At 72.5% G+C, this 56,174-nt stretch carries 48 protein-coding genes and 2 pseudogenes (1 of these 50 only partly in view); 17 read left to right on the plus strand and 33 right to left on the minus strand.

What is annotated here, in order from left to right:
- Positions 1 to 784, minus strand: partial view of a patatin-like protein gene (locus tag CC117_RS13520; protein ID WP_241830077.1) — the beginning only. Its footprint begins 2,513 nt before the window's first position; the window shows 784 of its 3,297 coding nt (coding positions 1–784); its start codon is at positions 782 to 784; its stop codon lies off the left edge, out of view.
- 165 nt (positions 785 to 949) lie between these two features.
- Between CC117_RS13520 and CC117_RS13525 the strand changes: the two genes are divergently transcribed.
- Positions 950 to 2,782, plus strand: a complete 1,833-nt coding sequence (locus CC117_RS13525; RefSeq protein WP_071084090.1) for an acyl-CoA dehydrogenase — start codon at positions 950 to 952, stop codon at positions 2,780 to 2,782.
- Positions 2,783 to 3,011: 229 nt separating this feature from the next.
- Positions 3,012 to 3,410, plus strand: coding sequence for a hypothetical protein (locus tag CC117_RS13530; protein ID WP_071084091.1), 399 nt, complete (start codon positions 3,012 to 3,014; stop codon positions 3,408 to 3,410).
- 117 nt (positions 3,411 to 3,527) lie between these two features.
- Here CC117_RS13530 and CC117_RS13535 read toward each other — a convergent pair whose 3' ends face one another.
- The 4 genes from CC117_RS13535 to CC117_RS13550 all read right to left on the minus strand — a co-directional run bounded on the left by CC117_RS13535 (position 3,528) and on the right by CC117_RS13550 (position 7,866).
- Positions 3,528 to 3,764, minus strand: a complete 237-nt coding sequence (locus CC117_RS13535; RefSeq protein WP_006541825.1) for a hypothetical protein — start codon at positions 3,762 to 3,764, stop codon at positions 3,528 to 3,530.
- A 181-nt stretch (positions 3,765 to 3,945) separates the two neighbouring features.
- Complete coding sequence (locus tag CC117_RS13540) at positions 3,946 to 5,529, minus strand: dihydrolipoamide acetyltransferase family protein (protein WP_071084093.1); 1,584 nt, start codon at positions 5,527 to 5,529, stop codon at positions 3,946 to 3,948.
- 10 nt (positions 5,530 to 5,539) lie between these two features.
- Entirely contained in the window at positions 5,540 to 6,772 is a 1,233-nt protein-coding gene (locus CC117_RS13545) for an alpha-ketoacid dehydrogenase subunit beta (RefSeq protein WP_116287781.1), read from the minus strand.
- The gene (locus CC117_RS13550; protein ID WP_198541831.1) at positions 6,769 to 7,866 is read right to left on the minus strand and encodes a thiamine pyrophosphate-dependent enzyme; all 1,098 of its coding nucleotides are present in this window, start codon (positions 7,864 to 7,866) and stop codon (positions 6,769 to 6,771) included. Before CC117_RS13550 ends, CC117_RS13545 begins: the two co-directional genes overlap by 4 nt.
- Before the next feature lie 97 nt (positions 7,867 to 7,963).
- Here CC117_RS13550 and CC117_RS13555 point away from each other — a divergent pair, with 97 nt between their 5' ends.
- The 3 genes from CC117_RS13555 to CC117_RS13565 all read left to right on the plus strand — a co-directional run bounded on the left by CC117_RS13555 (position 7,964) and on the right by CC117_RS13565 (position 11,797).
- Positions 7,964 to 8,953, plus strand: coding sequence for an LLM class F420-dependent oxidoreductase (locus tag CC117_RS13555; RefSeq protein ID WP_407673516.1), 990 nt, complete (start codon positions 7,964 to 7,966; stop codon positions 8,951 to 8,953).
- Positions 8,954 to 9,203: 250 nt separating this feature from the next.
- On the plus strand, positions 9,204 to 10,463 hold the full coding sequence (locus CC117_RS13560) for a CapA family protein (protein WP_071084095.1): 1,260 nt from the start codon (positions 9,204 to 9,206) through the stop codon (positions 10,461 to 10,463).
- A 371-nt stretch (positions 10,464 to 10,834) separates the two neighbouring features.
- Positions 10,835 to 11,797, plus strand: a complete 963-nt coding sequence (locus CC117_RS13565; RefSeq protein ID WP_071084097.1) for a hypothetical protein — start codon at positions 10,835 to 10,837, stop codon at positions 11,795 to 11,797.
- 148 nt (positions 11,798 to 11,945) lie between these two features.
- On the opposite strand, the gene CC117_RS13570 is transcribed toward CC117_RS13565, so the two are convergent.
- A complete protein-coding gene (locus tag CC117_RS13570) occupies positions 11,946 to 12,401 on the minus strand; it encodes a Fur family transcriptional regulator (protein WP_071084191.1) in 456 nt (151 codons plus the stop codon).
- Positions 12,402 to 12,647: 246 nt separating this feature from the next.
- On the opposite strand from CC117_RS13570, the gene CC117_RS13575 reads away from it, so the two are divergent.
- Entirely contained in the window at positions 12,648 to 13,094 is a 447-nt protein-coding gene (locus tag CC117_RS13575) for an SCO5389 family protein (RefSeq protein WP_071084099.1), read from the plus strand.
- A gap of 253 nt (positions 13,095 to 13,347) precedes the next feature.
- Positions 13,348 to 14,028, plus strand: a complete 681-nt coding sequence (locus CC117_RS13580; protein ID WP_071084101.1) for a hypothetical protein — start codon at positions 13,348 to 13,350, stop codon at positions 14,026 to 14,028.
- A gap of 77 nt (positions 14,029 to 14,105) precedes the next feature.
- Here CC117_RS13580 and CC117_RS13585 read toward each other — a convergent pair whose 3' ends face one another.
- From CC117_RS13585 to CC117_RS13630, 10 genes are all read right to left on the minus strand, one after another.
- Positions 14,106 to 15,857: a hypothetical protein gene (locus CC117_RS13585; protein ID WP_071084193.1), complete on the minus strand. Its 1,752-nt coding sequence runs from the start codon at positions 15,855 to 15,857 to the stop codon at positions 14,106 to 14,108.
- Positions 15,858 to 16,107: 250 nt separating this feature from the next.
- Positions 16,108 to 17,322: a pyridoxal phosphate-dependent aminotransferase gene (locus CC117_RS13590; protein ID WP_071084102.1), complete on the minus strand. Its 1,215-nt coding sequence runs from the start codon at positions 17,320 to 17,322 to the stop codon at positions 16,108 to 16,110.
- Positions 17,323 to 17,383: 61 nt separating this feature from the next.
- Positions 17,384 to 18,319 carry a metal ABC transporter permease gene (locus CC117_RS13595; protein ID WP_071084104.1) on the minus strand — a complete coding sequence of 312 codons (936 nt, stop codon included), beginning with the start codon at positions 18,317 to 18,319 and terminating at the stop codon, positions 17,384 to 17,386.
- A complete protein-coding gene (locus CC117_RS13600) occupies positions 18,319 to 19,239 on the minus strand; it encodes a metal ABC transporter permease (RefSeq protein WP_071084194.1) in 921 nt (306 codons plus the stop codon). The genes CC117_RS13595 and CC117_RS13600 overlap by 1 nt, the downstream gene beginning before the upstream one ends.
- A gap of 41 nt (positions 19,240 to 19,280) precedes the next feature.
- Complete coding sequence (locus CC117_RS13605; protein WP_071084105.1) at positions 19,281 to 20,198, minus strand: metal ABC transporter ATP-binding protein; 918 nt, start codon at positions 20,196 to 20,198, stop codon at positions 19,281 to 19,283.
- 19 nt (positions 20,199 to 20,217) lie between these two features.
- Positions 20,218 to 21,159: a metal ABC transporter substrate-binding protein gene (locus CC117_RS13610; protein ID WP_071084196.1), complete on the minus strand. Its 942-nt coding sequence runs from the start codon at positions 21,157 to 21,159 to the stop codon at positions 20,218 to 20,220.
- 157 nt (positions 21,160 to 21,316) lie between these two features.
- Positions 21,317 to 21,970, minus strand: a complete 654-nt coding sequence (locus CC117_RS13615; protein WP_071084107.1) for an OmpA family protein — start codon at positions 21,968 to 21,970, stop codon at positions 21,317 to 21,319.
- A 34-nt stretch (positions 21,971 to 22,004) separates the two neighbouring features.
- On the minus strand, positions 22,005 to 22,682 hold the full coding sequence (locus CC117_RS13620) for a hypothetical protein (protein ID WP_241830079.1): 678 nt from the start codon (positions 22,680 to 22,682) through the stop codon (positions 22,005 to 22,007).
- Between the two features lie 49 nt (positions 22,683 to 22,731).
- A complete protein-coding gene (locus CC117_RS13625) occupies positions 22,732 to 23,046 on the minus strand; it encodes a hypothetical protein (RefSeq protein ID WP_131803063.1) in 315 nt (104 codons plus the stop codon).
- Positions 23,047 to 23,087: 41 nt separating this feature from the next.
- Positions 23,088 to 24,068: a DUF2470 domain-containing protein gene (locus CC117_RS13630; RefSeq protein WP_071084111.1), complete on the minus strand. Its 981-nt coding sequence runs from the start codon at positions 24,066 to 24,068 to the stop codon at positions 23,088 to 23,090.
- 220 nt (positions 24,069 to 24,288) lie between these two features.
- Between CC117_RS13630 and CC117_RS13635 the strand changes: the two genes are divergently transcribed.
- On the plus strand, positions 24,289 to 24,615 hold the full coding sequence (locus tag CC117_RS13635) for a type II toxin-antitoxin system VapB family antitoxin (RefSeq protein ID WP_071084199.1): 327 nt from the start codon (positions 24,289 to 24,291) through the stop codon (positions 24,613 to 24,615).
- Positions 24,616 to 24,665: 50 nt separating this feature from the next.
- Here CC117_RS13635 and CC117_RS13640 read toward each other — a convergent pair whose 3' ends face one another.
- From CC117_RS13640 to CC117_RS13655, 4 genes are all read right to left on the minus strand, one after another.
- A complete protein-coding gene (locus CC117_RS13640; RefSeq protein WP_071084113.1) occupies positions 24,666 to 25,022 on the minus strand; it encodes a hypothetical protein in 357 nt (118 codons plus the stop codon).
- 95 nt (positions 25,023 to 25,117) lie between these two features.
- A complete protein-coding gene (locus tag CC117_RS13645; protein WP_071084201.1) occupies positions 25,118 to 27,244 on the minus strand; it encodes a primary-amine oxidase in 2,127 nt (708 codons plus the stop codon).
- Positions 27,245 to 27,383: 139 nt separating this feature from the next.
- Positions 27,384 to 28,031 carry a response regulator gene (locus CC117_RS13650; protein ID WP_071084115.1) on the minus strand — a complete coding sequence of 216 codons (648 nt, stop codon included), beginning with the start codon at positions 28,029 to 28,031 and terminating at the stop codon, positions 27,384 to 27,386.
- Complete coding sequence (locus CC117_RS13655; protein WP_071084117.1) at positions 28,019 to 28,894, minus strand: MOSC domain-containing protein; 876 nt, start codon at positions 28,892 to 28,894, stop codon at positions 28,019 to 28,021. Before CC117_RS13655 ends, CC117_RS13650 begins: the two co-directional genes overlap by 13 nt.
- A gap of 89 nt (positions 28,895 to 28,983) precedes the next feature.
- Between CC117_RS13655 and CC117_RS13660 the strand changes: the two genes are divergently transcribed.
- The 4 genes from CC117_RS13660 to CC117_RS13675 all read left to right on the plus strand — a co-directional run bounded on the left by CC117_RS13660 (position 28,984) and on the right by CC117_RS13675 (position 33,827).
- Positions 28,984 to 30,078 carry a hypothetical protein gene (locus CC117_RS13660; protein ID WP_071084119.1) on the plus strand — a complete coding sequence of 365 codons (1,095 nt, stop codon included), beginning with the start codon at positions 28,984 to 28,986 and terminating at the stop codon, positions 30,076 to 30,078.
- Positions 30,079 to 30,133: 55 nt separating this feature from the next.
- Entirely contained in the window at positions 30,134 to 30,862 is a 729-nt protein-coding gene (locus CC117_RS13665) for a hypothetical protein (RefSeq protein WP_116287783.1), read from the plus strand.
- Positions 30,863 to 31,132: 270 nt separating this feature from the next.
- Complete coding sequence (locus tag CC117_RS13670) at positions 31,133 to 31,909, plus strand: YcnI family copper-binding membrane protein (RefSeq protein WP_071084122.1); 777 nt, start codon at positions 31,133 to 31,135, stop codon at positions 31,907 to 31,909.
- Between the two features lie 61 nt (positions 31,910 to 31,970).
- Positions 31,971 to 33,827: a copper resistance CopC/CopD family protein gene (locus CC117_RS13675; protein WP_071084124.1), complete on the plus strand. Its 1,857-nt coding sequence runs from the start codon at positions 31,971 to 31,973 to the stop codon at positions 33,825 to 33,827.
- Between the two features lie 27 nt (positions 33,828 to 33,854).
- On the opposite strand, the gene CC117_RS36275 is transcribed toward CC117_RS13675, so the two are convergent.
- The gene (locus CC117_RS36275) at positions 33,855 to 35,345 is read right to left on the minus strand and encodes an RNA polymerase sigma factor (protein WP_071084126.1); all 1,491 of its coding nucleotides are present in this window, start codon (positions 35,343 to 35,345) and stop codon (positions 33,855 to 33,857) included.
- Positions 35,346 to 35,453: 108 nt separating this feature from the next.
- Between CC117_RS36275 and CC117_RS37435 the strand changes: the two genes are divergently transcribed.
- Entirely contained in the window at positions 35,454 to 35,636 is a 183-nt protein-coding gene (locus CC117_RS37435; protein ID WP_157905403.1) for a hypothetical protein, read from the plus strand.
- Positions 35,637 to 35,682: 46 nt separating this feature from the next.
- On the opposite strand, the gene CC117_RS38955 is transcribed toward CC117_RS37435, so the two are convergent.
- Positions 35,683 to 37,371 (minus strand): S1C family serine protease, encoded by a 1,689-nt coding sequence (locus CC117_RS38955; protein WP_407673517.1) that lies wholly within the window; start codon positions 37,369 to 37,371, stop codon positions 35,683 to 35,685.
- Between the two features lie 1,666 nt (positions 37,372 to 39,037).
- On the opposite strand from CC117_RS38955, the gene CC117_RS13690 reads away from it, so the two are divergent.
- Positions 39,038 to 40,222, plus strand: coding sequence for a hypothetical protein (locus CC117_RS13690; protein ID WP_241830081.1), 1,185 nt, complete (start codon positions 39,038 to 39,040; stop codon positions 40,220 to 40,222).
- A gap of 33 nt (positions 40,223 to 40,255) precedes the next feature.
- On the opposite strand, the gene CC117_RS13695 is transcribed toward CC117_RS13690, so the two are convergent.
- The 3 genes from CC117_RS13695 to CC117_RS39935 all read right to left on the minus strand — a co-directional run bounded on the left by CC117_RS13695 (position 40,256) and on the right by CC117_RS39935 (position 43,693).
- Positions 40,256 to 41,401, minus strand: a complete 1,146-nt coding sequence (locus CC117_RS13695; protein WP_071084130.1) for an alpha/beta hydrolase family esterase — start codon at positions 41,399 to 41,401, stop codon at positions 40,256 to 40,258.
- 37 nt (positions 41,402 to 41,438) lie between these two features.
- Positions 41,439 to 42,008 (minus strand): hnRNP-L/PTB family RNA-binding protein, encoded by a 570-nt coding sequence (locus tag CC117_RS13700; RefSeq protein ID WP_071084132.1) that lies wholly within the window; start codon positions 42,006 to 42,008, stop codon positions 41,439 to 41,441.
- Between the two features lie 245 nt (positions 42,009 to 42,253).
- Positions 42,254 to 43,693: a mechanosensitive ion channel family protein gene (locus CC117_RS39935; protein ID WP_265338901.1), complete on the minus strand. Its 1,440-nt coding sequence runs from the start codon at positions 43,691 to 43,693 to the stop codon at positions 42,254 to 42,256.
- A gap of 134 nt (positions 43,694 to 43,827) precedes the next feature.
- Between CC117_RS39935 and CC117_RS13710 the strand changes: the two genes are divergently transcribed.
- Positions 43,828 to 45,294, plus strand: a complete 1,467-nt coding sequence (locus tag CC117_RS13710; protein WP_071084136.1) for a cryptochrome/photolyase family protein — start codon at positions 43,828 to 43,830, stop codon at positions 45,292 to 45,294.
- 327 nt (positions 45,295 to 45,621) lie between these two features.
- Here the strand turns inward: CC117_RS13710 and CC117_RS13715 are convergent, their stop codons facing one another.
- The 3 genes from CC117_RS13715 to pdxH form a co-directional block, all read right to left on the minus strand.
- The gene (locus CC117_RS13715; RefSeq protein ID WP_018636763.1) at positions 45,622 to 46,422 is read right to left on the minus strand and encodes a L,D-transpeptidase; all 801 of its coding nucleotides are present in this window, start codon (positions 46,420 to 46,422) and stop codon (positions 45,622 to 45,624) included.
- Positions 46,419 to 47,171 (minus strand): hypothetical protein, encoded by a 753-nt coding sequence (locus CC117_RS13720; protein ID WP_321572606.1) that lies wholly within the window; start codon positions 47,169 to 47,171, stop codon positions 46,419 to 46,421. The genes CC117_RS13715 and CC117_RS13720 overlap by 4 nt, the downstream gene beginning before the upstream one ends.
- A gap of 475 nt (positions 47,172 to 47,646) precedes the next feature.
- Positions 47,647 to 48,345, minus strand: coding sequence for a pyridoxamine 5'-phosphate oxidase (gene pdxH, locus CC117_RS13725; RefSeq protein WP_071084140.1), 699 nt, complete (start codon positions 48,343 to 48,345; stop codon positions 47,647 to 47,649).
- Positions 48,346 to 48,677: 332 nt separating this feature from the next.
- Between pdxH and CC117_RS13730 the strand changes: the two genes are divergently transcribed.
- Positions 48,678 to 49,772: a citrate synthase 2 gene (locus tag CC117_RS13730; RefSeq protein ID WP_071084203.1), complete on the plus strand. Its 1,095-nt coding sequence runs from the start codon at positions 48,678 to 48,680 to the stop codon at positions 49,770 to 49,772.
- Positions 49,765 to 50,889: a phosphoserine transaminase gene (serC, locus tag CC117_RS13735; RefSeq protein ID WP_071084142.1), complete on the plus strand. Its 1,125-nt coding sequence runs from the start codon at positions 49,765 to 49,767 to the stop codon at positions 50,887 to 50,889. The genes CC117_RS13730 and serC overlap by 8 nt, the downstream gene beginning before the upstream one ends.
- Before the next feature lie 52 nt (positions 50,890 to 50,941).
- Here serC and CC117_RS13740 read toward each other — a convergent pair.
- The 5 genes and pseudogenes from CC117_RS13740 to CC117_RS13760 form a co-directional block, all read right to left on the minus strand.
- Positions 50,942 to 51,436 (minus strand): annotated as a pseudogene (locus tag CC117_RS13740) (long-chain fatty acid--CoA ligase); the annotation flags it as partial.
- A pseudogene (locus CC117_RS13745) lies at positions 51,408 to 51,833 on the minus strand (alpha-hydroxy-acid oxidizing protein); the annotation flags it as partial. The pseudogenes CC117_RS13740 and CC117_RS13745, both read right to left, overlap by 29 nt.
- 94 nt (positions 51,834 to 51,927) lie before the next feature.
- Positions 51,928 to 53,295, minus strand: coding sequence for a citrate synthase (locus CC117_RS13750; RefSeq protein WP_071084147.1), 1,368 nt, complete (start codon positions 53,293 to 53,295; stop codon positions 51,928 to 51,930).
- 452 nt (positions 53,296 to 53,747) lie between these two features.
- Positions 53,748 to 54,962, minus strand: a complete 1,215-nt coding sequence (locus tag CC117_RS13755; protein ID WP_241830082.1) for an ABC transporter substrate-binding protein — start codon at positions 54,960 to 54,962, stop codon at positions 53,748 to 53,750.
- 368 nt (positions 54,963 to 55,330) lie between these two features.
- The coding region (locus CC117_RS13760) for an ABC transporter substrate-binding protein (RefSeq protein ID WP_071084151.1) at positions 55,331 to 56,174 on the minus strand (844 nt) is incomplete at its 5' end.

Consider the following 56,174-nt stretch of genomic DNA (forward strand, 5'->3'; position numbering starts at 1 on the left):
TGCGCACCGGGACGTACGCCGGTTCGAAGGCGCCGGGGAAGGCCGCGCTGGCCCGGGCTGCCAGCGCCAGGCGGGCGGCCGCCTCGGGGTCGGTCAGGTCGTCCTCGCCGAAGACGAACAGGCCGCGATGGTCGCGGTCGCGGATGATGCCGCCGAGGTCGTCCGACCAGCGACTGGACTCCCCACCCAGGATGGTCGTGGTGATGAACACCGAGGTCGGACGGATCGTGCGCGCGGTACCGGCCCGCGGGGCGATGCTGTGCAGCCCGCGGCGCAGCGCCGGGAGCAGGATCTCGTCCCCGCGCAGCAGCGAGGGGAAGCGCCGCCCGTCCGGCCGCCGCATCAGCTCGCGCAGGGAACCCAGCGTGATCCACAGGTCGTGCAGGGGCCCGAGGTCGGTGTCGTGGGCGTTCGCGTACCCGAGCAGGGCCACGTTGATGCCGCCGGCGGAGGCCCCGGCGAGGACGTCCACCGAGATCTCGACATCCAGCGCCGCCAGCAGCGCGGCCCAGCGCCCGGCGACGACGGCGTCGGTGGCGGACCAGCCGCGGGCGTGACCTGACCGGGCGGCGGTGGCGAGGTTGATCTCGCGCGCGACGCCGCCCATCCACACCGCGAGGCTGGCGCCGCCGGTCATCACGATCGCGAGCCGGATGTCCTGCGTGGCGCCGTCGCGGGGCCCGTCGGGACTGTCGGGCCTGTCCGGTCCGTCGGGCTCGCCTGCGCCCGCCGTGGCCCTCGCACCGCCCTCCGTCATGGTCGCAAGACTAGACGTGCCGGACATTGCTGACTCCGTGTGCTTTGGGCCCGCTCCGAACCGATGTGGCATTCGTCCGGAGATCTCTCCCCTTCTTGGTTACTCGCGAGTAGCATGGGCATCACCTACCAGCGAGTAACTACGCCCGCGCCACCGAGCACCGCACGGTGGGTCGGAGGGGAGGAGCCGTCCATGGGGCACTACCGGAGCAACCTTCGCGACATCGAGTTCAACCTGTTCGAGGTGTTCGGCGTGGACCGGACGCTCGGGACCGGGCCCTTCGCGGAGATGGACCGCGACACCGCCCACGAGGTGCTTGCCGAGCTCGAGCGGGTCGCCACCGGGCCGGTCGCCGAGTCCTTCGTCGACGCGGACCGTCACCCGCCGACGCTGGACCCGGACACCGGCACCGTCACGCTGCCCGAGTCCTTCCACCGCTCCTACGCCGCGGCGCAGGAGGGCGAGTGGTGGCGGCTGTACCTGCCGGCGCACCTCGGCGGCATGGGTGCCCCGCCGACCATCGCCTGGGCGGCGTCCGAGCTGTTGCTCGGCGCGAACCCGGCCGTGTTCATGTACATGGCCGGCCCGACCTTCGCCGCCATCCTCGAGAACGTCGGCACCGAGTGGCAGAAGAAGCTCGCGCGCTGGGCCATCGAGCGCCAGTGGGGCGCGACCATGGTGCTGACCGAGCCGGACGCCGGCTCGGACGTCGGTGCCGGCCGGGCGCGCGCCGTCGAGCAGCCGGACGGGACCTGGCACATCGAGGGCGTCAAGCGCTTCATCACCAGCGGCGACTGGGACGTCCCCGAGAACATCTTCCACCTGGTGCTCGCCCGTCCGGAGGGCCACGGCCCGGGCACCAAGGGCCTGTCGATGTTCGTACTGCCCAAGTACATGCCCGACCCGGAGACCGGCGAGCCCGGTGCCCGCAACGGCGTCTACGTCACCAACCTCGAGAAGAAGATGGGCCTGAAGGTCTCGACCACCTGCGAGCTGCGGTTCGGTGAGCGCGAGCCGGCCGTCGGCTGGCTGGTCGGCGACGTCCACGACGGCATCGCCCAGATGTTCCGGGTCATCGAGTACGCCCGGATGATGGTCGGGACGAAGGCCATCGCCACCCTGTCCACCGGCTACCTCAACGCGCTGGAGTTCGCCCGCGGGCGCGTGCAGGGCGCGGACCTCACCCAGGCCTCGGACAAGACCGCACCCCGCGTCACGATCATCAACCACCCCGACGTCCGCCGGATGCTCATGGTGCAGAAGGCGTACGCCGAGGGGATGCGCGCCCTCGTGCTCTACACGGCGACCTTCCAGGACGCCGTCGCCCTGGCCGCGGCCCGCGGCGAGGTGGACGAGGACGCCGAGCGGATGAACGACCTGCTGCTGCCGATCGTCAAGGGCGTCGGCTCGGAACGGTCCTACGAACTGCTCGCGAGCTCGCTGCAGATCTTCGGCGGCTCCGGCTACCTGCAGGACTATCCGATCGAGCAGTACATCCGCGACGCGAAGATCGACACCCTGTACGAGGGTACGACGTCCATCCAGGGCCAGGACCTGTTCTTCCGGAAGATCGTCCGGGACAAGGGGCGGGCGCTGACAGCCCTGCTCGGGCAGATCCAGGAGTTCGCCAAGGGCGAGGCGGGCAACGGCGCGCTGCGCGGCGAGCGGGAGGCGCTGGGCAAGGCCCTGGAGGAGTGCCAGGCGATGGTCGGAGCCATGGTCGGCTTCCTCACCGCCGGCGCCGAGAACAGCAGGCAGGTCTACCGGGTCGGGCTGAACACCACCCGGCTGCTGATGAGCCTCGGCGACGTCATCATCGGCTGGCTGCTGCTGCGCGGCGCCGAGGCGGCGCTGCAGGCCCAGGGCAACGGCTCCGCGACCGGGCGGGACCAGGCCTTCTACATCGGCAAGATCGCGGCGGCCCGCTGGTTCGCCGCCAACGTCCTGCCGGAGCTGCAGGCCCGCCGCACGGTGCTGGAAGGCACCGGCCTCGGGCTGATGGAGCTGCCCGAAGAGGCCTTCTGACGCAGTGGGATCCGCGCGGGGTGGCCGGCGAGTGCGCCCGCCGCCACCCCGCGCGGATTTCTCGCTGGTGCACCCGGCCTGCCCGGAGCGCGCTGCGACCCCGCTGACCCCGCTGACCTCGATGGACGTAGCAGCTGTCGAGCGAGGCCGGAGGCGCTCAGGGCGTCCGTCGGGCGCCGGATGTGCGCAGCGTGGTTGTATCGTGGGTGATCAGGGGTAGACGGAGTCAATGGGAACTCCGCTGAGCCTTCTGCTTCTCGCTTTCGGCGCCGTGCTCGCGTTCGCCGTCCGCGCCGATCCGTCCGGCCTCGACCTCACTGCTGTCGGGGTCATCCTCATGATCGTCAGCCTGGTGGGCCTGGGCGTCACGCTCTACCGCGACCAGTGGCGCCGCCGGATCGTCGAGGAGTCCATCGACCACGGCACGCCGCCGCCGGTGAGTGTGGACGACACCGTGCTGGTGGATCCGTCCATGCAGGTCGAGGCCCCGACGCATCATGACCCCGTCCGCCCCGGGACCGGGAGCGACGGCTCCGTCCAGTCCGTCCGTGAGACGCGTACCGACGTGCACCTGGACGAGCGGCCCCGGGCCCGGCGCCCGGCTCAGCGTGGGTTGCGCCTGCGCTGAGCCGGAGCGTGGGCTGCGCCTGCGCTGAGCTGGAGCGTGCGCCGGGCCGGAAGGCAGGCGGGCCCCAGCCGGGAGACGTACGGGCGGGTGTGACGTGCGGACGGGCGCCGACCGGGCTCAGGTGGTGCGCAGCGGGGGAAAAGCCTGGTCGAGCTCGTTGCGCATGTCACGCTTGAGGATGTCGTCGGCCTCGGAGGACGACTGGCCCTCCAGCAGGAACCGGGCGACCCGCAGGGTCAGGTCCACCCGCTCGGCCAGGTTGAGCGCCCCGTTGAACCGGCCGCTGGTGCTGGCGGAGGTCAGTACCTTCGCGACGAACTCGTCGGCGGCCTGCAGAGCCTCCACGCGCGTCATGCGTTCACCTCTTCGTGGCGGAAGTCGAGCCGGGTGCCGGGTGTGAGGCGCAACCGTACCAGGCTGGACACCTCTCTCCGTTGTGCACCCCTATGTGTCCGTTGTTCCCTCAAGGGTGTATATGGCGAAGTGCGGAGATCCGGCGCCTTCCCGTGCACCTGAGCTGACCAGCGCGTCGGGCTCAGTTCCAGGCGAGAGCGACCACGGGGTCGGCGAGGACCGCCCCGACGTCGGCGAGGACCRCCGAGCCCAGCTCGCCGTCCACCACCCGGTGGTCGAACGAGAGCGCGAGCTGGGCCACCGTGCGCACCGCGAGCTCGCCGTCGTGCACCCAGGGGGCCGGCTTGATCGCGCCGAGTGCCAGGATCGCCGCCTCGCCCGGGTTGATCACCGGTGCGCCGGTGTCGACGCCGAAGACCCCGACATTGGTGATGGTGATAGTGCCGCCGGAGAGGTCCGCCGGGCGCAGCCGGTCCGCCCGCGCGGCCTCGGTCAGCCCCTGCAGCGCGCGGGCGAGCCCGACCAGGTCGAGCGCCCCCGCCGCGGGGATGTTCGGGACGACCAGGCCCCGCGGCCCCGCCACCGCGATCCCGAGGTTCACCTGCTCCTTCACGCGGATCTCGGCATCGTCACCGGACGTGTCTCCGACCCAGGACGCGTTGATCATCGGGTGCCGCCGGACGGCGGTCAACAGCGCCTTCGCCACCAGCAGCAGCGGAGTCACCCGCACGCCGGCGAAGTCCGGCAGGGCCGCGATCCGCTCCTTCGCCGCCATCGTCTCGGTGACGTCGACACTGAGGAACTCGGTGGCGTGCGGCGCCGTGAACATGCTCGCGACCATCGCCCGCGCCATCGTGCGTCGAACCCCCGTGACCGGCACCCGCCAGCTCCGGGACGCCTCGTCGAAACGGGCGTCCTCCGGGACGGCGCCCGGCACCTGCCGGGCGGCCGCAGGGGGGACGGAGTGCACAGGGGGGGCTGAGCGCGAAGGGGAGATGGCGGGCGCCGACGGTGCCGCCGGGACGTCCCGGGCCGGCGGGAGCGGGGCGGTGGCAGGCGCGGGGCTGGCGGCGGCCTCGACGTCCGCCCGACTGATCGTGCCCGCCGGGCCGGTGCCGGCCAGGCTGGTCAGGTCCACCCCCAGGTCACGCGCGAGCTTGCGCACCGGTGGCTTCGCCGCCACCCGGCCCGGGCGAGGCACCGTGCCGGTCGACTCGGTCGCGGTCGACGTGGTCGGCGGGCCGCCCTGGACGCGGCGCCGGCGCCGCTGCCCGGTCTCGCCGCTGCGCGGCCCGTACCCGACGAGCATCGGCGTGCGGCCGGCCGCCATCGACGGCCGGTCGGCCAGATCAGCCCGCTCGGCGTCGGTTCCCCCGGCAGTGCCCCCGGAGGCGCCGTCGGGGACGCCTTCGGTGACTCCGTCCATGGTCTCTCCGGCGCGCGACGCCGGCAGCGAGGCAGCTCCGTTGCGGGGTTCCCCGGCTGGCGGGGGCGGTGCGGCGGTGCCGCCCGGCGGTTCGTCGCCGACTGCGTCGATGGTGAGCAGCGGGGCGCCGACCGCGAGCTCGGCACCGGGCTCGCCGTGCCGCTCGACGAGCACCCCGGCGAACGGCGACGGGATCTCCACGACGGCCTTCGCCGTCTCGACCTCCACCAGCGGCTGGTTCACGGTCACGGCCTCGCCGACGTCCACCAGCCAGCGGACGATCTCCGCCTCGGTCAGGCCCTCGCCCAGATCGGGTAGACGGAACTGTCGATGGGACACCGCAGTCTCCTCAGTAGCCGAACGATCGGTCGACGGCATCGAGGATCCGGTCGACGTCGGGGAGGTAGTGGTCCTCCAGCCGGGCGGGAGGGTAGGGCGTGTCGAAGCCGGTCACCCGGAGCACCGGTGCTTCCAGGTGGTAAAAGGCCTGCTCGGTGACGCGGGCGGCGATCTCCGACGACAGAGACACGTTCGACGGCGCCTCGTGGACCGCCACGAGCCGCCCGGTGCGGCGGGTCGACTCGATCACCGGGTCGAGGTCGAGCGGCGACAGTGAGCGCAGGTCGATCACCTCCAGCGATCGGCCGTCCTCCGCGGCGGCGACCTCCGCGGCGTCCAGGCAGGTGCGGACCATCGGGCCGTAGGCGACCACGGTGGCGTCCTCGCCCGGCCGGACCACCCGCGCGCTGTGCAGGCCGGTACGCAGATCGGCCGGGAGGTCGGCAAGCGGGGTCGTGTCGACCTCGCCCTTCTCCCAGTAGCGGCGCTTGGGCTCCAGGAAGATCACCGGATCGTCCGAGGCCACCGCCTGCTGGATCATCAGGTGTGCGTCGGCCGGATTGGAGCAGGTGACGACCCGCAGCCCGGCGGTGTGACAGAAGTAGGCCTCGGGCGACTCGCTGTGGTGCTCGACCGCGCCGATGCCGCCGCCGTAGGGAATCCGGATCGTCACCGGCAGCCGGACCCGGCCGGCCGAGCGGTAGTGCATCTTCGCGAGCTGGCTGACGATCTGGTCGAACGCCGGGTAGACGAACCCGTCGAACTGGATCTCGCAGACCGGCCGGAAGCCACGCATGGCAAGTCCGATGGCGGTGCCGACGATGGCTGACTCGGCGAGCGGCGTGTCGATCACCCGCTCCTCGCCGAACAGCTCCTGCAGCCCGTCGGTGATGCGGAAGACACCGCCGAGCTTGCCGACGTCCTCACCCATGATCACAGTTTTCGGGTCGGCCTGCATGGCGGCGAGCAGCCCGGTGTTCAGCGCCTTGGCGAGGGTCAGTGTCCGGCGGGCGCTGCCCTCCCCCGCGGTGCCACTGCCGTCGACCACGGCTGCCGCCGCCCGGCGCCCCGGGGCCGCGCCGTTGCCGGCCGCCGTGCCGCCGCCCGTCCCCTCCCGGCCCAGGGAGGCGGCAGTGCCGGCTGGTCGGGGGCCCGCGTCCACAGCCGTGTCCACAGCGGCCTGCCTGGCGGTGTTCGCCGGCGCGCCCGCGGCTGGCCCCGTCGCCATCTCACTGGTCGTCACAGCAACGCTCCCCGGAGATCCGTGTACGCGGCGCGCTCGGTGGCGACCAGACTGTTCTCGGTCACCTGCACATGATCGAAGACGGAGTCCTCGGGCGGGTCGGGGAGCGCGAGGCAGCGGGCCCGCAGGTCCGCCGCGACGGCGTCCGCCTCGGCGGCGATGCTCGACTCCAGCTCGTCGGTCAGGACGTCCCGCGCCCGCAGGTACGTCCGCAGCCGGTCGAGCGGATCACGGCGGCGCCAGGTGGAAAGCTCGTCCGCCGGGCGGTAACGGGACGGGTCGTCGGCGGTCGTGTGCGGATTGATCCGATAGGTGAGCGCCTCCACCAGCACCGGCCCCGCCCCGGCGCGGGCCTGCTGCAGCGCCCACCGGGTCACCGCCAGCGTGGCGAGGACGTCGTTGCCGTCGACCCGCACGCTCGGGAAACCGAACCCGCGGGCGCGCTGGTAGACCGGGACCCGACTCTGCCGCCGGTACGGCTCCGAGATCGCCCACTGGTTGTTCTGGCAGAAGAAGACCAGCGGCGCGGAGAACACACTCGCCCAGCCGAAGGCCTCGCTCACATCCCCCTCACTGGACGCCCCGTCGCCGAAGTAGGAGATGACCGCGCCCTCGCCGTGGTCGCGGGTGACCCCCATGGCGTAGCCGGTGGCATGCAGGGTCTGCGAGCCGACGACGATCGCGTAGAGGGCGAAACCGTGCTCCTGAGGATCCCACCCGCCGAGCGAGGATCCCCGGAACAGCCCGAACACATTCAGCGGGTCGACCCCCCGGCACCAGGCGACACCGTGCTCCCGGTACGACGGGAACGCCATGTCGTCGGGGCCGAGGGCCCGGCCCGAACCGATCTGCGCGGCCTCCTGGCCACGCAGGCTCGCCCACAGAGACAGCTCGCCCTGGCGTTGCAGGGCGGTGCCCTCGTCGTCGAGGCGGCGGACGATCGTCATGTCCCGCAACAGGCCGACGAGCTCGTCGTCGGTCACATCGGCCACATGGGCCTGGTACTCAGCCTCGGGACCGGATGCGGATGCCGCGGTCGTCCGCCGGCCGTCCGGGGTGAGCAGCTGCACCAGCTCCGTCACACCGGCAAACATAGCCCTCGTTCCCGCGGAGGCAACCCGGCGAGACGATGTCGGCGCAGCCGGACGGTCGCAGCGAGTGACTGGCGGTCCCCTCGGTACGGTGACCCGCGTGAGTGACCACGCGCGCGACGCTGCCAGCAGCCCCGGCCCCTCCGCCCCGCCCGCCCCGCCGGCCCCGTTCGAGGCACCCACCCGGCCGCCGGTCGGAGCGGTGCTCGGCAAGGTGGGCATCTGGAGCGGCCAGTTCGACTTCTCACCGGCCGGGACGGTCCGCGAGGCCGTCGCCGAACTGGACGAGCTCGGCTATTCCACTCTGTGGACCGGTGAGGTCAAGGGTCGCGAGGTCCTGGTGACCGCCGGGCTCATGCTCGGCGTGACGTCGCGGATGACCATCGCCACCGGCATCGCGCAGATCCTCGCCCGCAACCCGCTGACGATGGCCGCCGGTCAGCTCGCGCTGGCCGAGGCCAACCCCGGGCGTTTCCTGCTCGGCCTCGGCGTCTCGCACGCGGAGCTGATGCACATCCGTGGCGCCGTCTACTCCCGGCCCCTTGCCCAGATGCGGGCCTACCTCGACGAGATGGACCGGATGGCCACGGAGCAGTACCGGGCCGTGCCGCCGGCGGGCACCCAGCCGCGGGTGCTGGCCGCCCTCGGGCCGAAGATGCTCGGCCTCGCCCGGGACCGCGCCGACGGCGCGCACACCTACTTCGTGCCGCCGGAGCACACCGCGCACGCCCGCGAGCTGCTCGGCGCCGGCAAGCTGCTGGTGCCGGAGCAGGCGTTCGTCCTGCACACCGACCCGGCGGAGGCCCGCGAGCTGGCCCGCCGGCACACCGGGTCGTACCTGCGCCTGCCGAACTACACGAACAACCTGCGCCGCTACGGCTTCACCGACGACGACCTGGCCGGCGCCGGGTCGGACCGCCTGGTCGACACCATCGTCCCGTGGGGGGACGTCGACGTCCTGCTCGGCCGGATCAAGGAACATCTGGACGCCGGGGCCGACCAGGTCGCCGTACAGGTCCTCGACTTCGACCGCCGCGGGCTGCCGCGCCGCCAGTGGCGTGAGCTGGCCCCGGCGCTGCTGTCGCTGTAGGCCGTCGCTGGCAGCGGGTTGACCGGCGCGGTGCGCCGGGCGCCGGCGCTTGCCGCTTGTCGTGCTGAGGGCGGATCCGGCCATTCTTTGCTCGCCGTGCCAGGCACAGGTGATGTTTTACCCGTTCTTCCGGAAGATCGCGATGTGGAGATCGGGAAGATGGGCCGGCATGGAGGGAGCAGGCCAGGCGGGCGGCATCGAGGTAGTGTGACTTTCGGTCATCGGAATTTCGTGGGCGGGGGTCGAACAAATGGCCGGTGGGCGCAGAGCGGGCCGGCCCGGGTCGATCTCCGGGAGTGATCCCGCCCGCCGCCCGCGGGTACGCGGTGGTTTCCGGGAAAGCTGGGGAGCTCCGCTGTTGGCCGGGTCGCTTCTCGCTGTCGTCAGCTGTGTCACCTTGGCGACATTGGGCCTGATGGGCGGCGGTGGCGACGACGAAGCGGCCGCTGCGGGCCGGGGGCAGGCCCGGGCCGCCGCCGGCGGGGGGCCGATCACGCGGCCGTCCGCGCCGCAATCACCCGCACAAAGCGAGCAAACTGTGGCTGGAAACGGCCCACGTCGACCGACCGGAAATCCAGTGCGTATTGCGTTCGGTGGCGACGTGCATTTCGAGGGTTCGGCGGGTCAGCGGCTGGCGTCCGATCCCGGTACCGCGATCGGACCGATGGCACAGAACCTCACCGCTGCCGATCTCGCTGTTGTCAATCTGGAGACAGCGGTGACGACCGGTGGCACACCGGCCGCCAAGACCTTTGTCTTCCGGGCACCCCCCACGGCGTTCAACGCCCTGCGCGCAGCCGGGATCGACGTGGTCAACATGGCCAACAACCACGGCATGGACTACGGCCTCGACGGCCTCACCGACTCACTGGGCAGCGCCGAGGCGGCGACCTTCCCCACCGTCGGCATCGGCGCTGACGACACGGAGGCCTACGCCCCGTACGTGACCAGCGTCAACGGCCAGCGCATCGCGGTCTTCGGCGCGACCCAGGTCCTCGACGACGAACTCGCCGCGGCCTGGACGTCCGGCCCGGGCAAACCGGGTCTGGCCTCGGCAAAGGACGTCGAGCGGCTGGCCTCGGCCATCCGTGCGGTCCGGCCGACCGTGGACACGGTGATCGTCTACCTGCACTGGGGCATCGAGCGGGAGACCTGCCCGAGCGAGGCGCAGGCCAGCCTGGTGGCACCGCTCGTCGCAGCCGGCGCCGACGCCCTCGTCGGCGGGCACGCCCACGTCCTGCAGGGCGCGGGCTGGAACACCGAAGGCGTGTACGTCGCCTACGGGCTGGGGAACTTCGTCTTCTACGCCTCGGGCTCCGGGCCCAACACCGAGACCGGGGTCCTGGAGCTGACGTTCCAGGGCCGGGCCGTGACCGCGGCCAACTGGGTGCCCGGTCGCATCGTCGACGGCGCRCCGCGCCCGCTGACCGGCGCCGCCGCCACCGAGGCGCTGAACCGGTGGAACGGCCTGCGCGGCTGCACCGGCCTCGCCGCCACCGCGCCCCGGTGAGCTCCGCCGCGGTTCACTGACACCCGCCTGGCGCCCGTCGGTGCCGGGCCGGGCCGGGCACCAGGGTGCGTACGGGTGTGATCCGACGGCCCCACCCATTCAGGTAATTGTCCGGGCGCGGTCGGACCAGGTGCATCTGTTGTGTTGTACCTTGGCCCGCAGGAAGCCAGAAACATCCGCCGGTGCGTGCTGTCCGTAACTTCTTCACACGGTACCCCCGGCAATCCCTTTCGTCCTGCTGCCCGTCCGTTCTGTTTGCTGTGCCCTGCCGAGGTCCGGCGCCGGTCCTAATCGAGAAGAATTTCGCTGAAAGCATCGGACGCCGGCCGCCGGATCCGGGACAAGCATCCCCCTGTCGATCCGGGAGTGTCGTGTCGCGAACCGCGCCGAAAAGGCATCGCCACCGTGGGCCGGCGGCCCGGCCCCGCCGCCGAAGAATTCTCGCCTTCCTCGTGCTCGTCACCGGGAGCGGTTTTCTCGCCCTGAGCGGGCCCAGCCCGGCCTGGGCCGCCGACACCACCCAGTACGCCGCCGACCCGAGCCGAGGCAACGGCGTCGCCGTCCCCTTCGAGGGCCTCGTCGACCGGGACGGCAATCCGGTGTCGATCTCCGGAGCCATCGGCGTCGACCTGGTCCTCGGCTCGACGCAGGAGCCCTACCTGCCCTGCCAGAACTTCAACCAGGCAACGGGCGCCGGCGACACCTACCTCAACGCCTGCCAGGAGCGCGGTAGCTACGCGACCTACACGCGTTTCGCGGCCGGGCGCAGCCTGCTCTTCCCACACGGCTACTTCATGGGCGACAGCCAGCCCGACCTCGTCCGCGGGGGGACCCTGAACACGGGCTGGGGCAGCCGTACCGCGGGTCTTTCCTTCGAGTTCTACCCGCAGGTCGACCGAGACAAGGAGTTCGTTCACTCCCGTTTCTACATCGATGCCTTCGGTCATCGGGCAAACGGCTGGACGTACTCTGCCTGGGTTGGTCGCATCACCCTGGCCACGCTGAACGATCCGGGTACGGCGCGTATCGGCGGGCGCATCACGGATGGTGGCAGCACGCCGGCCCGGGACCGGGTCAGGTTCCTCATCTTCGGCGGTGACGCGCGATCATCGAGCGACTATCCGATCTCGTCGTTCGCGGTGTTCACCAGCACCGGTGAACCGACCTGGGACAGCGGTGCGATGTACGCGGGTCCGCAACGCATCGCGGTGACCGACACCGCGAACGGCCGGCAGTGCGTCATCGACCTGAAGGGCATCAGCGGACGCGACAACGTTCTGGACCTCGATCTTTCCCGGCCCGATTTCGGGCGGGCCGGCAGCGTCTGTCGCTGAGCCGGGTGAGCCCTCCCGGCACCTGACAGCCGCGCCGGGCGCTACCGCCGGCCATCCGCCGACGACCCACCACCGCACCGGCCCGGGCGGCCGGAGTCGCCGGACCTCCACCGGCCGCTCCGGCTGCCCGTTCCCGCGCCGCCGGTGGCTACGCGCCGCCGGCGGCGCACGTCGCGCAGGTGCCGTAGATCTCGACCGTGTGGACGACGTCGGTGAAGCCCTCCGCGTTCGCCACGGCCGACGTCCAGGCCTCGATCTCGGGCCCGGCGATCTCCACCGTGTGGCCGCAACGTCGGCACACCAGGTGGTGATGGTGCGTTCCGGTCGTGCAGCGGCGGTACACCGTCTCTCCGTCGTCACGCCGCAGGACGTCGACCTCTCCGCGGTCGGCAAGCATCTGCAGGTGCCGGTAGACCGTGGTCAGGCCGACCGACTGGCCCTCCTGGCGTAGGCGGGCGTGCAGATCCTGGGCGCTGGTGAAGGCATTGGTCGCCGCCAGCGCGGACGACACCGCATCCCCCTGCCGAGTGTTGCGGACCGTGGTGCCGCGGCCGGGCGCTGTGCGCCTGCCTGACCCGCGCGGGGGGGTGCCGGCATCGGTCAGGGGTCGGTCCGGGCCCGCCAGCAGTCCGTCCGTGTTGTCCGTGTCGTTCGTGGCGCCCGCCTGGTCGCCTTCCACCTTCGCCACGACATCCACTCTCTCATCTCCCTCGCCCGGTTGGAGTGTGCGCGAACTGCTCACTTGGGATCAGGCGTGTGGTGTTGACAACGGTTTTCATTTCATGCGACCGTGCGTGACGTAGTCGGTGCCACATGTCGCCGTTTCCCGCGCATCAGCAGGAGGATCCCGATGTCCCTGACAGTCACGCCCGAGCTCGTCACGGCCGCGAACGCGGGCCGGATGACGGATGAGGAGTTCGTCGCCTGCATCCGTACCTCGCTGCCGTACGCCTACCACCTGGTCGAGGGGTTGGTCGCGGAGCTGCCCCCGGGGGGCTCGGGTGACCTGGCGGGCGCGGGTCTCCCGGCGGGCACGCGGCCCGCGCCGGCCGTCACGTTCGTCGACAACCAGGTCCCCCCGCCGGACGAGGCGGCCCGCGGCCAGCTCCTCCGGGCAATGGCCAGCACCTCCATCCGCACCGCCCTGGAGCGGCACTTCGGGGTGGCACTGGCGTTCCAGAACTGCCACCGGGTTGCCGTCTTCCCACCGGCCGCGGTTGGCAGTGAGCAGTACCGGGCCTTCGTGTCGTCGCGGGCGCAGGTTCTCAACCAGCAGCCGGAGTTCCTGGACTGCTAGGAAACGCCTGTGCTCCACCGGTCGGCCCCGTCGGGGAGCGTGGCGGCCGTCCCTGGCCCGTGCCCGGGCGGGCCTCGGGGCGGGCGGGTCTCCGTCTCCCTCGCCCGTGCCGCCCGCCGCCGTCCGGGTCCGGCCCATCCAGGTGACCTGTCCGAACCCGGATGCGCTGCACGCGGGACGCGTGAGGGCCCGTGCCGTACCCTCCCGTACCCTTTGCGTTCAGCCTTGGTGACGAGCGGTGCGGAGGTGGCGGGTGGCGGGGCGTCCGGCCTGGTTGCGGGCGGGGTTCTGGCGGGTCGCCGAGCCGCCCCTGTCTCCGGCGGTGACCGGGGTGGCGGCCCTCGGCGCGGTCGTCCTGGTGGTCGGGTGCGTGCTGACCAGCGGATCGGACCCGGACGGCAGCGCGGCCGCGTCAGCCCCGGTAGGCGCGGACGCGGCCACCGTCCAGCTGACCACCTGGTACACCTCCACCCAGGGGGTGCGGGCGAGTATCGCCACGAGTATCCAGGCCGTCCGGGCCGCTCTTGATGCCCAGGACGGGTCGTCGCTGCAGCCCCAGTGTGTTCAGCTGGCAGGCGGGACGAAGGCCGCCGCCCGGCTGCAGCCTGGTCCGGATGCGCAGGCCCAGCAGATGCTCGCCGGCGGTGTCGAGCACTATGCGGCAGCGGCCGCCAGCTGCCTCCAGCTTTTCGACGGAACCCAGATCCCGGTGCCGGAGTTGCAGACGCGGGTCCGGACGGCGCTGGCGGACGGCGACCGCCAGTGGCAGGCTCTGGCCACCCGCGCGGGGCTGCCGGTGGCCGTCCCCCTGCGCTCCGGGGAACCCTCCACCACCGGCCCCGCTCCCAGCACTGCCCCGGGCGCGGTCTCGGACGCGGCCTCGGATCCCGCGCAGGACGATGCCCAGGGACAGGGCTCGGGCGGAAGCTCCTGACGCGTGCCGGGGGCGGACCACGGTGTCGCACCACCCGCCCGGGTCGGGCCGCGTCAGCACGTCAGTGCGTCAGTGCGTCAGCCGGAGCATCGGGTGAGGACGCGCAGCGTTCCCGTGAGCTCGAAGTCGTGTGTCTCGGCGGGGCACCAGCCGGCCTCTCGTGCCTCGCCCAGCGCACGTGCGGTGYCCCGGCGGTCGTACGCGAGGACGAACAACAGCACCCTGCCGCCCGGCCCCGGCGCCCGCAGATCGAGGGCCTGCCCGACCCCCCCATCGCCGATCGCGGTCAGGAAGACCGTGGCGGAGACCGGGATCCGCGGCCTCCTCGTTCCTGCCGCACCGCGGGCGATGGCTGACCGGGCACCGGAGGACACAGCACCGTCCTGGCTGAGCCGCGTCCCGTAGAGCCAGCCCGCGCGGGCCAGACGACCGCCCACCAGCACCAGGTCGCCCGGCCGGTACAGGTCTCGGGTGGTGGCGGTGGCGTCCACCATCAGGTCGATCGGGCGGCGGTCGGTGCGCTCCTCCCACAGCGGCCGGAGCCCTGTCGCTGCTGCCACCGGGACGGCTGCCGTGAGCAGGAGAACGGGGACGAGAACGAGGACCACCGGGTCGGCCATGCCCCGCACCCGCACCCATGCCGGCCCGGGGCGCCGTGGGTCTGGGTCCTCGGCCGGGCGGCCGGCGCCCTGAGACCCGGCGGTGTGGGCAGGAGCAGTGCGGGCAGGAGCAGTGCGGGCGAGAGCCGAGCGGGCGAGTGTGGAGGCGCCGACCGCCGACACGACGGTGAGCAACGGAACGAGGAAGGTGTTCGGTCGGACCGCCCCGAACGGCCAGTAACGCCAGGCACTCGCGGTGAGGATCATGAGCTCCGCGCCGGCGGACGCGACGAGAAGCACCCGCCCGTCCCGGCGCCGCCCGAGCGTGACCGCCCCGGCGACGAAGCTGATCGTGACCGCGACGCCGAGGGCGACGACCAGGGCCTCGGACGAGTCGGTCAGCGGGTGGACGAGGTTCGGGTCGTAGCGGTCGATGCCCGGTGGGGCGCCCGCCGCCGTCGCCGCGAGTTGGTCGAGCAGGAACCGCGCGGCATCCAGCGCTCCCCGCCCGGCGAGGAAGTGGTCGTTCCAGAAGGTGCTGGCTCGCTGGCCCGACTGGTGCGTCACGAACAGCAGCGCGTGCAGGCCGGCGACGACGACGGCCGGTGCCGAGCAGGCCGCCGCCCGAACAGCCTCCCTGAGCGCCCGGCGTCCGGGTTGCCGGCGGTGCGCCCACAGCGGCCGGGCCGCGTCGTGGACGAACAGCGGGACGATCAGGAACAGCGCCGGCAGTGAGACGACCGCGAGGACTCCGGCGGCGATCCGGCGCGCGACCAGCCCTCGCGTGGACGGCGGGTCGCTCATCCACACCATCACCACGGCGACCGCGCAGGCGGCGTCCAGGGTGTAGGGCTTGACCTGGGAGGCCAGGTCGACGACGGTGCCGGCCAGCGTGACGGTGAGGACAGCGCCGGCCGCCGCCACCCGCCCGGTCAGTCGGCTGGCCAGCAGCCAGGTGGCGGCAGCGAGGGCGAGGAGCGGCACGGCGGAGGGTAGCCGCAGCGACCAGGCATGCCACCCGAACACCTCGCCGCACAGCCGGAGCAGCGCGATCGACCCGAGGGCGGACGGCGTGTTGGCGACCGAGAGCTCCGACCAGAAGGTCGCCACCGGCTCCCCGGCGAAGTGCGGCCGCCACAGCTCGTCGTACCAGAGCGGCTGCCGGAAACACTGCCAGAACACCACCTGGACCGCGACGGCCAGCGCGGCGGCGCCAAGCGCCGCCGCCACGGTGCCGGAAGGGCGGCGGCCGGCCGGCCGGGGCCGGCCGGGGCGCCCGGTGCCCGTCGTTGTTTCACGTGTGCCCAAACGCCCGGCCGCTGCGCCTACTCCGGCCGCCTTCGTGTCTTCGTCGGCATCTGCCGGCGCGACCAGAGCGCGTGATTCGTCCACCAACTGTCCACAGGTTCTATCCACAGGGCGTGGTCCTTGTGGACACCGCCGCGATCGGTCGCCGCCGGACAACTCCGGCCCAAGGCGCTCAGATGTGAGCGTAGGCGCCGAGGAAACGCCCGATGCGACCGATGGCGTCCGTCAGGTCGTCGACGCACGGAAGTGTCACGATCCGCACGTGATCTGGGTTCGGCCAGTTGAAGCCAGTGCCCTGGACCAGGAGGATCTTCTCTTTCCGTAGCAGATCGAGAACGAAGCGCTCGTCATCGTCGATCGGGTACAGGGCGGGATCGATACGGGGAAACGCGTACAACGCGCCGCGCGGAGGCACGCAGGAGACCCCGGGGATGTCGTTGAGGAGCTTCACCACCGTGTCGCGCTGCTCGCGCAGCCGCCCGCCGGGCAGCACGAGATCGCCGGCACCGCCGCCCTCGGCGAGTGCGGCCTGCAGCGCGAACTGGCCGGGCACGTTCGCGCACAGCCGCATGTTCGCCAGGATGTTCAGACCCTCGATGTAGCTGGAGGCATGCTGGCGGGGGCCGGACAGCACCATCCACCCGGAGCGGAAGCCGGCCAGCCGGTACGCCTTGGACAGGCCGTTGAAGGTCACGCAGAACAGGTCCGGGGCGAGGGTGGCGGTGGAATGGTGCTCCGCGTCGTCGTACAGGATCCGGTCGTAGATCTCGTCCGAGAACAGCATCAGGTTGTGCCGGCGGGCGATCTCGATCAGATCCTCGAGCACGGGACGGTCGTACACCGCCCCGGTGGGGTTGTTCGGGTTAATGATCACAATGGCGCGGGTGCGGGGCGTGATCTTGCTGGTGAGGTCGTCGAGGTCCGGGTTCCACCCGGCGGACTCGTCGCACAGGTAGTGGACGGGGCGCCCGCCGGACAGACAGACCACCGCCGTCCACAGCGGGTAGTCGGGCGCCGGGAGCAGCACCTCGTCGCCGTTGTTCAGCAGCGCCTGCAACGACATGGTGATCAGCTCGGACACGCCGTTGCCGAGGTACACGTCGTCGGGGCCGATACCGGCCAGGCCCTTGCCGGCCGAGTAGCGTACGACGGCCTCGCGTGCTGGGAGCAGGCCCTTGGAGTCGCTGTAGCCCTGTGCCGACGCCAGGTTGTCGACGACGGACGCGAGGACCGACGGCGGCGCGGAGAAACCGAACGGGGCGGGGTTGCCGATGTTCAGCTTCAGGATGCGCTGGCCTGCGGCCTCCAGCCGGGTCGCTTCGTCGAGGATGGGACCCCGGACGTCGTAGCAGACGTCAGCGAGCTTGTCGGACTGGGCGAACTCCATGTCACCAGGGTAGATGCGCTGTCGAACGTTTTTGGTCCGACGGTGTGCCACGCGCGTTGGCTCACCCCTGGTGGGTGGCAGCCACCACCGAGACGGAGCGGGCCCGCGTACCGCCGGGCCCGAACCGCCCGACGAGCGGGGCCAGGACGAGGGAGCTGACCAGCGCCGCGGCGACGGTCAGCACGATCGCGCCGCCGGCGGCGACGTCCCACTGCTCGCTGACGGCGAGGCCGGCGACGCCACAGATGATCGCCACCGCGACCGAGACCGCCGTCATCGTGGGAACGCGCGAGCACCAGACGCGGGCAGTGGCCGCGGGCCCGACGATCAGGGCCACCGCCATGATCGTGCCGACCGCGGGCAGCGAGGTCACCACGGCCGCCTCGACGAGCAGCAGCAGCACGAGGCCGAGCCGCCTGGAGGGGTAGCCGGCGGCGGTCAGCGCGGTCGGGTCGAAGGCGGCGAGCAGGAGCTCCTTGCGCAGTGCGACGAGCACGACGAGCACGACGAGGGCCGTGACGGCGCTGACCACGAGGTCGGTCGGCTGGACGGTCAGGATCGAGCCGACGAGGAAGGCACTGAGATCGCGGTTGGACCCGTCCTGAGCCGACATGAGGGCCACGCCCAGGGCGAAGCCGCCGGAGAGCATGACACCGGTGACGGTGCTGACGTCCCGGCCGCCCCCGGAACCTCCGCGCCCGGCTCCGGCACCGCCCACGCCGCCGGAGTTTCCGGCCGCCCCCGACACTCCGCTGATCGTGGTGACGGCGGCGACGGCCAGGACGCCGAACAGCCCGGCGCCCAGCACCAGGTTCACCCCGAGCAGCGAGGCGATCACCACGCCGGGGAAGGTGGCATGGGTCATCGCCATGGCGAGGAAACTGAGTCGGYGCAGCACGACATGCACACCGACGGCGCCGCAGAGCGCTCCGATGATCACGATCTCGGCCAGCGCCCGCCGGGTGTAGCTGTCACCCAGCGAGTCCATCAGCGCCATCAGACGGCCTCCCGCGACAGTTCCCGAGGCCCGTCGACGGCCCGGGGCGGCCCGGTGCCCCCGGAACCCCCGGTGYCCCCGGAACCCCCGGAGCCGGCCCGGGTGCGTCCCCGCGCCGCCCAGGACCGCAGCGCGCTGCCGGCGAGCGCGAGACCGTAGATCGAGACCAGCACGAGGACGACCGTGGCCCCGGCGGCCAGCCGCACGTCATGGTGCACGGACGCGTCGTAGCTGACGACCAGCCCGAGCCAGCCGCTGAGTGGCCCGAGCAGGACCGCGACGACCAGCACCCCCGCCAGCCGGTCGGTGAGCAGGCGGGCGGCCGCCGCGGGGATCACCACCAGGGCGATGACCAGCACCGTCCCGACCGCACGGACGGCGGCCACGACGACCATCGCGATCACCAGGTTGAGTACGAGATCGAGCAGCCACACCGGGTAGCCGGCCGCGTGCGCCCCCTGCGGGTCGAAGGCCCGCAGCAGCAGTTCCTTGCGGGCGAGCACCAGCACCGTGCCGGCGACGGCGGCTGTCACCGCGGTCACGGTGATGTCGGTGGTGTTGACGGTGAGCAGGCGACCGAACAGGAAGCCGGTCAGGTCGGCGGTGTAGGACTCCCGCCGTGACACGAGGACGACGCCGACCGCGAAGCAGCCGGTGAGCAGCATCGCCATGGCCGCGTCCTCGCTGATCCGCCGGGTCGAGGCCAGCGCGGTGAAGCCGGCTGCGGCGAGGCCCGCCACCAGCAGCGCTCCGGGGACGATTCCGCCAGTGCCGCCGATCATGAAGCCGGCGACGACTCCCGGGAAGACAGCGTGGGTCAGCGCGTCGGTGAGGAAGGCCAGCCGGCGAAGCATCACCAGGACACCGACCGCGGCACTGAGCGCACCGAGGATCACGATCTCGATCAGCGCCCGGGTCATGAACGGCCGCTCGAACGGCGTGATGAGCAGGTCGGTGACGGTCACGGCCGGGTCAGGATGACGCTCTGCCCGCCGATCTCGACCGCGGCACCCCCGTAGGCGGCCCGCAGCGGCTCGGGCGCGAGGGCGTGGGCGGCCGGGCCGAAGGCGATCTGGCGGCCGTTGAGCACGCACACCTGGTCGCTGATGACCTGGGCCAGTGCCAGGTCGTGGGTGGAGACGACGGTCGCCGTGCCGCTCTCGGCGACGGTGGCGAGCGCGGCGAGCAGCGCGTCCTGGGAGACGACGTCCACGCCGTTGAAGGGCTCGTCCAACAGCAGGAGCCGGGGCTCGGCCGCGATCGCGCGGGCGAGCAGGACGCGTTGGCGCTGCCCGCCGGAGAGGGTGCCGAAGCGGTCCCGGGCGCGTTCGGCCAGGCCGACGGCCTCCAGCGCGGCCAGTGCCGCGGCCCGGTCGGCCCGCCCCGGGCGACGGCACCAACCGATGCGGCGGTAGCGGCCCATGAGGACGACCTGGCCGACCGAGATCGGGAAGTCTCGGTCGAGGGCGTCGGCCTGGGGGACGTAGGCGACATCGCGGCGGGCCGCGGCGGGTGCCCGGTCGAGCACCGTGATCGACCCGACCGCCACCGGGACCAGGCCGAGGACGGCCTTGATCAGGCTCGACTTGCCTGCCCCGTTCGGCCCGATGAGGGCCAGGGTGCCACCGGCGGGCAGCGCGCCGTGCACCCCGCGGAGCACCGTGGTGCGGCCGTAGGCGATGGCGGCGTTGTCGAACGAGACCGCGATGCCGGGCGAGGCCTCCTCCCCGGCGGCATACCCGGACGGCGCGGGAGCTACCTCGACCGCCGGTGCCGCGGCAGTCTGGTCAGGGAGCGCGATGGCCGGCGCCGGCGACCCGCCTGCGGCGCCCGGCGCGGTCAGGCAGGAGGCCGGCGTGGGGGCGGTCACGGTCGACACCGGTTCATAGCTCTTCTCCTCACCGGAGGGCGCCGACGATGGTATCCGTGTTGTGGCGCTCCGCCGTGAGGTAGGTGGCACCGGCCGACCCGGCCGGCCCGAGGGTGTCGGCATAAAGCGCCTCCTCGCCGGCCACCACGCGCACGCCCGCCTCGCTGCCGATCGTCTGTGCGGTTCGTGGCGGAAGGGACGACTCGGAGAACACCGCCACCGTGCCGGACGACCGGATCTTCTCGACGATGTCGTCGATGGCGCGCCCCGAAAGCTCGGCCGCGGTGTCGAAACTGGGGATGATCGAACCGACGAACTCGAGGCCGTACCGCTCCACGTAGTAGCCGAACGAGTCGTGGTTGGTGACGAGCTTGCGGCGGTCGCTCGGAATCGTGTTGATCTGCTGCTCGGTGTAGCGGTCGAGCTCGTCCAGCTCGGCGGAGTAGCTGTCGAGGTTGGCCTGGTACTCGGCCGCGCTCTCCGGATCGACCGTGGCGAGCCCGATCTGGATGTTGGTGGCCATGACCTTGGCGTTGCGCGGGTCGTGCCAGATATGCGGGTCGCCGTCCTCATCGCCGTGCTCGTCGGACTCGTCGTGCTCCGCGCCGTCGTCCTCGTGGTGCCGGATCGTCACCCTGTCGGCCATGACKATCTCGGTGCCGTGGAATCCGCTGGCCGAGATCGCGTCGTCCAGCCAGCTCTCCAGCCCGACGCCGTTCTCGATCAGCAGATCCGCCTCCGCGAGCGCCTCCAGATCGGCGGGGGAGGGCTCGTAGTCGTGCGGGTCGACCCCCGGCCGGAGGATCTGGGTGACCTGGACACCGTCGCCCCCCACGGCACGGGCGAAATCCGCCGCGTAGGTCGTCGTCGCGACGACCCGCGGGGCGGCACCGTCACCCCCGGCCCCCTCGCCCGCATCCGAGCCACCGCAGCCGGCCAGGACCGCGGCGAGGGCCGCGACCGTGACCACCAGGACCGGACGTGCCCCGGGGGTGGGCACGCGGTGACGTCGAGGCAGGCCGGGCTGAGGCAGGCCGGGGCGAGGCAGGCCGGATCGGGACAGGACGGGAAGCATGGGAAAATGAAAACGGTTGTCGATGCGGATGTCAAACGCCGGTACGTCGCCGTCACCCGGCCGGGAAGCTGACCTCCACCCGGCGGTTCAGCGCGCGCCCGGCCGGGTCGTCCGGCCCGTCGGGCCGGGTGTTCGGCGCCACCGGGTCGGCGCCGCCGCGGCCCGTCGCCGAGACCCGCGTCCCGTCCGGGACGGCGGGGCGGAGCAGGCCCGCCACGGCGTCGGCGCGGCGCTGGGAGAGGATCACGTTGTAGGCCGGCGTGCCGAGGCTGTCCGTATGCCCCAGCACAGTGACCGTCCCGGCTGCGGGCGGCACCTGCCGGGCGAGTCGGGCGATCTCCGCCCGGGCGGTGTCGGTCAGGTCGTCGGAGTCGAAGTCGAACAGGACGTCCGCGCTGATCGTGACGGTCAGCCTGCCCCCACGGCGCTCCTCCGAACGCAGTGGCCGCACGGCGTCGCTCAGGTCGATGGGCAGCGTCGATCCGGCGGTGTCCAGTCTGCGCACCGATCCGGCGATCTGCGGGTCGGGAACGGCTTCCGGTGCTTCCGGCGCCCCGGAGGGGAAGCCAGGCGCGGGCGCGACCGCCGCCGGCGGCGTGGAGCGGGCCGGAACGGGGACCGCACCGAGCGCGGGCGCATCCCCGACGCCGAGGAGCAGGTACCCGAGGACGCAGCCGGCGGCGCACACGAGGGCCGGAAGGGCCACGCGGGAAGCACCGGGCCCAGGTACGCAGCCGCCGTCAGCGGGTGATCGGCGCATCGTCGACGATCAGCCGGTCGTTGAGGTAGACGTCCACGGAGGTCACGTCCGGGGGCGGTGCGGCGAACATGTAGGAGGCGGACACGGCGACGTTGTTGCGGGTCCGGAGGGTTCCGGCGGCGGCGCCGAGGGCTGCCCCACCGGAATCCTGCACCACGCTGTAGCGGAGCAGGTTCGTGGTGTCGACGAGGGTGACCGCCGCGTCGCGCCGGCCGGCCATCTCGTAGAGCGAGATCTCCGCGCCGGGATCGCGGGCGTAGCGGGGCGTGAACAGCAGATCGAGCTGGACGAGCCGGCCGTCTGCCCGCAGGCCCACGAAACCCACGTCGACATCGCCACCGGCGCCCTGGATCCGCGTGGTGCGGCTGGCGCTCGGCGTGCTCGGGCCCGGGGCGGTGGCGGGGCCGCCGGACGCTGTCGTGGCCGGACTGCTGCCGGCCGCGGTGCCACCCGAGGAGGAGGGTGCCGGCGGCTCGCTGTCGCCCGAACCGGAGCAGCCGGCCGCGACAAGGCCGGCGAGCAGCAGAGCGCCCAGTACGGCGGAGGTCCTCCGCGCCGGAACGGCGCACCAGGACGATCGCCCGGACGACCGCTGGGACGGCCAGGGCGGGCGGGACGGCCAGGACAGGCGGGGCTGGCGGGGCGACGGGCGGGGCATGCGACCTCCGGACGGGAGGGTCAGGGGCGTCCGCTGCCGATTATGTTCCTCATCCTGCTGGTCTGGGGGCCGGTCTGGACACCGCACGCGCCCAGCCCGTCACCCGGGGATCGAACGGCGAGAGCGCCGGCCGGGCCTCACCACCCCCGGTACCGGGGCGCGCCGGCCCACGGGTGCTCCCGCCGGCCACGTCGCCGGCCACGTCGCCGGGCCTGCCGCCCGGAGGATCGGCCGGGCGGCGCACCGGGTCTGCACTGCGCCAGCCGGTCGTGCCGGTCGTGCCGGTGGAGTGGTCGATGCCGCCGTGGCAGGTGAGGCAGGGGATGGTGTGGCCTGCGCCGGTGGTCCGGTCGATGTCGAACATGTCCGCTCCCGCGGTCACGCCGCCCGCGCGGTCCGGGCCGGCTAGTCGGTTCGGTTCTCGGCGTCGTCGAGCAGGAGCCGCAGCTCGCGCCCGAGGCAGCGCGGCTCGACGAGCGGCGACCGGAACGCCACCCGCACCTCGCGGGCGCCGTCGATGTCGATCCGCCACATGTCCAGGCCTCGCCGGTCCAGCGATGTCACGGTCGCGCCGATCACCGCGTCCCGGCTGATCTCGGCGGACGCGCCGGTCGCGGTGGCGCCGCCAGCCATCCCGCTGGCGGCGCCGGCGGGTTCGGTCAGGGCGACACCATGCGTGGACAGCAGCCGCATCTGTGCGGCGTGCTCGTCATTGAGGTGCCTGATCAGGTCAGGAGCATAGGCGGCGACCAGGTCGGGCTCGGCGAAGGCGTACGAGTGGAGGTCGACGCGGCGCGCGGGCCCGAGGGCTGACCAGCGCCCGTCGAGGCGGTTGTTGTTCGCGCGGCGCAGGCCCCGCGCCGACCGCCCGGCCCGTGCCACCCGGGACGCGGAGGTCACCGCGCCGCCGCCGCCGCCGGAGCGGGACCGGGCCCCGCGTCCGCCGCCGGCGGACCGCCCACCGATCGTGCCGCGGGCCACCCCCTCGGGCAGGCAGATCAGGACGTCGTCCACCGACATGGTCAGGATGCGCAGGTCGTCGAGGTCCCCGGTCGTCACCGAAATGCTGCGACCCAGGTCGGCGAGGCGCTCGACGAGGTTCTCGGTGGTGTCGGGGACCAGCCGCAGCACGCCGGCCAGGACAAGTCGCTCGCCGTTGTGGCCGCAGATGTCGACCCGGGCACGGCGGCCGGAACCGGCGCAGCTCACAGGTGGGCTGTCCGCTCCGACGATCAGCAACGGCTCGCCRCCGTCGTCGATGAGTCCGGCCCAGCCACGCACGTTCGCGCAGGGCAGGGTGAGCAGCGCGCGCCGGCCGCCGGCGAGGATCGTCCTCGCCTGTTCGGCCAGCACCGGCATCTCGACGTCCGAGACTGGACTCGTCACCGGGCCTCCTCCATCTTCAGGTAAGGCTTACTTAAGTCCGCGGTTCGGAGAAGGTCAAGTGTTTTGCCCGGTTCTGGTTCTCCGTCTCAGATCAACATCGGACGGGAATATCAATGTCCGCGCAACGCGCGGCTGGAAGGGCACCGCGATCGGGTCCGCGAGCGGAGGATTCTAGGCTGTCGTGGTCGGGCAGTCTCTCGCCCCCGAGAAGGAGGTGCCGGTGATCTTCAAGTTGGTTGGTGACGGTCGCCCGTACCCCGACCATGGCCTGGGCCAGCGCGACTGGGCGGCGATCCCGCCGCGCCAGGTACGGCTGGACCAGCTCGTCACGACGAAGCGGGTACTCGCCCTGGACGTCCTGCTGGACGAGGACTCGACCTTCTACGGCGACCTGTTCCCCCACGTGGTCGAGTGGGGCGGGACGCTGTACCTGGAGGACGGCCTGCACCGTGCCGTCCGGGCGGCCCTGGCACAGCGCACGTCCATCCATGCCCGGGTGYACGTGCACGCCGCCGCGAGGCATCCGGACAAGCTCAGCCGCCGCTGATCCGGGCCGGTGACGGCGGACACGCGGCGGGGGTGCCGGCCTGTGGGGGGTCAGTCGTCGGTGATCTCGTAGGACACGTAGGTGTCGGAGCCGACCTTGGCGAAGATGTACCGGGGACAGGACGACCCGGGCCGGTACGCGGCGATCGGCCGGAGCACCGGTGAGCGCATGACCTGATCGAGCCGGCCGCCGGCCAGCTTGCGCGCCTCACCGCCGGTCAGGTCGGGTGTCTCGGTGCGCTCGTACCACCCGCCGCAGTAGTGGATGTCCTGCGGGCGGGACGTCCAGGCCGGGGTGTGGAAGACCCAGAGCAGGTAGGCCGTGCGCATGATCAGGACCAGCAGGGCGATGATGATCAGAGCACGGACAAGGTTCCCGGCCCGACTCGAGGCGAGAACAGGGCTCACAACTCCGGGAGCCTAGGACAGGCACCCCCGTTCTGGGGCAAGACGTGCCTTGCGCCTGTGCGTGTCGTGTCGGCGCCGCGTGGTCCCCGCCGCCGTCAGCAGTCTCTCGACGGCGCTCCGTCACCCCCACCGAGGTGACGGTCCGCGGGCGGGACGACGGCACCGGAGTGGCCGTCCGCACCGCACTCCGCTGACACACCGGGCTCCATGTCGCACCCCGCTGCGCTCGGCGCGTGGGGGGAGGGCGGGACGTCCAGCGCGGGGTTGCCGTCGAAGAACCCGTCGGGGCGCAGCTCGAAGCCGATCCGGGTGACGGGCATGACCGGCCAGTCCTCCGGGCGGACCACGTGGTGTGCACCGAAGCTGTACCAGACCACGATGTCGGTGTCGGTGACCGGCCGGTCCGCGGCGGCGTACTGGGGGAGACCCTCGTTGCCGGCGCTCTGGTTCGGGTAGCGGCCGGCGGCGAAGCGCTCGCGCTCGTCGAACGCCGTCACCCAGAGGTTGCGGGACGCGAAGCGCCCGCGGGCTGCCTGGTGGGATGTCGGGTCCGCCAGCGGCGGCGTGGTGTGCCCCGGGACGAGCCGGTAGCTCACCGGCCGGCCGAGCGGGCCCGCGACCCGCGGGTTGGTGATCCGCCAGAACCGTGCGACGGACGGGTCGACCCGGCGCTGGGCGTCAGCCTCCGACAGCAGGGGCGTCTCCCTGGTGCRCCAGGCGACGCCGGTCGGGTTGTCCGGGCCGACCTGGTCCGGCACCGAGTCGACCTCGACCACCGAGTTGGGGCCGCCGTCGAGCTCCATGTCCAGGCGGACGTTGAAGAAATGCTGGTGGTGGGGGCCGTACAGACCGGGCGCGACGAGCACGCCGTGCTCCGGCGAGGTACCCGGCCGGACCGCGCCGGCAGAGATCACACCGGTCAGTTTCACCTCGAACTCCAGCGAGCCGTCCAGGCTGAGGTACCAGAAGAAGCCATACTCGTAGTTGCCGACGGTGCTGATCATCGAGATCACGAGCCGGCGCATCCGCCGTACCTCGACGTGGCCCGTCCGGGCATCGGTGTGCTTCCAGGCGATGCCGGTGTCCTCCTCGTGGATGCACACCGCGTTCGGGATCGTCACCGGCTCGCCCGCGGAGTCGTTCACGACCGCGTCCAGGTAGGAGATCTCACCGAGGCAGTCGCAGCCGAGCCGCAGCGAGTTCGCGAGCACGCCGACGCCGTACTCGCCCATGTCGAAGACGTTCTTGAACCGGTGGGTCGGCGCCGGGTCTCCGTAGGGGACGAACATCTCCGACACCGAGGCGCGCTGGACGATCAGCCGGCGCCGCCCCCGGTCGGTGTAGGCGATCTGGTGCAGCACCAGGCCCTCGCGGGGGGTGAACCCGACCAGCAGGTCCCACTTCTGCCAGCGCAGGACATGCCCGTCCAGGGTGAAGGACGGCCCCTGCGGCTGGCGGATCTCGATCGGGCGCAGATCCGTCCGCAGCCGGTCGAAGGCGGGCACGTTGTGCGGGTCGGTGGTCATCAGCTGCGGTACGTAGTTGCCGGGACGGGGCGGCAGCGGCACCATCTCGCCGGGCGGCAGGCCGTGGTCGACCACCTCCACCACGGCCATCGCGTCCAGGTCGACGACGACCAGCAGCCCCTCCACCGGGCGGGCGTAGCCGTTCTCCCCAGGCGCCGTGCGCACGAAGGTGAGCGGGCGCGCGATCCGGCGCGCGGTGGGGTCGTCGGCGCTCCCGGTGTAGCCCGCCGACCAGAGGTCGATCGTGGCGAGGGAGAGGTCCGTGACGCCGCGGCGCGCCACCGCGGCCTGCCAGTCGGGGTCGGCCCGGACAGCGTTCTCGCAGGCCAGGTACTCCTCCCAGAGCATCGACGGCTGCACCCCGGGAACGGCGCGCAGCTCCACGAGCGTGCCCGCCGTCAGCGAGACGACGGCCTCGTACGTCCGGCGTGCCCCGCGCTCGTAGAGGACACAGAAGGACTGCCGGTCCGGCGGGGCCAGCGCGTCGGTGCTGTCGCGGGCGGACTCGCGGGCCACCAGCGCGGCTTTTGGTGGTTCGTGAAGCTCAACGGAAACGAAACGAAACCCGGGACCCAGGTCTCCGCCCGCACGCAGGATCGCGGCCGTCCGGCTGATCTCGGCGGCCGAGAGCGGTTCGAGCGGATGCGCCGGCGCCGCCGGGGCGGTCTCCGGGACCGGTGACGTGCTGAGCACCATGGCCACCTCCACCATTCAGGGTCTGGCCCGTCCCGCGGGGAGCGGGAGCACCCCAAAAGTAGAGGCCGCCGGCGACACAACCGTGCCTGTCCGCGCCGTGCGCAGGCCAGGACAGGGTCCGACAGGACCAGGACGGGTCCTAGGACTCCCGCAGGTAGGCCAGGACCGCGAGGACCCGCCGGTGGTCGTTGCCGGAGGACTCCAGCCCGAGCTTGGTGAACACGTTCGAGATGTGCTTCTCCACGGCGCCGCCGCTCACCACGAGCGCCCCCGCGATCGCCGCGTTCGACCGGCCCTCGGCCATCAGGCCCAGCACCTCGCGCTCGCGCGGCGTGAGGGCGGCCATCGGATCGTTGCGGCGGCTGCTGACCAGCAGCTGGGCGACCACCTCGGGATCCATCACCGTCCCGCCGGAGGCGACCCGCCGGACCGCCTCGACGAACTCACGAACGTCGGCGACGCGGTCCTTGAGCAGGTAGCCCACCGCCCCGACACCGTCGGCGAGCAGCTCGCTGGCGTACTGCTTCTCCACGTACTGGCTCAGGACGAGGACCGGTGACCCGGGCACCCTGCCCCGTGCGGTGATCGCCGCGCGCAGCCCCTCGTCACGGTGCGACGGCGGCATCCGGACGTCGACCACCGAGACGTCCGGCCGGTGCTCGACGATCGCGTCGACCAGGCCCGGACCGTCGCCGACCGTGGCCACCACCTCGCAGCCGGACTCGGTCAGCAGCCGGCGCAGGCCCTCCCGCAGCAGTACGGAGTCCTCCGCGATCACGACCCGCACAGTAGGTCCTCCTCGTGCCCGACCGGTGGGGTGAGCGGCGCACCCGGGCGCAGCGTCGCACCGGTGAGCACGGTGACATAGATCCCGCAGTCCGTGTGCCCGTAGTTGCTGGACAGTTCCTTGAGCATGCGGATGTCCCGGACGCCCGTGCCGGGGTTGACCGTGGTCGCCGCGCAGCGCGGGGTGCGTGCCAGCACCTGGACACGGGCCGCGCCGAGGCCGAGCTCCAGACCGGTCCAGCCGAGCTCCGCCCAGGGACGGATCCCGTCCACGTAGACGTTCGCCCGGAACCGCAGCGGGTCGACGGGCTGGCCGATCCGGTCGGCGAGGTCGCGCACGGAGGCGAGGTTGATCACCGAGACGGCGTGCATGAACGCGTCGCCGCCACCGCCCGCGTCGGTGAACCGGTGCGGCGGGCGGGCCGCGACGAGCCGCGGCCGGCCGCCGAGCCTGGGTCCCAGCAGCTTCTGGACGAACTCCTCGAACGCCTGGCGCCCCTGAGCGCTGGCCAGGTCGGCCCGTTCCACCGCCACCCCGGTCACCCCGGTCTCCCCGCCGGTCTCCCGGGCCAGGCCGTAGGCGAGCACCCCGGTCGCGGGGTCGTAGGACGTGTGGACCCGCGCGATCGCCTCGTCCTTCTGGAGCATCACGAAGCGGGTCTTGGGGAGGAACTCCGGCGCGTCCTCGGAATAGGCGGTGTCCGGCCGGGCGAGAGCGAACATCCGGTCGCCGGGCACGCCGTCGCCCGCCGAGAGCGTCACCTCGCCGAGCCCCTCCGGGCTGAAACCCTTCAGCGGGTACCGGTAGAGCTCGACGACGCGGCCGCCGCGGCCACCGTCGGGACGGACGCCGTGGCTGGTCACGGGCACCTGCTTTCTCGGAGCCTCCCTGGCCGGCCGGCCAGGCGGAATATGCCCCGCCATGTTCCGTGTGGCCGTACGCTCAGATTGTCATGGTCAGTGCACGGGTCACCCRCCGTGCCGTGGTGCGGCGGGCCCGCCGACGAACCGCGGCCCTGTTCGCCGTGCTCCTCGGGGGCGTGTGCTGGCTGGTGACGCTTGCCGGCCCGGCCGCGGCGCACACGGTCGGTGGGGTCGGCCCGACCAACTACCGCACCACCGTCACCGCGGACCCGGGCGTGCCGGGTGTGGAGCTGAGCGTCGTCGAGAACGGCAGTCGGGTACGTCTGGTCGTCACGGCGGGCGTCCCGGTCGTCGTCGAGGGCTATGAGAACGAACCCTACCTACGTCTCGACGGCCACGGCGTGTGGGAGAACCGGCGCTCATCCGCGACCTATCTGAACGCGAGCCGGGAGGGCGACGACGCCGGACCGGCCGGCGTCGTCGACCCGACCGCGGAGCCGGAGTGGGTGCGGGTCTCGGGCGTCGCGGGCGGCCGGGCGACGGCGTTCTGGCACGACCACCGGGTCCACTGGATGGGCTCCGTCGACCCACCGAACGTCCGTGCCGATCCGGGCAGCCGGCACCTGGTGCACGACTGGACCCTGCCGCTGACGGTGGACGGCCGGGACGTCCGGTACGGCGGCCGGCTGGAGTGGGTTCCCGGGCCGTCGCCGTTGCCCTGGGTCGGGCTCTCGCTGGCCGTCCTGGTCGGCACGGTCGCGCTGGGCTTCGTCCGGAGGGCCGGCTGGCCAGTCGCGCTGGTGCTCGCCGGCCTGGTCGCGGTGGACGTCACGCACTCCGCTCTGATCGCCCTGGCGAACGCCGACGGTCGGCTCGACGCCTTCTTCTGGGGCAACGCCGTCCAGATCGTGGTGTGGCTGTTCGGCCTGGCCGGGGCGGTGCTCATCGCCCGCCGCGCGGAGATCGGCCGTTACCTGGCGGTGAGCGTGGGGCTGCTGCTCGCGGTGCTCGGCGGTGTCCCGGACCTGGGAGTGTTCGTCCGCTCGGGGGCGCCGATGGTCGGCCCGATCATGTTGGCTCGCGTCCTGACCGCGGTGACGCTGGGGGCCGGCCTGGGGCTCGGCGCCGCCGTGTGGCTGGCGCTGCGCCGGCAGGCACGAGTGTCCGAGGTGTCCGTCCCATGACAGTCGATGTGGTCGCAGCCTCCCGACCCGTGGGTTCATGGCAGGCTTACCCCTCGTGAGGGGCGTACGTGACACGGGCCGCTTCGCGCGGGCGGCCGTGTTCGGCGTGGCCTCGGTGTGCCTCGCGGTCGCGGCCCACGTCGCCGCCGGTGGCATCGGCCCCTCCCTCCCACTGGTGCTGGTCTCCAGCCTGCTGCTCGTCCGGATAGCCTTCGGCCTCGCCGGCCGGGAGCGCCCGCTGGGCACGGTGGCCACGGGCGTCGTCGCCACCCAGGTGCTGCTGCACACGGCGTTCGTCCTGGCGACCCACCACGGGCCGGCCACCGACCCGGGCCACCAGGCGTCCCGGGAGGTCACCGGCGCGGGCGCGCACCTGCTCACCGAGCTCGTCCCCGGCCCCGCGATGGCCGGCGGCCACGCTCTCGCCGCGCTGTGCGTGGCGGTCGCGCTGCACCGCAGCGAGCGGCGGCTCTGGGCGGCGGCCGCGTTGCGCGAGGCCGTGGACCGCTTCGTCACGGTGGTGGCAGGCCTGCTCATGACCATGATCGACCGGTTGCGGGCCGCCACCCGGCTGGCGCTGGCCGCCGGCCCCGGGACCTGGACGGTGGCCTGCGGGGCAGCCCTGGCGGCATCGTCCCTGGGGCGGGTCGGCGGCGGCCGCGGCGGGGCCCATGGTGGTCCTGGCCGCCGCTGGATCACGCACCTCCTGCTGCTGGGAAGCGAGGCCGGCTGGCGCGGCCCGCCCGGGTGGCGACCGGGGTCGAGTCCCCGGCCGGCCTGCTGATCAGGCCGGTCGGTGGGGACGTCCGCGTGCACACGTGCCGTGTGTGGACGTCGGTGAACAGTGCGGGTCCGCCTGTGACCGGAGCAGTTCCGGAACGGGTGGCTGACCCTGCCGCGGTGCGCGGCGCCTGACGGCTGCCGCACATCCGCTCGTTGCCGCCTGCGTGAACGACGTCCCGCCCGGCCAGGCCGGGAACGACGACCCCGGTGTTCGGGTCACCAGTCCGATCACCAGCAAGGAAGGCCTGACGGGCCTTCGAGGAGGTCACCCATGCCCCGCACCAGCCGTGCAGCAGCCCGCCTCCGTCGCGGTGCGCTGTGCACGCTCGCCGCCACGGCGGGCACCGTCGCGCTCGCGCTGCCCGCGTCCGCGCACGTCTCCGTGTCGCCCCCCGAGGCCACCGCGGGCGGCTACGCCACCCTGACGTTCAAGGTCCCGACCGAGAGCGACTCGGCGTCGACCACCGGCCTCGACGTGCAGTTCCCAGCGGACGCCCCGATCGCCTCGGTCACCGTCCAGCCCAAGCCCGGCTGGACGTATGAGACGACCAAGGGAGCGCCGTCCAGGCCGCTGACCGCCCACGGCACGCAGATCAACGAGGTCGTCACGCAGATCACCTGGACCGCGCAGGACGGCGCGGGCATCAGGCCCGGCGAGTTCGACACGTTCAACGTCTCGGTCGGTCCGCTGCCCGAGGACGTCGATCAGGTCGTCTTCAAGGCGCTCCAGACCTACTCCGACGGCGAGATCGTCCGGTGGATCGACGTGGCCGGTCCCGGTGGTGACGAGCCGGAGCATCCCGCCCCGGCGATCGCGCTGACCGCGGCGGCCGAGGAGGGCTCCGGCGCAGGTGCCGCCGCCGATGATGCGTCCACCACCTCCGCGGGAGCAGGCACAGGTACAGGCGCGGGCGCGGGCCAGTCGGTCGCGGCCGGATCCGAGTCGGACGGCACTGCCCGTGCGCTCGGGATCACCGGCCTGGTCCTGGGTCTGCTCGGGCTGGGTGCCGGTGCCTTCGCGCTGATCAGCACCCGCCGCCGCGCCTGACCTGCCCGGGGGTGCCCTCCGCCTCGGCGCAGGGCACCCCATCCCCCTGAACGGACACATCATGACCGGACCCCGCAGGACCGCCCACGACACCGGGACCATTCGTGATCGTGGTGCACCGTGGCGCGCCGGTGGCGTCCGGCGGGTGCTGGCGGTGCTCGGCCTGGCCGTCGCTGCGTTGCTGGCGACGGCCCTCCCGGCCTCCGCGCACGCCACGCTGACCAGCAGCAGCCCGGTCGGCGGGGCGGCTCTCGACACCGCGCCGGACCGGGTGACGCTGTCGTTCAGCGAATCCGTCTCGATCAAGTCGGATGCGATCCGCGTCCTGGACGCCACCGGCACCCGGGTCGACGAGGGCGACACCCGGGGCGGCGGATCCGCCTCGGAGGTAACGGTCGCGCTGCGTCGCAGTCTCGGTCCGGGGACGTATGTCGTGAGCTGGCGGGTCGTCTCCGCGGACAGCCATCCGGTCGGCGGTGCGTTCGCGTTCGGGGTCGGCGGCCCGCCGGACGCCGGCGCGGCGGCAGCCGTTCCCTCCGGCGGCGGCGGGTCCCGTGCGGTCGGGGTGTCCCTGGGGGTGGCCCGCCTGGTGGCCTTCGCCGGAGCCGCGCTGCTGATCGGCGCGACCTTCTTCGTAGGCGTCCTCTGGCCGGCCGGGGCACGCCGCTCCGGCCCGGTCCGGCTGATCGCGGCCGGCTGGCTACTCAGCCTCGCCGGCGCGCTCGGCATGCTGCTGTTCCAGGGGCCGTACAGCGCCGGATCCGGGATGTCCGACGTCCTGAGTCTGGATCCGCTGGCTGTGACCCTCGACAGTCGGTACGGCCAGCTCCTGGCGATCCGCGTGCTCGCGCTGCTGCTGGCGGTGCCGCTGCTCCGCCGGCTGCCCGTGGCTGCGGCCGCGGCCGGGGACGGAGCTGGGGACGGAGCCGGGGAAAGGGCCGGCCGCCGCGGCCTGGTGGAGCTCGCCGGGCTCGGCCTCGTCCTCGCGACGACCATGGCGATGATCGGTCACGCCAGCGCGGGCGACCGGGTCTGGCTGGCCACGGCTGTCATGACCGTGCACACCGTGGCCATGGCGATCTGGCTGGGCGGGCTGTGTGTCCTGGGCCTGGCCCTGCTCGACGGGTCCGCCCGCTCGACCCGTGCCGCCCACGCTGCCGGGGGGCCGGCCGAGTCCTCGCCCGCCGGTATCGGGGCGGACCTCGACCCGCCCGTCGAGCCGGGCTGGGCCGGCGAGCTGGCCCGGGTACTGCCCCGCTGGTCCAGGACGGCCACGATCGCGATCGCCCTGATCGTGCTGACCGGGACCGTCCAGGCGTGGCGGGAGGTCGGTGCCTTCGGGGCGCTGTTCGACACGACCTACGGACGTCTGCTGCTGTACAAGCTCTGGTTCGTCCTCGGCGTGCTGGGTCTGGGTCTGCTGGCGCGGCGGTGGGTCCGCCGGCACTTCCAGTCCACGTCAGCCGCGCCGGTCACCTCGCTGGCCGTCACCGGGCTACGCCGCGGGGTGGTCTTCGAGATCATCGTCGGGGCCGCCGTGCTGGCAGTCACCTCGGTGCTGGTCAACACCGTCCCCGGCCGGGACTCCTACGCCCCGCCCTTCTCCAGGACGGCGGTCGCCGGGCCGCTGACCGTCGACGTGGAGGTCGCGCCGACCAGAACCGGGCTGCAGACCATCCACGTCTACACCTATGACCCGCAGGGGCGACCGCAGCGGCTCGTCGAGGCCAGCGGCGAGCTGACTCTTCCCTCGGCCGGGGTCGGGCCGTTGGAGGTCCCGCTGGCGGAGGTCACGGACGGGCACGCTGTCGCCGAAGGGGTCGGCGTGCCGTTGCCCGGCGAGTGGCAGCTGCGGTTCACCCTGCGTGTCAACGACTTCGACCAGTACGTGACGACCGTCTTCTACACGGTGCGCTGATCCGGCTGCGCGGTGCACTGATCGGGGTCAGACCGCGACGGGCTGCGCCGTGGACGGCCAGGGGAAGGGGAACCGGGGGAAGTTGGGGAGAGGATTCGGCAGCGTGCTCTCCACCGGCGCCGGTGCCGGCGACTCCGGCGGAGCCGAGGCCGGAGGCTCCGGGAGCGGCGCCGTCGTCGGCGGTGAGGTCACCGGGGGAGGGGGAGCCTCGCCATCCGGCGGGGGGCTCACCGGGCCGTCGGTGGGAGTCGGCGCCGGGCCGGTCGACGGCGGCGGGGTCGCCGGAGTGGGGGGCGGGCTGGAGGGCGGCACCGGAGCGGTGGTGGGCGCCGGGGCGTCGGCGCTCGTCGGCGGGGCAGCCGGGGCCGGGGCCGGCCTGGTCGGCCGGGGGGTGCGGCGGGTCTCCGAGTCGACCTCGCGGACGACCTGGGTCGGCCGGGGGCCGGCGGGTCGGCTGGTGTACACGCCCGCGACGGTCGGGGGCGGCGGTACGGGCGCCAGCGGCGGCTGGGTCATCGTCGGCAGCGGGCCGGGTGGCAGTGACGGCGTGATCGCGACGATGCTGGGCCCGGTGTCGGCGACCAGCTCGGACTGCCCGGTGGGCCATGAGATGACCGCGGTGAGCCCGGCCACGGCCACCGCCAGCGCGGCCGCCACCGCGACGGCTGGGCGTGCGCGGAACTCGGCCGCGCCGCCGCCACCACGGGTTTCCTGGACCGGAATGGCCCGGTCGACGGCGAGGAGCGGGAGGGCGCCGTGGCTGCCTGCATCGCTGTCACCGGTCGGCGTGGGCTGTTCGTGGCCGTCCCCAGGGCTCGCGTGCAGCCCGGTGGACGGGGAGACGATCGTGACCGCGTCGTCGTGCGGGTAGCCGGCCTTCCCTGCTCCGGGGCCACCGGGACCGCGTCGTGTGCCGGCCCCGCCGGACGCGGTGAAGGCCGCTCGCGCCGCCGGTGTCGGTATCGGGCCGGCCGAGCCGCCCGGGAATGCTGGTGCGCCGCCGGCGGCTGTTCCGCGGTGGGGCTGCGCAGCCATGCCCTGAGCTGCCGAGCTGCCGGTCGAGCCCACGGGCTCCGGCCCGGTGCGCTCCACGGCCCGCTTGCTTGCCGCCGCGGCGGCTGCACCGGCGGCGACCGCCGCGCGGTCGAAGGTGCGCTGCAACCCGGCCCGCAGGCTCGCCGGAGCGGGGACGACCGCGCCGTCCAGCAGTTCCTCCGGCGAGACCCCGTGCGGCACCGGGACGCTGCGTGCCTGCGGCGACCCGGACCATGCCAGCGCGCTGCCGCGGGCGAGCTCCAGCAGCCACGGCCGCAGCCTGGTGGGGTCGGACAGGGGGTTGAGCCTCGTTCGAGCCACCAGGGCGAACGCGGTGCCGGCCGCTGCCCGCGCCACGGTGGGATCGCCAAGGATCAGTAGGCACATCGAGAACACGTCGTCGGCGTAGCGGTTGTAGAGATCGTTGAAAGCCTGACGATCGCCACGCCGAACACGGGCCACGAGGTCCGCGTCGTCGTTCATCAGTCTGCTTCTCCCCGGGACGACGTTCCTGGCCTCGGCGCCGGGACCAGGTTCCCGACCATTGTGGCGCGGTCCTGGTCACCGGTCAGGCAGGCTCAATAGTAGGAGGTGCCTGATCTGGCCGGGGTGAAGGTTGTGAAGATTTTTTGTCGCCACCTCGACACCATGGTCAGCTTGACGCTGAACATGGTGCCGTATCCCCCTTCATCGGGCGTCGGAGCCAGCTTATCCGATGGCATCTTCGCCGTATCCGCGCCGGCATCGCCGGCGTGGACCGGTCCTGCCGACTGATGTCGAATCAGCCTGGTGTTCCCGAAAGCGAACGTCCGTACGATGATCAGGAATTGGGTGGCTGCTCGAGCAGCGTCACGGTCACTGTGCCGGTCTGCCCGTCGCGCTGGTACGTGACCTCCACCTCGTTGCCTACGTCGTGGGACCTGACGGCCGCGATCAGTGAATCTACGTCCGTGACAGCCCGATCCCCCACCTTGGTGATGACATCGCCCGGCCGGAGGCCCGCTTTCTCCGCCGGGCCTCCGCTGACCAGGTCGCGGATCTGGGCGCCGGTCCCGCTCGCCGCGGTCGACCGGGTGTTCTCGCCCGCGGTGGCGGCGCTTACCCCCAGATAGGGGTGCCGGGCAGTGCCGTTGTTGATGAGCTGGCCGGCGACCTTCTCCGCATAGCTGCCTGGAATCGCGAAACCGACCCCGATGTTGCCGGACTGCTGTGCACCACCAAAGGGTGAGGAACTACCGCCGACCGTCGCGATCGCCGTGTTCACGCCGACGATCTCGCCCCTGCTGTTCACCAGCGGGCCGCCCGAGTTGCCCGGATTAATGGGGGCATCCGTCTGGATTGCGTCCAGGACGGTGTTCTGCTGGTCCCGCACGGTCTCGTCACCGGTGCGCACCGGTCGGTGCAGCGCGCTGACGATGCCCGAGGTGACTGTTCCGTTGAGGCCCAGCGGACTGCCCACCGCCACCACGAGCTCGCCCACCTGTAGCGCTGTCGAGTCCCCGAAGGTGGCGGCCGGGAGGTTGGTGCCGTCGATCTTGATCACAGCGAGGTCGGCGCTCGGGTCGGTCGCCTTGATCTCCGCGTCGAAGGTCCGGCCGTCCTGCATCGTGACCGTGAGGGTCCCGCCGCTCGCGGCCGCGGACACGACGTGGTTGTTCGTGAGGATGTAGCCGTCCGGACGGATGATCGTGCCGGACCCGGTCCCAGCCTCCTGGCCGGACTCCTCGGCGATGGTGACGACGCTCGGCAGGATCGCCTGCGCCGCTGCCGACACGGTGTTGTCCGCGGCCGGCGAGACTCCGCCGCCGGCGGTCGACTGACGCAGGCCCGAATCGGTCGACACGACGGACACGGGTGAGTCGTCTCCCGCTACCAGGGCACCGACACCGCCGCCGATCCCGGCGGAGACGAGCGCGATCGCCAGGGCACCCGCGACCAGGCGGCGGCGGCGCATCGGGGGCGGTGTGGGCGTGGCGGGTGCGAACCGCCCGAAGGGGTCCGGGCCGCCGGGGACCCCGGAGCCGGGCCCCGGGCCGCCGGACGCTGGCCCAGGAGGCACTGGAGCGCCCCAGGACGGGTTTCCCCAGACGCTGCGCTGCTGCGAGTCACGGGTGCCGGGCTGCCCACCGCCGGCGCCCTGGTGCGCGGCCGCCTGCGGCGACGCCCAGGGCGCAGGCGGGCCGTAGGGCGTGGTCGGGCGGCCCTGCGGGGGCTGGGCCCCGGCCGGCTGCGAACCAGGCTGGGGCGAACCAGGCGGCTGGGAGCCGGCCTGGAACTGGCCTGACTGGAACTGGCCCGGCTGGTGCTCGCCCGCTGGGCGGTAGCCCCCGGGCGCATCCGCACCGGGGTAGGGGGCGTTCGGCAGCGGAGCCGGGGCCGGAGTGTCCGGCGAGGCGAACGCGCCGGACGGAGGAGCGGCTCCGGCAGGGCCGGAGATCGGCGCCGGGGCGCCGGGAGGCGGCGCCTCCGGCTGCCGCGGATGCTCGTGCGGCTGCGACCGCGGGTCCACCGGCCCCTCCGAACTGGCCGTCTCGGCCCTGGTTCGCTCCGGCGCGTCAGCGGGCGGAGCCCAGGGGGACCGAGCGTCGTGCGTGGCTGTCATGGTAGGCACTTTCCCCCGGCACCCTGAGCGATTCCTGAATTCCGACCAACGTTCCGCTTAGCCGGCACCGCAACGGGTGTCGGATCCAGGACATACTGCCGGATCCGGGGCCCCGGCGGCCTCGCGGCAGGCGCCGCAGACCGTGCGGTGGCCGTCTGTTGCCGGGGGCGGGCCCCGGCATGATGACGCATCGTTCGTAGCCACCCGGCCGGCTGCGCCGCCGCGCACACTGTTGGATGCCGCCGCCGTGGCCGCCCGCCCCGTCCCGAGATCCCGTCTGAGATCCCGCACTGGGCGGCAGTGGATGTCGTCCGTGAGCTTCTCATCGCTGCCGCGGTGATGTCGCGCTGTGCCCGGCCCGGCTATTGCGCCAGCTTCCGGAAGCACGGCCCACAAAGCGGATCACCGCCCCGGCCGGATGAACGGGGCGCGACGCCCGGAATCGCCGAACCGGAACGCCTCGAGGGCCCCGCGGCCCCGGTGACCGGTGGCCCGACCGAGGATCTCGGCCGTGAACGGCACGTTTGTGCCAGTCGGTGCTGGTTCCCGCAGGTCCATGATGCATTTGTCGGACGGGCGGATGCCGCACCGCGGCGGCGTTCGGACGCCCGCCCGTGACGGTGTGCGCCAGGCGTGATGTCTGCGGTCGGTGATGGCCGGAGCACCGTCGCGGTCCGACCGCCGCGCGCAGTAGGTGATCCGTCGCGCCGGGACGGGTCGTGTGGCGGAAGGGCGGACAAGGTCTCGGGCTGATTTGTGTGGCGGTTGGCCCGAATGTCAAGGGGGCTCGCGCAACGCTTCCGCAACGGCGTGGTACACCGGTATATCGCGCGGGGTATTTCCTGCATGTCCCGGAATCGGAGGTTGTCTGGTGACGGACGGTGCATGGAGGGGAGGTCCAGGCGATCAGGGCCGGCCGGCCTATCGGGAGCACCCGCAGGGTGTCCCGGATCCCGACGGTTACTGGAACGAATCGGGCTCCCGCGACCGGTATCCGGACGATTTCGGGCCTGGTGGCCAGCACGGGGGCGCCCCGCCTCATGCCGGCGCTCCGGGCCCTGGGGCCTATCAGGACGGCGCTTACGCGCCGCAGCCGGGATACCCCCAGGCCCCCACGCCCGGTCCCGGTCCAGGCGGCGGGCCGTATCCCTCAGGCGGGCAGTACCCGCCCCCGCAGAACTACCCGCCCGCTCCCGGCTACCCGCCCGGTGGTCCCGGCGGTCCCGGCGGTCCTGGCGGTCCTGGTTACGCGCCCGTTCCGGACCATGGATCCGGTCCCGCCACCGGTGGCTATCCGCCACCGGGTCCCGCGCCGACAGGGCCCGCCGCGGACCGGTACCCGTCCGCCGGCCCGCCGCAGGAGGGAGGCTGGGAGGAGCCGACGACCCATCGCTCGGGCGGTACGTCCGTGCGGAGGGCGCTGGTACCGCGGGCGGGTGCAGCCCGCACACCCACCCGTCCGCCGGGCCCCACGGGCCCTCGGCCGCCGGTCGGTGGCGCCGTAGGTCCGGGTGCGGGTCCGGGTGCGGGTCCGGGCGCAGGCACCGGCCCGGGCACGGGCGCGGGGCCCGGCATGCCCACCGGCCAGTGGGCCGCGCCGGAGAACGTGGCCGGAGCCGACCCGCGGTCGCGGGGACCTCGCGGGGACCTGTACCGGCCGGAACCGCCCCGATCGAGCGCGCCGCCCCGCGGCGAGCCGGTGGACGACCCCGCCCGGGAGTACGGCACACCCCCCGGCGGGGCAACTCGCGGCAGGACTGCCCGCGGGCCCGCTGGCCGCGACGGTGCCGGCCGTGGCCTCCGGGAGAAAGAGCTCCCCGGCCGCGAGGTCGCTGACCGTGACGACGCCTACGACGCCTACGACAGCGACGCCTACGACGGCGACGGCGACGGCCTGGACGGCCGTGGCAGCGGCAGGGAGCGCGGTGGTCGCGCGCCGCGCCGCGGATCGCCGGCCCGCCGGGACGGCTTCGGTGACGCGGAGCGCTTCGACGAGCCGGACTTCCCGGCGGACGTCCACGACCTGGACGACGCGGACGATCTGCCCGGTGGCGAGGACGCCGGGCTCGGGCCCTTCCTGCGCCGCCTGGTGATCGCGCTGGTCGTGCTCGGGGTGGCACTCGGCGTCGGGGTGGGGGCGGGTGTCGTGTGGGAGAAGGTGCGGCCCAGCGGCGACAGTGCGTCCTCAGCCCCGAGCTCCGAGCCGTCCGCCACTCCTACCGGGTCTGCCGGGCCCGCCGGTGCGCCGACGCCCTCCGCAGGCGCCCCGGCGGGGGGTCAGGCCCCGGCAGCAGTTCCCGCCGACTGGGTGGCGTACACGGACCCCGACCAGCGAGCCACGTTCTCCCATCCGCCGACGTGGAAGCAGCGCCGGGACAACACGGGCGTCTTCTTCGGTGAGCCGGGCGCCGGGGCTGTCGGCACCCCCGCGGAGTACGGCCCGCAGATGATCGGGGTCGCGCGGGTGGCGGGAGGGGACGCCCCCACGGCGCTGAGCCAGGTACAGACCGGTGAGTTCGGCAGTGTCACCGGTCTCACCCAGGACCGTTCGGGCGGTGCCACCGACGCGAACGGGGCGCCGACCCAGGAACTCGCCGGTTCCTACGACCGGGACGGGCAGYGGGTGTCCTATCTGATGCGCACGGTGGAGGCCCCCGGATCGGTCTACGTGCTCATCGCCCGGGTGCCGGCTGACGCGGCGGGCACCCTCAACACCCTGATGGCYGCACTCCGGACGTCCTTCCAGCCCGCGGGCTGACCGGACGTCCGCCTGGCCGCCCGGCCGRCTCACTCACATCCGGGGGCCGGCGGTGGCTGACCGGGCGTCCCGCAGGAGGCTCCACAGCACGGCGGCGGTGTCGAAGGCGGTGGGCCCGGTCAGGGCCGGCCAGCCGTGACCGAGGCCGGGCAGCAGGTACTGGACGAGCCGGGCGGATGACGCGCAGACCGTCTCGTGCCGGATGGCGACCGGCTGCGTCGCCGGCGCGGGTGCCGTCTGAGGTGACGGCGACGCCGGCATCCCGGGGACTGCCTGGCCGTCCGGACCGGCGGCGGCGATGATCGCGGCAGCTCCCCCGTCCGGGCCGGCGGTCGGGGTGRCCCCCACCGGATCGGGGGTGGTGCCGAGCGGCCGGCCGTCCGCGCCGGTGTAACTGGTGTCGCCCGGCTGGGTGGGCGGTGGGCAGCCGTCCACCGACCGGAACGGGCCGAGGCTGACGTCGGTGGGCGTGATACCCGTCTGGAGTGCCTCGGACCACAGCGCCCCGGCATAGGGGACGTGCCCGTCCTGACCGCCGTGGATCGACACGGTGGTCAGCGGGGCCGGCGGGATGCAGTTCAGGGTCTGCAGGCTGGCGGCGACGGCGGCGAAGCCGGCCAGTTCGTCGCCGTGTTCGCACGCGTAGCGGTAGGCGAGCATGCCGCCGTTGGACAGGCCGATGATGCTGACCCGCCGCGGATCGATGGGATAGCGGGTCTCCAGGTGCGCGATGAGCGAGCGCAGCCAGGAGATGTCGTCCACTCCTCCGGCGGAGGCCGGGCCACAGCAGGTCCCCGCGTTCCACGACAGGTCCAGGCCGTCCGGATAGACGACGGCGAATCCCGCCGACCGCGCGAGTTCGTCCAGGCCCCAGCCCCGTTGCGGCTCGCTTCCGTCGTGGTACAGGCTGTGCAGCGCCACGACCAGCGGGTACGGCCGGGCCGCCTGATCCGCCGGCAGGGTCAGGCGGATCTGACCACCGCGTCCACTTCGCTCGAAGGCATCGGGACCGGCGGTCGGCGGCGCCTGGGTAGGCGCCCCGCGGCCCGCGGGCGACCCCGCCCGGCCGCTGCTCCCGCTGCCGCCGATGAAGCCACAGCCCGTCGCGAGTATCACGGCGACGAGGAGTGAGGTGAGAAGCCGGACCGCGGCGACGCGGCGGCGGTGGGCGGCCGACACGACGGGTATTCTGACGCGCCGCTGACCTAGCCGTGCATCAACGGTGTCGTTGATTACTTTTCGTATTAGTACTGCTACGGGCAAGGTCGCTTTCCCGGACGACATTCAGCCGGGGTCGTTCGCGCGGCGCCCAGCGATCGCCCGCGCCCGGATCGGGACCGGCCTGCTCCCGGCCGGCCGGAGTCATGCTGCGTGGGTTCACGTGCAGCGGCATGACGTTCCTCCTGTCGGCCTCGAACGGGCGGGGATCCCCGCCCGGAGCCGCGGTGACTCCTCTGTCTGCGGTGGTGCCGCGGTCGTTCCTCGCCGGGTCACCGGTCGCCCGGCCACTCTGGCCATCCTCGGGCCCGTCCGGGCCGGGGGTGGACGGGTCGGTGGCCCACCTGTGGGCGCGCCCGGCCCCGGGCCCCGCCGCCTCGGCGGACTCGGCCGCGCTGCGATAACGGTCGAACGCGACCTGTGCGCGTGTCTCCAGGTCGTCGACCCTCGCGAGCGATTCGCGGACCCTTCGTTCACCGGCGGGGCCGGCGGCCAGCAGGTCGGACAGGCAGTGATCCACCGCCCGGCGGGCCGCCAGCCATCCGAGGAGCAGCCGTGAACGTTCCATGTCAGATGGCTCGTTCACCGAGATGTCCCTTCGCTCGCACTCTCGTGACGCCGACGAGGCGTCGCCCTCCGCGAGGTCCTGCTCGTCCGCTTGTCGTCGTGGCGTGGAGGTCTCCCACCGTCGTGCGGTGCGGCGCGGGCGCCGTACCGCGACCCGAAGTGCTTCTCTTCCCAGAGTGCCCCACCCGGCGTCGTGGCGCGTCGTAGTTTGCCGAACGCACCCCTCCAGGTCGGCCGGGAGCACGGTCAGGGAGCAGGCCGTTCCCCCCGAACAGGGGGGGTGGGTGTTGGGTCGGCTGGCACGGGCCGGGGCGCCGTGCCCGGCGCCGGGGGTGGGATGGCCTGATTCGAGGACGCTACCGGCCCCCGCGGACCGGCCGCCGGCGGGGTTGTCGAGGACCGCTGGTCCGGGGCTCCGGGAGCCGTTCGGGACGTTGTGGGGACACCCGGCCGGGCCGGTCGAGGCCGCTCGCCCGGCGGCGGGAAGGACGGGTGTCGCGCAGCTGGCTGGGGAGCCAGCGGGCCGCGGCGCGCGTCGTCGGTCGCCGTCCCGTACGGGTCGCGTGCCGAATCCGGCCGAGGCGCCACCAAGGGGCCTGCGGGGCCCGCCGGGCCGGCACCGGGCGCGGGGCTGGTGGGCCCTGGCGCGCCCTCCGGCACGGTCAGGAACCCGCCCGCCTGCGGGCTGCCGGCCCATGGCGGTGCCGTCGGCAGCGTCGAGGCGGTGAACGGTGGCGACGCCGACCGTGCAGGCCACGCCTGCGAAGTCGGTGGGCGCGCCGGTGGTCGCGACGGCAGGGGTGGCGACGGCAGGGGTGGCGACGGCAGGGGTGGCGACGACAGCGGCGGTGATGGCGGAGGTACCGGTACCGGCGTCAGCGGCGGCTGGGCTGGCGACGTCGTGCGCGGAGGCGGTGCTGTGGGCGCCGGCGGTGCTGTGTGTGGCGGCGGTGCTGTGTGTGGCGGCCCAGCGGTGGCTGACGGGGCTGCGAGGGTCGGCGCGTGGTTGGTGCGCCAGGCGGCGCGAGCCTCCTGGGCGGTGTCCTCGGCGTGGTCGAGAATCTCCTCCCAGCGGCTCTGCATCGGCCGGATGAGCCCGCCGCCCACGCCGACCACGACCACGCCGGTGCAGGAGGCGAGCACTGCATAGAGCAGTGGCGTCGTGACCGAGGTGCCGATGCCGAGTTCGTCCAGGGCCGCCTTGCCGAACGCGAGGACAGCGATCCCGGCGACGACCCTGCCCACCGTGCGCCCGTGCCGGAGCCCGGTGAGCGAGTCGGTGAGGAACTGGCGTGCGGCGGCGGCGAGGGCCAGCCCGACGAGCACGATCGCGAACGCGAGCAGCACCTTCGCCAGCACGTCGAGTGCCGTACCGGCCATCTGGTCGGCCGGGCTGGGGCCGAACACCCCGAGCGCGACGCGGAGGACGGCGAGGAGGCAGGCTGCCGCCGCGAGGCGGAGTAGTCCCGTCCGGAGGGTGGCCTCGTCGCTGTGCAGCAGCCGGGCGGCGCCGGACCGCGCGAGCAGGCGATCGAAACCGGTGTGTTCCAGGGCCCGGTCGGCGGCGCGGAGCAGAGCCCAGACGATCATCGTGCCGGCTGCGAGGAGCAGCACGAACACGAGGATCCTGAGGCCTGTCTGCGCGATGCGCGACCAGGCGTCGGAAATGCCCTGATCCCACTGCACGGCCTGTGTCACCTGGACAGCACAACAGTCACGGGGCGCGGTCAGGTGATGCCACGCCGTGGACTCGGTCGGGATGGTGTGGTACCGAAGTGGCCCTCGCTGGTGACTTTCCGTATCTGGATAGTGTCTGTGGGATGAGGTCGTCCACGTCACGGCGGGCGGTGTGGTGGCTGCGTCGCGACCTCCGTCTCGATGACAACCCGGCGCTGCTCGCCGCCGCCGACGAGGGACCGGTCCTGGCCCTGTTCGTCCTGGACGACGCGCTGCGCAGCCCGTCCGGGCCGGTGCGTCTCGCCTTCCTCTACCGCTGCCTGCGGGACCTCGACGAGCGGCTGTCCGGTCGGCTGTGCGTCCGCGCCGGCCGCCCGGACGAGGTCGTCCCGGCGGTCGCGCGGGAGGTCGGCGCCGACGTGGTTCACATCGCGGCCGACCACGGCCCGTACGGCCGTGACCGGGACGACAGGGTCGCCCGGGCGTTGGCCGCCGACGGCCGGGAACTGCGGCGCACCGGCTCCGCCTACGCGGTTGCTCCGGGCCGGGTGACCAGCTCGGAGGGCACGTCCTACCGGGTGTTCACGCCGTTCTACCGGGCCTGGAAGGAACACGGCTGGCGGGCACCCGCGGCCGGGGCGGCAGACCCGGACTGGCTCGATCCCCGCTCGCTGCCCGGCAGCGGTGCGGCCATCCCGGCCGACCCGGATCTGGAGGGCACCCGGCTGCCCGCCGCGGGCGAGGCGGCCGCACGAGAACGCCTGCGTGCCTTCCTGCGCGACAGCCTCGCCGGGTACGCGCGGCATCGCGACGAGCCGGCCGCCGAGGTCACCTCCCGGCTCTCGCCCTACCTGAAGTGGGGCTGCGTGCACCCGAGGACCGTCCTGCACGAGCTGCACCAGGCGGTCACCGCCACGTCGGACGGCAGGGGCGGGAGCAGGGGCGAGAGCGGAGGAGGGAGCGAGTCCCCGGGTGACCTGTCCGGCGCGGCGGAGAAGTTCCGCTCCGAGGTCGCCTGGCGGGAGTTCTACGCGGACGTCCTCGCCGCCCACCCCTCCTCGGCCCGCAGCGATTTCTCGGACACCCTGGCGACGATGGCCCACGAGCCGCCGGGCGACGCCTTCGAAGCCTGGAAACGGGGCCGCACCGGCTATCCCGTCGTCGACGCCGGCATGCGTCAGCTGCTCGCCGAGGGCTGGGTGCACAACCGGATCCGGATGATCGAGGCGTCGTTCGTCTGCAAGGACCTGCACGTCCACTGGACCCACGGCGCCCGCTGGTACCTGGAGCGCCTGGTCGACGGCGACCTCGCCTCGAACAACCACGGCTGGCAGTGGACGGCCGGTACGGGCACCGACGCGGCGCCGTACTTCCGGGTCTTCAATCCCGTCTCGCAGGGACGCCGGTTCGACCCCGAGGGGGAGTACATCCGGCGCTGGGTCCCCGAGCTGCGGGGACTCCCCGCCGGCGAGGTGCACGAGCCGTGGAAGCGCCCCGGCGGTCCGCCGGACGGCTACCCGCTCCCGGTTGTGGACCACGCCGCGGAACGCAGGGAGGCCCTCGACCGCTATGAGCAGGCCCGGAAGAGCGGAGGCCACCGCGGCGACTGACCGGCGGACGGGTCCCCCGTCTACCTGCCTGGTTGGCGCACCCGCAAGCGATGGACGTGTCAGATACCCGACACGTTCCGATTCTGTCGTCCGCCGGTTCGGCCGGTCGGGATTGGCCACCCTTAAGACGGGCAGGGAGACGGCGGGCTCGGCTCCTCGCCCCGCCGGTGGGGAAGTGACGGGCTCCACCGGACGTGGTTGCGCTGGCGCGGGATGTGGAGGGCAGCTCGCGCTGGCGCGCCACGGTCCTTTGCTGTGCGCCGCCGCGGCCCGGCCCCGGCGGTACGCCGCCTGACCGGGCCGCCCGCGATCAGGCGACGGACTCGATCAGGCGACGATCTCGACGGGGGTCCCCAGCGGGACCGTCTGGGCCAGCCGGGTGATCGAGTCATTACTCAGTCGGATGCAGCCGTGGCTGACATCGCGGCCGATCGAGCCGGGCTCGTTCGTCCCGTGGATGCCGATCACCGGGTCTCGGCCGCCGAAGGATTCCATGCTGGTCGAGAATCCGCTCAGGCCGAACGCGTACGGTCCGTAGGCGCCGTTCGGGTTGCTCGGCCGCAGCAGCTCCATCAGGAAGAACCGGCCGCCGGGGGTCGGGGTGTCGGTGGTGCCGATCGCGACCGGCTCCTCCGCGATCATCTGGTCGTTGTTGTAGAGGCGCAGCTTGTGCGCGCCGCGCGCGACCACGATCCGGTACGGCGTCTGGCTGGCGGTGACCTGCTCCGCCTTCACCCAGCCGGTACTGCCGTTGGGCTCGACGGGCAGCAGCACCTGCCACCAGCCCGGCATCCTCGCCTGGACGAGGAAGACCCGGGGGGCGCCGTTCTCGTTCGGGTTCGACAGCGTGGACGTCGGCCGCGGCGCGTTCGGTGCCTGGTAGATGTCGACGCCGGCCCCGGTCGCGGTCAGAACGGTGCTCGCTCCCTGCCCGAGACCGGCGACGGCGGCGAGCTGACTGCGGACGGTCTCGGGCACCTGGCCGGCGGCCGAGCCGGAGTCGTCTCCGCCGCCGCAGCCGGTGAGAATCGCACCGCCCAGTACAACGGCCGCAGCCGCCGCTCCTGTCCGGGACAGGGCGCGGCGGCCGGGCCAGCGCCGGGCTGGCGCTTCGTGGTTGCTGCTCATCCGGTGTAGTACGGCTCGGCGTGGACGACGCTGCTGGTCGCCGGCACGGCTATGGGCAGCGCGACGGGGGCCGTCGCCGGCGGCGCCGTGTCCTCGCAGTCGGAGACGCCCACCGTGGGCACGGTCACGAGCAGGTAGCCGGACTCCGAGTCCCACGGGGACGCGATCACGGCCATCGCGTGGCTGGTGAGGTTGAGGGTGGCGCCCGGGCCGATCTCGCTGATGCCGGCGCCGAGGCTGGTGTCGAACCAGCCGAAGCCGAGGGCCTTGTCGCCGCTGTTGCGCAGCACCCAGTCGGGCCCGGAGTCGCCGCAGGTGTAGGTGAGCAGGAGCGGGTTGGCGTCGAAGTCCTCGATGCCGTCGATCTCCTTGTCCAGCGGCACCTTGAAGGGCAGCAGGGACAGGAAGCCGTCGAGGATCGGGTCCCCGGTGCCCTCGGTGGGGGTCGGCGAGGCGCTCTCGGGCGCGGTGTCGGTCGGCGTCGCCGACGGGTCCGTGCTGGCGCTCGGGCTCGCCGACGGGTCGACGCTGGGCGTCGCCGAGGGATCCGCGCTGGCCGACGGGTCGGCCGTGGGCGTCCCGGAGGGCGCCGTCGAGGTCTCGACGAGGATGCCTGTGCTGGGGGTGGTGGTCGGCGACACCGAGGTGGTCGTCGTCGGCACGTCGGGCGTCGGCGTGGTGGCCGCCGAGGCCGGGGCGGCGACCGCGATCAGGGCCGCGCCGAGAACGCCGGCCGTCGCAGCCAGCATTCTGGTGATCCGCATTAATCCGTCTCCCTCGATGTGTGACGGGTCGCCGTTGACCGCCGCCGGCGACCCGTCAACGTGCCCGACGGGCCGGAGGGCGGCATGTCGGCGCGGGACGCGGATCAGCGTTTGCCGATCAGGTACGGCTGCAGACAGAAAGGTACCAATGCCCGCATCGTCAGGGAGTGGGCGGGTCTGGTGTAGCGAGAACGTTGGGTGTTCATCTGTGTTAAACGCGTCGCGGTGGCGGTGTGGGAGGTCCCTCCCGCGAAGCTGCGTAGACGCCGGTTGATCGCTTGTCCGGGTCGCGGTTCGGCCACCGTTCGGCTGCGGTTCTGCCGGTGTTCGGTTGCGGTGCGGAATGACCGTCGTGCGGGCGTCGTGGCGGGGTCGTGCGGGCATCACGCCGGGCATCGCCGCGGACTGGACGGTGGACCGCACCGTGGACGCGGATTGCGCCGCCGGGATTCCGGGCCGGTCAGGGTGCGAGCCGTTCGACGACCCAGCAGACACCTTCCGCACCCTGTGCGATCAGGCGATAGCGCAGACGGTCGTGGAGACGGTTCGGGCGGCCCTGCCAGAACTCGACCGACGTCGGCACCAGGCGTAGTCCCCCCCAGAAGGGGGGAACCKGCACCGGCACGCCTCCGGGCCAACGGCGCTCAAGTTCGGAGAGCCGTTCGGTGAGCACCGATCGGGAGGGGATCACGGTCGACTGGTGGCTCGCCCACGCCCCGAGCTGCGATCCCCGGGGCCGGGAACGGAAATAGGCGTCGCTCTCCGCCTGCGGCACCCGCTCGACCGAACCGGCCACGATCACCTGACGCTCCAGCTGATACCAGGGGAACAGCAGCGACCCGAATGGATTCTCGGCCACCTGACGGGCCTTGGTCGAACCGTAGTTCGTGAACAGGGTGAAACCGCGCCGGTCGAACCCTTTCATCAGCACCGTGCGGGAACTCGGCTGGCCGGCCGCGTCCGCCGTACCAAAGATCATGGCGTTCGGTTCGTTGATTCCCGAATCCGGGTCGGATGYGTCCGCGAACCATTTGCGGAACTGCTCGACCCAGGTCGCGGCGAGCATCGACTCGTCGAACCGGCCGGGGTGGTAGCCGCGGCGCAGCCCGGACGGATCGGGCGCCGCCGGGAGATCGGGCACGGCTGGGGAGGGCGTCACGCCCCGGATCCTGACAGCCCCTCGGTGGTGTGACGGCGCTCACCTGGTCGGATGTCATTCCGGCTGGTCACCGGGCCTGACCGCGGACGGTCCCGGGGTGTCGTGGGCCGCCCCGTGCGGAACGCGACTCATCACGTCCCGTCCAGTGGCGTAACCGTCCCGCACAGGGCAGGATGCAGACGGACGATTGCGTCGTTAGACAGATCCGATGCGACGACGACGGCCGTGTCGGCGTGCACCCGGCCGGTGGCGCGGCATACCGCGGCCGGCCGGCCGGTTCCGGCAGGGCCCGTCCCGTGGTCGGCCGAGACAGAAGCGGAGATCCGGACTCGATGGCCGAGAAGACAAGCGATTTCAAGCCGGGCCTGGAAGGCGTCATCGCCTTTGAGACCGAGATCGCCGAGCCGGACAAGGAAGGCAGCGCGCTGCGCTACCGCGGCGTCGACATCGAGGACCTCGTCGGCAAGGTCGACTACGGCCACGTCTGGGGCCTCCTCGTCGACGGGGCGTTCGAGCCGGGCCTGCCGCCCGCCGAACCGTTCCCGGTGCCGGTGCACTCCGGGGACATAAGAGTCGACGTGCAGAGCGCGCTGGCGATGCTCGCGCCGTTCTGGGGCTTCGGCCAGCTGATCGACATCACCGCGCAGCAGGCGCGGGACGACCTGGCCCGGGCCTCCGTCAWGGCCCTGTCCTTCGTCGCGCAGTCCGCCCGCGGTCTCGGGCAGCCCGCCGTCCCGCAGAAGGAGGTGGACCGCGCCCGCACCATCACCGAGCGGTTCATGATCCGTTGGCGTGGCGAGCCCGACCCCAAGCACGTGCAGGCCGTCGACGCCTACTGGGTGTCCGCCGCCGAGCACGGCATGAACGCCTCCACCTTCACCTCCCGGGTGGTCGCCTCCACCGGCGCGGACGCCGCCGCGGCGCTGTCGGCCGCCGTGGGCGCCCTGTCCGGTCCGCTGCACGGTGGCGCGCCGTCGCGCGTGCTGGCGATGCTGGACGAGGTGGAGCGCACCGGTGACCCCACCGGGTACGTCCGGGCGGCCCTGGACCGCAAGGAGCGCCTGATGGGCTTCGGGCACCGGGTCTACCGCGCCGAGGACCCGCGCGCCCGCGTGCTCCGCCGCACCGCCCGCGACCTGGGCTCGCACCGCTACGAGGTGGCCGAGGCGCTGGAGGCGGCGGCCATCGAGGAGCTGACGAACCGGTACCCGGACCGCCCGCTGCGGACGAACGTCGAGTTCTGGTCGGCCGTGGTGCTGGACTTCGCCGAGGTGCCGGCCCATATGTTCACGTCCATGTTCACGTGTGCCCGCACCGCGGGCTGGAGCGCTCACGTCCTGGAGCAGAAGCGCACCGGCCGGCTCATCCGCCCGTCCGCCCGCTACATCGGCCCCGCACCGCGGCCGCTGGGGGATGTCAATGCCTGACGCTCCGACGATCGTCCTGCCCGAGTCGCTGCGGCCGGTCGACGGTCGCTTCGGCTGCGGCCCGTCCAAGGTCCGCGTCGAGGCGTTGGAGTCGCTCGCCGCCAGCGGTTCGTCGCTGCTCGGCACGTCACACCGGCAGAAGCCGGTGAAGAACCTCGTCGGACGGGTTCGCTCGGGGCTCGCTGACCTGTTCTCGCTGCCCGCCGGGTACGAGGTGGTCCTCGGCATCGGCGGCGCCACCGCGTTCTGGGACGCCGCCGCCTTCAACCTGGTGCGGGAACGCTCACAGCACCTCGTCTTCGGCGAGTTCGGCGGGAAGTTCGCCGACACGACGAAAGGCGCCCCGTTCCTGGCCGACCCGTCGGTCGTGAAGTCCGAGCCGGGCACCCACCCCGACTGGGCCCCCGAGGCGGGTATCGACGTCTACGCCACCCCGCACAACGAGACCTCGACCGGTGTCGCCCGCCCGGTGCGGCGCCCGGTGGGGGCCGATGCGGGTGCGCTGCACCTGGTGGACGCCACCTCCGGCGCCGGCGGCCTGCCCGTCGACCTGACCGAGGTGGACGTCTACTACTTCGCCCCGCAGAAGTGCTTCGCCTCCGACGGTGGCCTCTGGGCGGCCCTCATGTCGCCGGCCGCGCTGGCCCGGCTCGGTGAGATCGCGGCCACCGACCGGTGGATCCCGCCGTTCCTGGACCTGACGACGGCGCTGGACAACAGCACCAAGGACCAGACGTACAACACCCCGGCCGTGTCCACCCTGTTCCTCTTCGCCGACCAGCTCGACTGGATGCTCGGGCAGGGCGGCCTGGACTGGGCCGTGCGGCGCACCGCGGAGTCCTCCTCGATCCTCTACAACTGGGCCGAGAAGACCACCTACACGACGCCGTTCGTCGCCGACCCGGCGCAGCGCTCGCAGGTCGTCGTCACCATCGACTTCGAGGGTGTGGACGCCGCCGCCGTCGCCAAGGTGCTGCGCGCCAACGGCGTCGTCRACGTCGAGCCCTACCGCAAGCTGGGCCGCAACCAGCTCCGCGTCGCCTRCTTCCCGGCGATCGAGCCGTCCGACGTCGAGACCCTCACCAGCGCCATCGACCACGTGGTCGAGCGCCTCTGACCACAGCGCCGGGTCGAGCTCTGAAGTGCTCGGAAGTCGAGCACTTCAGAGCTCACTTCAGAGCCCGCGTCAAAGCTGGGTCGGTTTCTGCCGGCTGGGCGTGCGTGGGTCGGAGCAGGCGCTTGTCCGGTTTTCCGCTGGGCGCCAGGGGTGCCTCGTCGATCGCAGTGATCCTGGCGGGTGCGCAGCCGGCACCGAGGTGGGTGGCGAGCAGGCGTTCGATCGGCCCGGCGTAGTGCAGGCCGGCGTTGACGATGATGACGTCCCTCGTCCGCCCGGAGAGGTACAGGCGGCCGTCGGCGTCGAGGTGGCCGAGGTCGCGGGTGTGTACCCAGCCGTCCGTGAAGACCTCCGCGGCGGGCAGCGGTGTCCCGTCGGAACCCCGCACCTGGACGTCCACCGCCTCCGGTGGGAACCCGACCGAACCGGGGACGTCGAACGGGGTGGCCATCGAGATCGTGCCTGCCCCGGTCTGGCCGTAGCCGTGGAAGACCACGGGGCCGAACACGTCGAGCGCCTCACGCAGCCGGGCGGGCTCCAGCGGCGAGTCCCCACACGACCGGTCGCCCGACCGCGACGGCGCGGGCCCCGAGCGCGAGTGYGGTCACCACGTCGGTGCCACGCCGCACCCCACCGTCGAGCAGGACGGGTAGCCGCCCCGCCACCGCGTCGACCACGGCGGGCAGCGCCTCGAGGGTCGCCACGGCCCCGTCGAGCTGCCGCCCGCCGTGGTTCGAGACGATGATCCCGTCCACGCCGTCCACGCCGTCCACGCCGTCCACGCCGTCCACGCCGTCCACGCCGTCCACGCCGTCCACGCCGTGCTCGACGTGCTCGACGTGCTCGACGTGCTCGACGGCGAGCCTGGCGTCGGCCGGGTGGAGCACCCCCTTCAGGACGATCGGCAGCGGCGTCAGCGCACGCAGCCAGGCGACTGTGTCCCAGGCGGAAAAGCAGAACGACCGCCTGCCGGCCAGATGGCCGGAGGCGGTCGTCCGAGTCGGGGGCCGCGGGGGATTGGGGCGGGGCCCCGGTAGGTCAGCGCAGCGGGCGGCTGGGGGCGGCCTGAGCAGCCTGGGCGGCGATCGGGTCGCTTTCGGAGTCCGTCGCTGCCGACCGGGCGTTCATCGGCACATACGGGCGCTCGTCGTAGCCGACGTACAGCTGCCGCGGGCGGGCGATCTTCTGCTCGGGGTCGAGCAGGCCCTCCTCCCACTGGGCCAGCCAGCCCGGCATCCGCCCGATCGCGAACAGCACCGGGAACATCTCGACCGGGAAGCCCATGGCCTGGTAGATGATGCCGGTGTAGAAGTCGACGTTCGGGTACAGCTTGCGGGCGATGAAGTACTCGTCCTCCAGCGCGATCCGCTCCAGCTCCATCGCCAGGTCGAGCAGCGGGTTGGTGCCGGTGACCTTGAAGACCTCGTCGGCGACCTGGCGGATCACACGGGCCCGCGGGTCGTAGTTCTTGTAGATCCGGTGGCCGAAGCCCATGAGCTTCTTCTTGCCGTCCTTGACCTGCGCGATGAAGGCCGGGATGTTCTCCACCGAGCCGATCTCGGAGAGCATGCGCAGGACCTGCTCGTTGGCGCCGCCGTGCAGCGGCCCGTAGAGCGCGGAGATCGCCGCGGCCGCGGCCGAGAACGGGTCGGCCTGCGAGCTGCCCACCGCACGCATCGCGTTCGCGGAGCAGTTCTGCTCGTGGTCGGCGTGCAGGATGAACAGGACGTCGAGGGCGTGCTCGAGGTTCGGGTCCGGCTCGTACTTGAGCTCGGTGGCCTTCCACATCATGTTGAGGAAGTTGCCGGCGTACGAGAGGTCGTTGTCCGGGTAGACGTACGGGAAGCCCACGGAGTGGCGGTACGAGAACGCCGCCAGCGTCGTGATCTTCGCGATCAGCCGGACGATCTGCAGCCGCCGCAGGCCCGGGTCGTCGATCGTCTTCGCGTCCGGGTAGAAGGTCGACAGCGCGCCGACGGTCGACACGAGCATGCCCATCGGGTGGGCGTCGTGGTGGAAGCCGTCGATGAACTTCTTGATCGACTCATGCACCAGGGTGTGGTGCGTGATCTCGTCTTCCCAGGTGGCGAGCTCGTCCGAGGTCGGGAGCTCGCCAGCCAGCAGCAGGTAGGCGACCTCCAGGAAGCTGCTCTTCTCCGCCAGCTCCTGGATCGGGTAGCCGCGGTAGCGCAGGATGCYCGCGTCGCCGTCGATGTAGGTGATGGCGCTGCGACAGCTCGCCGTGTTCGTGAAGGCGGGGTCGTACGCCATGAGGCCGAAGTCGTCGTCGTCGACCTTGATGGCACGGAACGCACTCGAGCGGATCGTGCCGTCGGTGACCGGCACCTCGTACGTCCGACCGGTGCGGTTGTCTGTGACGGTCAGGGTACTGACCTGCTCGGACACGCCGGGCTCCTCTCGCCATGGCACTGCCGGGTGACGGCGTCGGCCACCTCCGGGCGCGCGCCCGGGTATCGGAGCGCTCTCGCCGGTTCACTGGTCTGGTTCGGTTGTCCCCAAGTCTCGCGGTTCGAGCCACGACATGCGCGTGATCGGTGGCGTCTGTCCCACGTGTGCTGTGCCACCCTGTATGTCGACGGGCTCAGAGTGGCGCGCGGGCTGATGCACCTGGTAAGGGTCGGCCCGATTTGGGTGTCCTGGGGTGGTTGGGCGACCGGTCCGTGCTCCTGTGTGGGGCTVCCGTCGTCCCACCCGATCGGCGCCCGAGCGGTGGTTTGGCGAGATTGGTCACACAGGCGAGGAGCCGGTTCCCGCGCGCCGCGACCGCCTGATCGCGCCGCGCGGGGGACCTGCCCCTGCCTCTGTCCGGCCCCTGAGGCTCCCGGCCCCGACGTGGGTCAGCTGCCGGTGCCGTCGGCGCAGAGTCGAGTGCGGACGACGTCGAACGCGGTGCCCGGACCGTTGATCTTTACGAAGGCGTGGCAGTTCAGCGGCTCGGTCGCGTTGTTGGCCAGGTTCACGGGCTCGATCAGGCCGCCGGCATCGTAGTCGCTCACCTTGCGCAGGGCGTTGATGAAACCTTCGCGGGTGGGGCATTCCCCGGCCAGGTCGAGGCCACGCAGGAACATGTCCGCGTAGATGTAGGAGTTGAGTGCGTACCGCTGGTCGGTCTGGACGGTTTCGGGTGCGAAGCGGGCCATTCCGTCCCGGTAGCGCTCGATCGCGGGCCCACCGGCCTCGAAGGGGAGGAAGTAGACGGGGAAGGAGACGCCCGAGAGCTGCGGGYCGAGGGCGGAGAGGACGCTGCGGTCGTACCCGGTGAACGAGATCGCGGAGGTCAGGCCCAGGTCCGACTGGCGGGCGGCCTRCATGATGCGCGCGAGGTCCTCGGGGACCGTGAATGCGACCAGCGCGTCGACATCGTTGGCGGCCAGGCGCTGGACGACCCTGGCCGGGTTGTCGGTCGCGCTGGAGAACGGGATGGTCTCGGTGGTGGCGAGCCCGATGGACCGGAAGGCTTCGTTGTACCTCTCGATGACCGAGATCGTGGAGGCCGACGCTCCCGTCATCACGACGCCGACCCTGGTGCCGCCGTTCGCCTGGATGTAGCGCCCGAGGGTCGTGGGGGCGGCCGAGGACAGGTTCGAGAACATGTTCGTGTGGGTCGCCCAGGTCGGCAGGCCGTAGCCGACGACGGGTATGCGCAGCGCGGACATGGTGTCGATCGACTTGCCGAGGGCGAGGGTGACCGCCATGAGACCGAACACGGAGTTGTCGCGGAGGAACTCCTCGACGACGCGGTCGCTCTGGGCGGGTGAGTTCGCGTCGTCATGCCACTCGTAGGCGATCTTCCGGCCGTGTACCCCACCCTCCTCGTTGGCCTGGCCGATCCTTGCATCGATTCCCGAGCGGGCCGAGGTGAAAGCGGTACTGCCCACACCGGAGTCGGTGACGACCAGCCCGAGATTAACCGTGTCGGGAGTGATGCCGGGGGATGAGCAGGCGGCTGAGCTGCTGCTTCCCGCGCCGCCGGAGCAGCTGGTCACCCCGGCGGCGGCGAGAACCGCAGCCACCRCCAGGCCCAGGCTTCTTTTCCTCCTGGATAAGAGCACGCATTCCTCCGTGAGCGTGGAAGGATGACGATGGAGTGCCTGCGGAGATATGTAGCCGGCTGGCTCCGCCCGTCAACCCGACCAACTGTTAGATCATCTCATTAATGTTGTGGTTCAGGATGCTAGCGACCTGTTCAGAGGAGCGGTCCGAGGGGCCGGCCGCGGCGAGCCCAGGTGATTCGTTATGGGTGAAGACGGATGTCTTTCAGTGTTCGGGTTGACGGCGTCATTTCCAAGACAGTCGTCTTTGGCTGGAGGTTCAATCTGCGTGTAGCAGGATGAATCAGGCGAAATAGGTGCTGCCTGTCGACCGGGCCCGGGCCCGGACCCCGGTCGCGTTGCGCGGGATGTCGGCCCCTCCGGTCGCGTCAGCTGCCTGTGCCGTCGGGGCAGAGGCGGGTGCGGGCGACGTCGAACGCGGTGCCAGCAGGATTGATCTTGACGAATGCGTAGCAGTCGAGCGGTTCGGTCGCCGTGCTTGCCAGGTTCACGGGCTCGATGAGGCCGCCGGCGTCGTAGCTGCTCACTTTGCGCAGGGCACTGATGAACCCCTCGCGGGTCGGGCATTCTCCGGCCAGGTCGAGGCCGCGCAGGAACATGTCCGCATAGACGTAGGAGTTCAGGGCGTACCGCTGGTCGGTCTGGGTGGTCTCCGGCGCGAAGCGGATCATGCCCTCCCGGTAGCGTTCGATGGCGGGCCCACCGGCCTCGAAGGGGCGGAAGTAGACGGGGAAGGTGGCCCCCGCGAGCTGCGGGCCGAGGGCGGAGAGCACAGTGCGGTCGTACCCGGTGAACGAGATCGTCGCGGCCAGGTTCAGGCGCACCTGACGGGCTGCCTGCATGACGGCGGCCAGGTCCTGAGGCTGGGTGAAGCCGATCAGCGTGTCGACGCCGTTAGCGGCCAGGTGCTGGGCCACCCGGACCGGGTTGTCGGTGGCACTCGCGAACTGGACCGTGTCCGTTGTGGTGAGCCCGATGGACCGGAACGCCTCGTTGTACCGCTCGATGCTCTGGATCGTGCTCGGCAACGACCCGGTCATCACGACGCCGACCCGGGTACCGCCGCTGGCCTGGATGTAGCGCCCCAGTGTCACCGGAGCTGGCAACGAGAGGTTCGTGAACATGTTCGTGTGCGGGGCCCAGCTCGGCTGGCCGTAGCCGACGACGGGGATACGCAGTGCGGACATGGTGTCGATCGAGGTGTCGAGAGCC

It is taken from the genome of Parafrankia colletiae, from assembly GCF_001854655.1.
GTDB lineage: Bacteria > Actinomycetota > Actinomycetes > Frankiales > Frankiaceae > Parafrankia > Parafrankia colletiae.

What these genes read in the sequence shown, in the direction of transcription:
- CC117_RS13525 (WP_071084090.1), top strand. Translation starts at nt 950, where the DNA reads ATGGGGCACTACCGGAGCAACCTTCGCGACATCGAGTTCAACCTGTTC.
- CC117_RS13530 (WP_071084091.1), top strand. Translation starts at nt 3,012, where the DNA reads ATGGGAACTCCGCTGAGCCTTCTGCTTCTCGCTTTCGGCGCCGTGCTC.
- CC117_RS13535 (WP_006541825.1), bottom strand. Translation starts at nt 3,764, where the DNA reads ATGACGCGCGTGGAGGCTCTGCAGGCCGCCGACGAGTTCGTCGCGAAG.
- CC117_RS13550 (WP_198541831.1), bottom strand. Translation starts at nt 7,866, where the DNA reads ATGTTTGCCGGTGTGACGGAGCTGGTGCAGCTGCTCACCCCGGACGGC.
- CC117_RS13575 (WP_071084099.1), top strand. Translation starts at nt 12,648, where the DNA reads ATGTCCCTGACAGTCACGCCCGAGCTCGTCACGGCCGCGAACGCGGGC.
- CC117_RS13590 (WP_071084102.1), bottom strand. Translation starts at nt 17,322, where the DNA reads ATGGAGTTCGCCCAGTCCGACAAGCTCGCTGACGTCTGCTACGACGTC.
- CC117_RS13620 (WP_241830079.1), bottom strand. Translation starts at nt 22,682, where the DNA reads ATGCCCCGCCCGTCGCCCCGCCAGCCCCGCCTGTCCTGGCCGTCCCGC.
- CC117_RS13625 (WP_131803063.1), bottom strand. Translation starts at nt 23,046, where the DNA reads ATGTTCGACATCGACCGGACCACCGGCGCAGGCCACACCATCCCCTGC.
- CC117_RS13670 (WP_071084122.1), top strand. Translation starts at nt 31,133, where the DNA reads ATGCCCCGCACCAGCCGTGCAGCAGCCCGCCTCCGTCGCGGTGCGCTG.
- CC117_RS13675 (WP_071084124.1), top strand. Translation starts at nt 31,971, where the DNA reads ATGACCGGACCCCGCAGGACCGCCCACGACACCGGGACCATTCGTGAT.
- CC117_RS36275 (WP_071084126.1), bottom strand. Translation starts at nt 35,345, where the DNA reads ATGAACGACGACGCGGACCTCGTGGCCCGTGTTCGGCGTGGCGATCGT.
- CC117_RS13700 (WP_071084132.1), bottom strand. Translation starts at nt 42,008, where the DNA reads ATGGAACGTTCACGGCTGCTCCTCGGATGGCTGGCGGCCCGCCGGGCG.
- CC117_RS13710 (WP_071084136.1), top strand. Translation starts at nt 43,828, where the DNA reads ATGAGGTCGTCCACGTCACGGCGGGCGGTGTGGTGGCTGCGTCGCGAC.
- CC117_RS13715 (WP_018636763.1), bottom strand. Translation starts at nt 46,422, where the DNA reads ATGAGCAGCAACCACGAAGCGCCAGCCCGGCGCTGGCCCGGCCGCCGC.
- CC117_RS13720 (WP_321572606.1), bottom strand. Translation starts at nt 47,171, where the DNA reads ATGCTGGCTGCGACGGCCGGCGTTCTCGGCGCGGCCCTGATCGCGGTC.